Source organism: Nonomuraea montanisoli (genome assembly GCF_013363975.1).
GTDB classification, from domain to species: domain Bacteria; phylum Actinomycetota; class Actinomycetes; order Streptosporangiales; family Streptosporangiaceae; genus Nonomuraea; species Nonomuraea montanisoli.
In genome coordinates this window covers 166,641-224,311 of sequence record NZ_JABWGN010000018.1, presented here as the reverse complement: position 1 = coordinate 224,311, position 57,671 = coordinate 166,641, and the positions used below count along the sequence as shown (strand labels likewise).

Sequence of the window (57,671 nt, the reverse complement as noted above, 5' to 3'; positions counted from 1 at the left end):
ACCCACCGGTTCCCCAGCCGCAGTTGAGATACAGGCCGTCGACCGGGCTCAGCCCGACGATCGGCGAGGCGTCCGGCGTGACGTCCACGACGCCGCCCCAGGTGCGCAGCACGTGCGCCCTGGCGAAGATCGGGAACAGCTCCAGCGCCGCGGCCATCTGCTGCTCGATGATGTGGAAGGCGCCGCGCTGGCGGTAGGAGTTGGCCGCGTCGATGCCCGCGCCCATCACCAGCTCGCCCTTGTGGGCCTGGCTGACGTACACGTGGACGGCGTTGGACATGACGACCGTCGGGTGCACCGGCTCCAGCAGCTCGGAGACCAGCGCCTGGAGCGGGTGGCTCTGCAGCGGCAGGTCGATGCCGGCGGTGGCGGCCACGACCGAGGTGTGCCCGGCGGCGCACAGCGCCACCCGGCCCGCCGCGATGCTCCCGCGGGTGGTCTCGACGCCGGTGACCCGGCCGTCGCTCACCCGCAGCCCGGTGACCTCGCAGTTCTCGATGAACTCGACGCCGAGCGCCGCCGCGGCGCGGGCGAACCCCCACGCGACGTAGTCGTGCTTGGCGATGCCGGCGCGCGGCTGGAACGTCGCCCCCATCACCGGGTATCGCACGTCCGGGGAGATCTCGACGATCGGGCAGACCTCCTTGACCTGCCGCGGGTCCAGCCATTCGGCGTCCACGCCGTTGAGCCGGTTCGCCTCCACCCGCCGGACGCTGTCGCGCACGTCCTGCAGGCTGTGCGCCAGGTTGAGGACGCCGCGCTGACTGAACAGCAGCGGGTAGTCGAGCTCGTCCTCCAGCCCCTCCCAGAGCTTGAGGGCGTGCTCGTAGATCCCGGCGCTCTCGTCCCACAGGTAGTTGGAGCGGATGATGGTGGTGTTGCGGGCCATGTTCCCGCCGGCCAGCCAGCCGCGCTCCAGGACCGCGACGTTGGTGATGCCGTGGTTCTTGGCCAGGTAGTAGGCGGTGGCCAGGCCGTGGCCGCCGCCGCCGACGATCACCACGTCGTAGGAGGACTTCGGCTCGGCGGCGTTCCACAGCCGGTCGGGGTGCTCGGGCAGGTCGGCGCCGGGCGGGCGGGGGCTCATCGGGCCTCTCCGTGGAGGGAGTGCTCGATGGCTCCGTAGAGCGGGTGCTTGCCGGCGAGCGCCTCGACCCGGCCGCGCAGGTGGTCCAGGTCGGCGCCCGGGGTCAGGGCGCCCACGATGACGTCGGCGACCTCGGTGAAGTCCGCGGCGCCGAATCCGCGGGTGGCCAGGGCGGGCGTGCCGATGCGCAGGCCGGAGGTGACCATCGGCGGGCGCGGGTCGAACGGCACGGCGTTGCGGTTGACCGTGATGCCCGCCGCGTGCAGCCGGTCCTCGGCCTGCTTGCCGTCCAGCTCCGAGTCGCGCAGGTCCACCAGGACGAGGTGGACGTCCGTGCCTCCGGTGAGCACCTTGACGCCGGCGGCGACCGCGTCGGGGGCGAGCAGGCGGTCGGCGAGGATGCGCGCGCCCTCCAGGGTCCGCCGCTGCCGCTCGCGGAACTCCTCCTCCGCGGCGATCTTGAACGCGACCGCCTTGGCGGCGATGACGTGCTCCAGCGGCCCGCCCTGCTGGCCCGGGAACACCGACGAGTTGATCTTCTTGGCGAGGTCCTCCGTGGACAGGATCACGCCGCCGCGGGGGCCGCCGAGGGTCTTGTGCGTGGTCGTGGTGACCACGTGGGCGTGCGGCACGGGCGACGGGTGCAGGCCCGCCGCCACCAGGCCGGCGAAGTGCGCCATGTCCACCATCAGGTACGCGCCCACCTCGTCGGCGATCCGGCGGAAGGCGGCGAAGTCGAGGTGGCGCGGGTACGCCGACCAGCCGGCGATGATCAGCCTGGGCCGGTGCTCGCGGGCCAGCCGCTCGACCTCGTCCATGTCGACCAGGTGGTCGCTCTCGCGCACGTGGTAGGCGACCACGTTGTAGAGCCGGCCGGAGAAGTTGATCCGCATGCCGTGGGTGAGATGCCCGCCGTGGGCCAGGTCGAGGCCGAGGATGGTGTCGCCCGGCTCCAGCAGCGCCGACATCGCGGCGGCGTTGGCCTGGGCGCCCGAGTGCGGCTGCACGTTGGCCGCCTCCGCCCCGAACAGCGCCTTCACCCGGTCGACGGCCAGCCGCTCGACCACGTCCACGTGCTCGCAGCCGCCGTAGTAACGCCGGCCCGGGTAGCCCTCGGCGTACTTGTTGGTCAGCACCGAGCCCTGGGCGGTCATGACCGCCTGGGGCGCGAAGTTCTCCGACGCGATCATCTCCAGCGTCGATCGCTGCCGGGCCAGCTCCGCGCCGATGGCGGCGTGGATCTCCGGGTCCACCACGTCCAGCGGGGTGTCGATCATGTGAGGTCCTTTCCTAACCGCGCAGCCGGGTCATCGCCGGGTCGAACAGGGGCTCCTCGGCCACGACCGCGTCCACCCTGCGGTCGAAGTAGCCGATCTGGACGGCTTGGCCCGGGTCGGCGAGCGAGGCGGGCAGCCACGCGTAGGCGATGCCCTTGCCGATCGTGTAGCCGTAGGCGGCGCTGGTGACGTGGCCGACGGGCCGCTCACCGTCGTACACGGGCTCCTTGCCCATGACCACCTCGTCGGTGAGCAGGCAGGTGAGCTTGCGGGTGACCGACTCCTTGCGGGCGAGCAGCGCCTCGCGCCCGATGAAGTCGCCCTTGTCGAGCTTGACGGCGAACCCGAGCCCGGCCTCGTACGGGTCGTGCTCGTAGGTCATGTCGGTGCCGAAGGAGCGGTAGCCCTTCTCCAGCCGCAGGCTGGTGAAGGCGCCGCGGCCGGCGGCGATGACGCCGTGCTCCCGGCCGGCCTCCCACAGGGTGTCCCACAGCTTGAGCCCCATGTCGGAGGTGGTGTAGATCTCCCAGCCCAGCTCGCCCACGTACGACAGGCGCAGCATGGTGACCGGCACGTTGCCGATGTAGGTGCGGACGCCGCGGAAGTAGCGCAGCGCGGTCAGGTCGGTGGCGGTCAGCGGCTGGACGAGGTCACGCGCCTTGGGGCCCCAGACGCCGATGCAGCAGGTGCCGGGCGTGATGTCGCGGACGAACACGTCGGCGGGCCGGTGGCGTTCCATCCAGTCGAGGTCCAGGTTGCCGTTGGCGCCGACCTGGAACTCCTGGGCGCCCAGCCGGGCCACGGTGACGTCGCTGCGGATGCCGCCGTCGGTGTCGAGGAGCAGGCAGTACGTCACGGAGCCGATGGACTTGTCCACGTCGCCGGTGGTGAGGCGCTGGAGGAAGGCGACGGCTCCCGGTCCGGAGACCTCCAGCCGCTTGAGCGCGGTCATGTCGTACATGGCGACGCCCTCGCGGGTGGCCTGCGCCTCCGCGCCGACGATCGGCGACCAGTACCGGGCCGCCCAGTCCCCCGGCGTGGGGATCTCGCGTCCGGACAGCAGCGGCGCGTTGGCGGCGTACCACTGCGGGCGCTCCCAGCCCGACGCCTCCAGGAAGGCCGCGCAGAGCTCCTGCTGCCGCGGGTGGAACGGGCTGGTGCGCAGCGGACGGGGCTCCCGCATCGGCTGGAGCGGGTGGATGATGTCGTAGACCTCGACGTAGTTCTGGCAGCCGCGGGCCAGCACGTAGTCGGGCGCGACCTGGTGCGGCTCGAACCGGTTGACGTCGCACTCGTGCAGGTCGAACGTCGAGCAGTGGCCGTCGACCAGCCACTCGGCCATCGCGCGGCCGACCCCGGCGGAGTGGGTGACCCAGACGGCCTCCGCCACCCAGAAGCCCTTGACCTCGGGCGACTCGCCCATGAGCGGCAGGTGGTCGGTGGTGAAGGAGAACAGGCCGTTGATGCCCTCCTCCACCTTGGCCGAGCGGGTGGACGGGAGGAGCTCCTGGGTCTCGCTCCACGCCTCGGCGAAGTCGTCGGGCGTGAAGGTGAGCACCGACGGCATCACCTCGGCCTCGTCCACGGACAGGATGTCGTCGGCGCTGACCGGCATGGGCCGGTGGCCGTAGTAGCCGATGCCGAGCGTGTCGAAGCGCTCGCGGAAGTACAGGTCGGCGTCCTGGTGGCGGAGGATCGGCCGGGAGCACTCGACCTTCTGGCCGGCCAGGCCGGGCACCTGCCCGGTCCAGGCGAGCTGGTGGGCGACCGGGGTGAGGGGCAGGTTCATGCCGACCATGCGGGCGACCCGGGGGCCCCAGATCCCGGCGCAGCACACCACGATGTCGGCGGGGATCTCGCCCTGGTCGGTCACCACCGCGGCGACCCGGCCGCCCTCGGTCCTGACGTCCAGCACCTCGTGGCGGGCGAGCACCCGCACGCCGCGCTCGCGGGCCCGGGTGAGCTGGGCGTCGACCGCCTTGACCGCCTTGGCCAGGCCGTCGGTGGGGATGTACAGCCCGCCGAGCACCTTGTCGGCGTCGAGCAGGGAGTGCCTGGCCGCGCTCTCCTCGGCCGTGAGCAGGTGGGTCTCGATCCCCCAGGCCGTCGCCCAGCCGTGGCGGCGGTGCAGCTCGGCGAGCCGCTTGGGGGTGGTGGCGACCTCAAGCCCGCCCACCTGGTGGAAGCTGTCCAGCTCGACGAACTTCTCCACCGTGTAACGGGCCATCTCGGTCATGGTCTTCGACCCGTTGATCTGGAACACCAGCCCAGGGGCGTGTGACGAGGAGCCGCCGGTGGCGGGCACGTCCCCCTGGTCCACGACGGTGACGTCGGTCCAGCCGCGGGCGGACAGCTCGTCGGCCAGAGCCGCGCCGACCACGCCCGCGCCGATGATGACGACGCTCGGGACCGTCATAGCCACCTCCGTTGTTGCGATATATGCAACCAAGCGCACTTTCCGCAACAAGAGTCACCCGCCGCATTCCGGGTGTCAAGGGGGTGTTCGTCGGATTCCGTACGGTTTTCCAGGCGGTTTGCCGACCGCTGGGAAACGCCAACGCGCCCGGCCCGATCGCGGTCGTCGATCGGGCCGGGCGCGGGGTTGCGCGGGCAGGCGTCAGCTCGTGGGAAGCCAGGCCTTGACCTTGTCGGGGTTGTCGGCCACCCACTTGGCGGCCGCCTCGTCGGCCGACATCTTGTCCTGCGCGATGTACTTCGCCACGAGGTTCTGGTCGTCGTTCGTCCAGGTGAAGTTCTTCACCAGGGTGTAGGCGGGGCTGCCCGAGTCCGCGAACTTCTTGCTCACGATCTTGTCCAGCTCGTACGGCGGGTAGTCGCACGCCACCTTGGCCGGATCGGCGTCGCAGCCCTCGGTGTAGGCGGGCAGGTTGACCTTGACCAGCTTCACCTCCGACAGGAACCACTGCGGCTCGTAGAAGTAGCCGATGACCGGTTTCTGCTGTTTCTCCGACTGGCGGAAGGCGGTGATGAGCGCGGTCTCACTGCCCGCGTACACGACCTTGTAGTCGAGCTTGAGGTTCTTCACCAGGGCCGCGTCATTGGTGACGAACGACGGGTCGCCGTCGAGCAGCTGCCCCTTGCCGTCGGATTCGGAGGTCTTGAACAGCGAGGCGTACTTGTTGAGGTTCTTCCCGTCGGTGATGTCCGGGTACTTCTTGGCCATCCACGGCGCCACGTACCAGCCGATGACGCCCTTGTTGCCGGTCGGCCCCGCCGACACGGCGACCTTCTGCTCGTCGATGTACTTCTTCTTCAGGTCGTCGTGGGCCCAGTTCTCCACGACCGCGTCCACCTCGCCGGTCGCGAATCCCTGCCAGGCCACCTCCTCCTTCAGGTCCTTCTTCACCACCTTGCAGCCGAGCTGTTTCTCGGCCACCTGGGCGATCACCGCCGCGTTGGCCTCGTAGCCGACCCACGGGTTGACCGCGAGGTTGAAGGTGCCGCAGCCTTTCGAGCCGCCGGTCGAGGCGGTGCCGGTCTCTCCGACCTTCGCTCCACCGCACGCGGTGAGCAGAAGTCCGGCACCCGTCACGAGCGCGGCGGCCCTGACCTTTCCGCTCCTGGTAACTGCCACCTGGTCCTCCTGGGTTTCTCGGGCCGAGAACCGGCCGGTGTCGTTCACTTGTGGTGCGGCCCGCCGTGCGCCGCCACGTCCGCCCGCTGGGTGGCGGCCCGCATGACCCGGTCGAGCACGATGCCGAGCACGACGATCGCGAGCCCGGCGGCCAGCCCCTTGCCTCGTAGCTGGTGCTGCGAGAAGCCGGCCACGACGTCGTAGCCGAGCGCCCCCGCGCCGACCAGACCGCCCACGACCACCATGGACAGCACGTAGATGAGTCCCTGGCTGGCCGCCAGCGTCACGGCGCTGCGCGCCATCGGGAGCTGGACCTTGGAGATGAGCTGCCAGGTGCTCGCCCCCGCCGAGGTCGCGGCCTCGACGGTGGTGGGCGAGACGCCCCTGATGCCCTCGGCCACCAGCTTGATCGCCACGGGCGCCGCGAACACCACGGCCGCGATGATCGCGGTGAACCGTGTCGCGCCGAACAGGCCGAGGATGGGCACCAGGTAGACGAAGGCCGGCATGGTCTGGCCGGCGTCCAGCACGGGCCGCAGCACGGTGTCCGCCCGGTCGCTGCGGCCTATCCACACGCCGGCGACCACGCCGAGCAGCATGACGAGGACCGTCGCGACGATGGTCGAGGCCAGCGTGACCATGCTGTCCTGCCACAGCCCGAGCAGCACCAGCAGCAGCAGCCCGGCCGCGGTCACCAGCGCCGCCCGCACGCTGCCCACGAGCAGGGCGAGGGCCACGGCCACGATCGTGACCAGCCACCAGGGCGAGCCGGTCAGCAGCGCCTCCAGCCGGTTGAGGAACTGGTTGGTCAGCAGGTTCTTGAGGGCGTCGGTGTAGGTGACCAGGCTGTCCTGCACCCACTGGCTCGCGGCGTCGGCCGCGCGGCGCACGTACGGGCCGGCGTTCGCCGCGATGGGGAACTCCGCCGCCCAGACGTAGGTGTACGACAGGTACGCGAGCACTCCGGCGACGCCCAGGACGCCCGCCACCTCCAGGCGGCGGCCCCGCGTCGTGCGCATCCGCCCGGCCCGGCGCTCCGCCTCCACCCGGCGGCTGGCCGCCGAGGTCACCCGGTCCAGCACCACGGCCATGATCACGATGGCCAGCCCGGCGTTGAAGGCGGTGCCGACGTCGAGGGTCTGCAGCGCCTTCAGCACCGTCTGCCCCAGGCCGGGCGCGTCGATGAGCGCCGCGATGGTGGCCATGGACAGGGCGGCCATGATGGTCTGGTTGACGCCGACGATGATCGTCTGCTTGGCCATGGGCAGCCGCACGTGCCGCAGCGCCTGCGCCGGCGTGGCGCCGAGCGAGGTGCCGGCCTCCAGCGTGTCGGAGGAGACCTGCCGGATGCCGTGCGCGGTGATGCGGATGGCCGGCGGGATCGCGTAGATCATCGTCGCCACCGTCGCGCTGGCGGGCCCGATGAGGAAGAACAGGGTGAGCGGCGCGAGGTAGACGAACGTCGGCATGGTCTGCATGAAGTCCAGCACCGGCGTCACCAGGCGGTGGAACCGGTCGCTCAGCCCGGCGCAGATCCCGAGCGGGATGCCCACGGCCAGCGACAGCGCCACCGCGGTCAGCGTGAGCGCCAGCGTGTCCATGCTCTCCTGCCACAGGCCCAGCGCGCCGAAGGACAGGAACCCGGCGGCCGTCAGCAGCGCGACCCTCCTGTTGCCGTACAGCAGGGCGACCGCGGTGGCCAGCCCGGTCACGCCGAGCCAGCCCAGCACGGGGACCGGCCGGCCCAGGGCGGGCTGGCTGATCAGGGCCTGGACGGCCGTCACGGCCTCGTCCAGGAAGAGCCGGATGTAGTTGATGAAGTAGAGGAAGAACGGGTTGGTGTTGCGGCTGTCGTCGATCGCGTCCATCGCGTCGCTCAGCGCGCCGTGCAGCGGGGTGAGCTCGGCTCCGCCCAGCGCGAGCGTGTCGTGCCCGCGCAGCAGCGCCCAGCCCGCCGCCCACACCGCGATCGCCAGGGCGATCAGGTACCTGCGGGCCGGCAGCCTGGCGGCCACCGCCGTGGTCGCGGAGACGGCTGTCATCCCTCCGCCTTCCCGGCGATCACCTCGAGGATCTCCGCGCTCGTGACCACTCCCAGCAGGTTTCCGCCGTCGGTCACGCGCACCGGCCGCTCGGCGGAGAGCACGGCGTGGACGGCGTCGCGGATGACCACGTCCGGGCCGAGCTCGGGACCGTCGAGCGGCTCGCCGGGCTGCGGCGGGCGCATGACCCAGCGCAGCGTGAGCACGTGGGAGCGGGGGACGTCGCTGACGAAGTCGCGCACGTAGTCGTCGGCCGGCGCGCCCACGACCTGGTCGGGCGTGCCGATCTGGATGACCTCGCCGTCGCGCATGATGAGGATCCGGTCGCCCAGCCTGAGCGCCTCGCTGAGGTCGTGGGTGATGAAGATCATCGTCTTGCCGACCTCCTGGTGCAGCCGGCAGACCTCGTTCTGCATCTCGCGCCGGATCAGCGGGTCCAGCGCGGAGAACGGCTCGTCGAACAGCAGCACCTCGGGGTCGGCCGCGAGGGCCCGGGCCAGGCCGACGCGCTGCTGCATGCCGCCGGAGAGCTGGTCGGGATAGGAGTTCTCGAAGCCGTTGAGGCCGACCAGCCCGATGACCTCGCGGGCCCGCTCGTAGCGGTCCTGCTTGGCCACCCCGCGGATCTCCAGCCCGAAGGCGACGTTGTCCAGCACGCACCGGTGCGGCAGCAGGCCGAAGTGCTGGAAGACCATGGCCATGCGGTGCCTGCGCAGCTCGCGCAGCCGGCGCTCGTCGGCCTTGCGCACGTCCTCGCCGTCCAGCAGGATCTCGCCGGCCGTGGGCTCGATCAGCCTGGTCAGGCAGCGGACCAGGGTGGACTTGCCGGAGCCCGACAGGCCCATGACGACGAACACCTCGCCCCGCCGGACCTCGAAGGAGACGTCACGGACGGCGGCGACGCAGCCCGACTGCTCCTTGAGCTCCTTGCGGGTGAGCGAGCTGCCCACGACGCTTTCCGCTTTCGGGCCGAACACCTTCCACAGTTCGCGCACGGAGAGGATCGGGGGGGCATCGGTGTCGGGTGCACTACGTTCGGCCACTGACGGTGCGGTCATGACCACCTCTCAGAGCGTTGGTCTTCGGAGCGTCAGTTCGCTGGGAACCACTTCTGGGCGCGCGGGCGGATGTTCTGCCACACATGCTTGATCTCTCGGTACTCGTCCAGCCCGGTCGGCCCGAGCTCGCGGCCGATGCCGGACTGCTTGAAGCCACCCCACTCGGCCTGCGGCACGTAGGGGTGGTAGTCGTTGATCCACACCGTGCCGTGGCGCAGCCGGCCGGCCACCCGCTGCGCCTTGCCCGCGTCCTGGGTCCAGACGGCGCCGGCCAGGCCGTACTCGGTGTCGTTGGCGAGCCGGACGGCCTCGTCCTCGGTGGTGAAGCGCTCGACGGTCAGCACGGGGCCGAACGACTCCTCGCGCACCACGCGCATGCCCTGCTTGCACTCGTCGAGGACGGTGGGCCGGTAGAAGAAGCCGGGGCCCTCGGGCCGGTAGCCGCCGCAGCGCAGCACGGCGCCCTCGGCGAGGCCCGCGGCCACGTACTCCTCCACCTTGGCGAGGTGCGCGGCGGAGATGAGCGGGCCCGTGTGGGCCTCCGGGTCGTACGGCCCGCCCAGGCGGATCAGCTCGGCCCGCCGGACGACCTCGTCGACGAACGCGTCGTGCAGGGAGTCCTCCACGAGCAGCCGGGCACCGGCCGAGCACACCTGGCCCGAGTGCAGGAACACGGCCGTGAGCGCGAAGTCGACCGCCGCTTCGAAGTCGGCGTCGGCGAAGACCACGTTGGGGTTCTTCCCGCCGAGCTCGAGTGCCACCCGCTTGACCGTGGACGAAGCCGCGGCCATGAGGCGCCGCCCGGTGTCCAGGCCGCCGGTGAACGACACCAGGTCCACGTCCGGGTGCTCGGCGAGCGGCGCGCCGGCCGCCGCCCCGGCGCCGAGCACCAGGTTGGCGACGCCCGCGGGCAGGCCCGCCTCCTCCAGCGCGCGCATCAGCAGGATCGCGGTGCTCGGGGTGAGCTCGCTGGGCTTGAGGACGAAGGTGTTGCCCGCCGCCAGGGCGGGGGCGACCTTCCAGGTCGCCTGCAGGAGTGGGTAGTTCCAGGGGGTGATCAGGCCGCACACGCCGACCGGTTCGTACACGATCCGGCTGATCGCGTCGTCGCGGCCGGTGTCCACCACGCGTCCCGCGTCGGTGCCGGCGACGCCGGCGAAGTAGCGTAGGGAGGAGACGGAGTCGTCGACGTCGTACTCGCTCTCCACGACACGCTTGCCGGTGTCACCCGACTCGGCGCGGGCGAACTCCGCCCGGTCGCGCTCCAGCAGGTCGGCGACCCGGTGGAGGAGGGCGCCGCGCTCCCGGGCCGGGGTGCCCGGCCAGGGTCCGTGGTCGAACGCCTGCCTGGCGGCCTGGATCGCGGCCACGGCGTCGGTCGCGGTGGCTTCTGCGACCGTGGTAACGAGACTGCCGTCGGCGGGCGAGTGAATGCTGCGCTGGCCACCGTCGGCTGGCTTGGTCCACGTGCCGCCGATGTAGAGATCGGTCATCGGCACACCTTTGATCGTTGCGTACTGCGCAAGGCAATGCTTAATGGGGAACAGAATCGACGGCCGTTCCCGATTCGTCAAGACCTGGGGCAAATCCCCGCCGAATCCTTACGCTGCGCTTTCGCTCTTCCCCGCCCCCTCTTGACTGGAGCGTGCCAGGACATCACGCTGTTGCGTATACATCACCGTCTTGCGTCATACGCAACACGCAACACCAGGAGGTGCGATGTCTCCTCGGCCCGATCCTGGACGCGAGTTCATCCTCACGGTCTCCTGTGCCGACAAGCCGGGCATCGTGTACGCGGTGACGAGCTTCCTGGTACAGCACGGCGGCAACATGCTCCAGAGCAAGCAGTTCAACGACCGCCGGGGCGGCGGCTTCTTCATGCGCGTGCACTTCGCGGCCCAGCACGGCCTCGACGAGCTGCGCGCCGGCTTCACCTACGTCGGCGAGTCCTTCCAGATGACCTGGCGGCTCAACGACGCCGCGACGCCCACCAGGTCGCTCATCATGGTCTCGAAGTTCGGCCACTGCGTGAACGACCTGCTCTTCCGCAAGCAGGTCGGCGGCCTGAACATCGAGATCCCGGCGATCGTCTCCAACCACCCCGACCTCGAACCGCTGGCCGCCTCCTACGGCGTGCCGTTCCACCACCTGCCCGTCACCCCGGACACCAAGGCCGAGTCCGAGGCCAGGGTGCTGGAGCTGGTCGAGGAGTACGACGCCGACCTCGTCGTGCTGGCCCGCTACATGCAGATCCTGTCCGACGACACGTGCAAGCGGCTCGAAGGCCGGGCCATCAACATCCACCACTCCTTCCTGCCGGGCTTCAAGGGCGCCAAGCCGTACCACCAGGCGCACGAGCGCGGCGTGAAGCTCATCGGCGCGACCGCGCACTACGTCACGGCGGACCTCGACGAGGGCCCCATCATCGAGCAGGACGTGGCGCGGGTGGACCACGAGCTCGACCCGGAGGACCTGAGCGCGGCGGGCAGGGACGTCGAGGCACAGGTGCTCGCCCGGGCCGTGAAGTGGCACAGCGAGCACCGCGTCCTGCTCAACGGGGACCGCACAGTCGTCTTCCGCTGAGGGCGACGGAGAAGAGCCAGGAGGCGGTGGGGACCGCGGCGGGCCCCCACCGCCTCCTTTCTATGCCTGGGCTCTATGCCTGGGCTCTATGCCTGGGAGCGGTGCCGGTAGAACGCGGTGGTCTCGGGCGGGAGCGGGGTGTTGCCGAGGATCAGGTCGGCCGCCTTCTCCGCCAGCATCATGACCGGCGCGTAGATGTTGCCGTTGGTGACGTACGGCATGGCCGAGGCGTCCACCACGCGCAGCCCCTCGACGCCGTGGACCCGCATGGTCTCCGGGTCGAGCACGGACATCTCGTCGATGCCCATCCTGGCCGTGCAGGAGGGGTGCAGCGCCGTCTCGCCGTCCCGCGCGACCCAGTCGAGGATCTCCTCGTCGGTCTCCACGGACGGCCCCGGCGACACCTCGCCGGTGCTGAACGCGCCCAGGGCGGGCTGGCCGAGGATGCTGCGGGCGACCCTGACGGCCTCCACCCACTCCCTGCGGTCCTGCTCGGTGGACAGGTAGTTGAACCTCAGGGCCGGATGCTGCCGGGGGTCGGTGCTCTTGATCTTCACCGAGCCGCGGGCGTCGGAGTACATCGGCCCGACGTGCACCTGGTAGCCGTGCCCGCCCGCGGGCGCCGAGCCGTCGTAGCGCACGGCGATGGGCAGGAAGTGGAACATCAGGTTGGGGTACTCGACGTCGTCGTTGCTGCGGACGAACCCGCCCGCCTCGAAGTGGTTGGTCGCCCCGGGCCCCTTGCGCAGGAACAGCCACTGCGCGCCGATCCACGGATGGCGCCACTTCTGCAGGTTGGGCTGCATCGAGACCGGCTGGGAGCAGCCGTGCTGGATGTAGACCTCCAGGTGGTCCTGCAGGTTCTCGCCGACGCCCGGCAGGTCGTGCACCACGTCGATGCCGAGGGCGCCCAGCTCCTTGGCGTTGCCGACGCCGGACAACTGGAGCAGTTGCGGCGAGTTGATGGCGCCGCCGGCCAGGATGACCTCCTTGGCGCGCACGGTGCCGCCGTCGTACTCCACACCGACCGCCCGCGTGCCCTCGAAGAGGATCCTCGACACGAACGCGCGGGTCTTGACCGTGAGGTTGGGCCGGTTGAGCACGGGGTGCAGGTAGGCGCGGGCGGCGCTGAGCCGGCGGCCGTTGCGGATGTTGCGGTCGAAGCGGGCGAAGCCCTCCTGGCGGTAGCCGTTGACGTCGTCCGTCAGGGGGTAGCCGGCCTGCTGGACGGCCTCGAAGAACGCCCCGAACAGCGGCGTGGTGGCCGGCCCGCGCTCCATGACCAGCGGTCCGTCATGGCCGCGGAAGGGCGTGCCCGGATCGCCCAGGCAGTTCTCCATCCGCTTGAAGTACGGCAGGCAGTGGGCGTAGTCCCAGTTCTTCATCCCCGGGTCGGCGCCCCAGCGCTCGTAGTCCATGGGGTTGCCCCGCTGGAAGATCATGCCGTTGATGCTGCTGGAGCCGCCGAGCACCTTCCCGCGGGCGTGGTAGATCCGCCGGTCGTGCATGAACGGTTCCGGCTCGGACTCGTACCGCCAGTCGTAGAAGCGGTTGCCGATCGGGAAGGGGAGGGCGGCGGGCATGTGGATGAACACGTCCCACGGATAGTCCGGCCGGCCGGCCTCCAGGACCAGCACCCGTGTGCCGGGATCCGCGGAAAGCCGGTTGGCCAGAGCGCAGCCGGCCGAGCCGCCTCCGACGATGACGAAGTCGTAGTGGTGTGACGTCATAGTGCCTCGTCTCATCGCACGTTTCACCAAATCGTAGCGCCATACGCACTGCGTTTCACTAGTCGCAACAACAGATCTTTTCCTGCTGCGATCGACGGAAGTTCCTCAAAGCACTTACAGTTTCGCTATGAGCAACGAGTCGGGCAGTGGCGGTGTGCAGTCGGTCGACCGGGCGATCAGCGTCCTGGAGATCCTCTCCCGCCGGGGCGAGGCGGGAGTGAGCGAGGTCGCGGCGGAGATCGACGTGCACAAGTCGACGGCGTTCCGGCTGCTCGGCGCGCTGGAGGCACGCGGCCTGGTCGAACAGGCCGAGGACCGCGGGAAGTACCGGCTCGGCTTCGGCATCATCCGCCTGGCCGGCGGGGTCAGCACGCAGATGGACGTCACCCAGCGCGCGCGGCCCGTCTGCCACCGCCTGGCCGAGGAGATCGGCGAGACGGTCAACATCGCCGTGCTCCGTTCAGCCTACGCGGTCAACCTCGACCAGGTCCGCGGCCCCTCGGCCGTCACCGCGTACAACTGGGTCGGCCAGATCACCCCGCTGCACGCCACCTCCAGCGGCAAGGTGCTCCTCGCCTACCTCGACGACAACGAGCGCTCCCGGCTGCTGTCCGGCGTCCACCTGGAGAGCCTCACGCCACGGACCGTCACCGACGTCGACAAGCTCCAGGAGCAGCTCGCCGAGGTCCGCACGACGGGCTGCGCCTACACCCTGGAGGAGCTGGAGGACGGGCTGAACGCCATGGCCGCGCCCATCCGCGCCTACCACGGCGAGGTCGTCGCCGCGGTCAGCGCGTCCGGGCCCGCCTACCGGTTCAGCGGCGAGCGCATGCGGGAGCTCGCCCCCGTCCTCATCGGCGGCGCCGAGGAGATCAGCCGCCGGCTGGGCTACGCGGGCTAGCCCGCACCAGCCGGATCACCACGCTCTTCGAGGTCGGGGTGTTGGAGGTCTCGGCCACCGAGTCGAGCGGCACCAGCACGTTCGTCTCCGGGAAGTAGGCCGCGCAGCAGCCGCGGGCCGTGGGGTAGGCGATCACCCTGAACCCCGGGGCCGTGCGCTCGCCGTCCGGCCACTCGCTGACCAGGTCCACCAGGTCGCCGTCGGCCAGCTCGCGCTCGGCCAGGTCATCGGGGTGCACGAAGACCACCCGGCGGCCCGCCTTGACCCCGCGGTAGCGGTCGTCGAGGCCGTAGATCGTGGTGTTGTACTGGTCGTGGCTGCGCACCGTCTGGAGCAGCAGGCGGCCTGGAGGCACGTCCAGCACCTCCAGCGCGTTGACGGTGAAGTTGGCCCTGCCCGTGGCCGTCGGGAAGCGGCGCTCGTCCCTCGGCGCGTTGGGCAGCGCGAACCCGCCGGGCGCCCGCGCGTTGAAGTCCTCGAAGCCGGGGACGACCCGCGCGATGCGGTCCCTGATCGCGCCGTGGTCGCGCTCGAACTCCGCCCACGGCACGTGCGGGTCGTCGCCGAACAGCTCCCGGGCCAGCCGGCAGACCACCGCCGCCTCCGAGAGCAGGTGCGGCGAGGCGGGTCTCAGCCTGCCCCGGGAGGCGTGGACGAGCCCCATGGAGTCCTCGACCGTGACGTAGCCCGCCTCGTCGCGCTCGGTGCGTCCCAGCACCGGCAGGATGAGGGCCTCCTCGCCGCACACCGCGTGCGAGCGGTTGAGCTTGGTGGACACCTGCACGGTCAGCCGGGTACGGCGCAGCGCGGCCTCCGTCACGTCGCTGTCGGGTGTCGCCCGGACGAAGTTGCCGCCCATGCCGAAGAAGACCTTGACCGACCCGTCGCGCATGGCGCGGATCGCGTCCACCGTGTCGAGCCCGTGGCGGCGCGGCGGCTCGAACCCGAACTCCCCGCCCAGCGCGTCGAGGAAGGCGGCCGAGGGCTTCTCGTAGATGCCCATGGTCCGGTCGCCCTGCACGTTGGAGTGGCCGCGCACCGGGCACACGCCCGCGCCGGGACGCCCGACGTTGCCGCGCAGCAGCAGGAAGTTGACCACCTCCCTGATCGTCGCCACCGAGTTGCGGTGCTGCGTCAGCCCCATGGCCCAGCAGACGACGACCGAGCCCGCCGCGCGCACGTCGCGGGCCGTCTCCTCCAGCTCCTCCCGCGACAGGCCGGTCGCCGCCAGGACCTTCTCCCAGTCGAGGTCGCGCAGGTGCTTCTCCCACGCCTCGAACCCGTACGTGTGCTCATCGACGAAACGCCGGTCGGCGGTGTCGAGCAGCAGCAGCGACAGCGCCTGGAACAGCGCCATGTCCCCGTTGAGCCGGATCTGCAGGAAACGGTCGGCCAGCGTGGTGCCGCGGCCCAGCCCGGAGGGGCGCTGCGGGTTCTTGAAGCGCAGCAGGCCCGCCTCGGGCAGCGGGTTGACGGCGATGATCCGCGCCCCGCCGCGCTTGGCCCGCTCCAGCGCGGTCAGCATGCGGGGATGGTTCGTGCCGGGGTTCTGCCCCACCACGAAGATCAGCTCGGCGCGGTGCAGGTCGTCCAGCGACACCGTGCCCTTGCCGATGCCCAGCGTCTCGGTCAGCGCCGAGCCGCTGGACTCGTGGCACATGTTCGAGCAGTCCGGCAGGTTGTTGGTGCCCAGCCGCCGCACGAGCAGCTGGTAGGCGAAGGCCGCCTCGTTCGAGGTGCGGCCCGAGGTGTAGAAGACGGCCTCGTCGGGGCTGCCGAGGGCGCGCAGCTCCCTGGCGACGATCTCGAACGCCCGCGCCCAGCCGATCGGCACGTAGTGGTCGGAGCCGGGCGGCTTGTGCATCGGCTCGGTCAGCCGTCCCTGCTGGCCGAGCCAGTAGTCGGTGCGGGTGGCCAGGTCGCGCACCGGATGGGCGGCGAAGAACTCCGGCCCGACCCGGCGCGTGGTGGCCTCCTCGGCGACGGCCTTCGCCCCGTTCTCGCAGAACTCCGCGGGGCTGCGGTGCTCGCCCTCCGGCCAGGCGCAGCCGGGACAGTCGAAGCCGTTCTTCTGGTTGACCAGCAGCAGCGTCCGCACGGAGCGGGCGGCGCCCATCTGCTGGTGGGCGATCTGCATCGCGTGCCCCACCGCGGGCAGGCCGCCCGCCCAGTCCTTGGGCGGGCGGACGCGCGGGTCCTCCTCGTCCTCGCCGCTCACCGCTAGCCGATCCGGTCCTGGACCCACTCGTGGAAGGCGCCGATGTGGTGCTCGCTGGGGACGAGCACGCCGCCCTCCGCGTACGTGCGCGAGCTCATCGCCGGCTGGCAGCGCTCGCAGGCGTCGAAGTCCTGCTCGTTGACCCGGTGGAAGAGCTCGACGGACTTGTCGAGGTCCTTGCCGCTCGCCACGACGTCGGGCAGGTACAGCCAGTCGCACTCCACGACCGTGCGGTCCACCGCCAAGGGGAACATGCGGTGCAGGATAACGTGATCGGGCACCAGGTTGATGAACACCTGCGGCTTGATGGTGATCGCGTAGTAGCGGCGGTCCTGGTCCTCGCTCACGCCCGGGATGCGGTCGAGCCCGGCCGAGCCGTCCACGGTGAAGCCCTCGATCTGCTCGCCGAACTCGGCGCCGTGGCCCACGAAGTACTGCGCGGCGTAGCCGTCGGCGAACTCCGGCAGGACCTCGGTCAGCTCGGGGTGGATCGTGGCGCAGTGGTAGCACTCCATGAAGTTCTCGACGATGAGCTTCCAGTTGGCCTTGACGTCGTAGACGATGCGCCGGCCCACCTCCAGCTCGGCCACACCGTAGTTGTCGATCAGCTCCAGGGAGCCCAGCCGCTCCACCACCGCGCCCTGCACGTCCTGCTCGAACGACGGCGGGTTCTCGGCCAGGCAGACCCACACGTAGCCGAGCCACTCCCGCACGTGCGCCTTGACCAGCCCGTACTGCACGCGGTCCAGGTCGGTCATCTTGCTCAGGTTGGGCGCCGCGATCAGCTTGCCGTCCAGGTCGTAGGTCCACGCGTGGTACGGACACTGGAAGGCGCGCTTCACCTCGCCCGACTCCTCCGTGCAGAGGGTCGCGCCGCGGTGCCGGCACACGTTGTAGAAGGCGCGGATCGACCCGTCACGCGCCCGGCTGATGATCAAGTTCTCGGTGCCGACCTGCACCGTCTTGAACGAGCCCGGCTTGGGCAGGTCGGACGAGCGCACCACGCAGAACCACATCGCCTCGAAGATGTTCTTCTGCTCCAGCGCGAAGAGCTCCGGATCGGTGTAGTAGCGGCCCGGCAGGGTGGGGATCACGCTGGAGGTGGTCGATGGTGAGGCGGTCACGGGAGTACTCCTCTGGTACGGGCCGGGTCAGTGTCCTCGGCGGATCCAGTCCTCAAGATGGGGAGCCTCGGCTCCGATGGTGGTGTCGTCGCCGTGGCCGGTGTGCACCACCGTCTCGGCGGGGAGTGTGAGCAAGGTCCCGCTGATCGACGCGATGATCGTCGGGAAGTCGCTGTACGACCTGCCCGTGGCCCCCGGCCCGCCCTGGAACAGGGTGTCGCCGGAGAACAACGCGCCGAGCTCGGGCACGTACAGGCTGACCGCTCCCGGAGCGTGCCCCGGAGTGTGCAGGACATGCACGGCCAGGTCGCCGACCCGCAGGATCTGCCCGTTCGCCAGCGCCCGATCGGGCGTCGCCGACGGGTGCGCGAGCTTCCACAGCACCTCGTCGTCCGGGTGCAGCAGCACGGGCGCGCCGGTGCGCGCGGCCAGCTCGGGAGCGGCGTTCACGTGGTCGTCGTGGGCGTGCGTGCACACGATCCCGGTCACGCGCCGGCCGGCCACGGCCCGCTCGATCGCGTCGGCGTCGTGGGCCGCGTCGACCACGAGCACCTGGTCGTCGTCGCCGATCAGCCAGACGTTGTTGTCGACGTCCCAGGTGCCGCCGTCGAGGGAGAACGTGCCTTTGGTGATGATTTTGTCGACCATCAGAGCACCACCACCGACCGCAGCACCTCGCCGTGGTGCATCTTGGCGAAGGCCTCCTCGACGTCGTCCAGGCCGATGGTCTCGGTGACGAAGGCGTCCAGCTCGAAGCGCCCCTGCAGGAAGAGGGAGACCAGCATGGGGAAGTCGCGGCTGGGCAGGCAGTCGCCGTACCAGCTCGACTTCAGCGCGCCGCCGCGGCCGAAGACGTCGAGCAGCGGCAGCTCCAGCGTCATCTCCGGCGTCGGCACCCCGACGAGCACGACCGTTCCGGCCAGGTCGCGGGCGTAGAACGCCTGCTTGTACGTCTCGGGACGCCCGACGGCGTCGATCACCACGTCCGCGCCGAAGCCGCCGGTGAGCTCCCTGATCCGCTCGACGGGGTCGCTCTCCTTGGCGTTCACGGTGTGCGTCGCGCCGAAGCCGCGCGCCCACTCCAGCTTCCGGTCGTCCACGTCCACGGCGATGATCGTGGTGGCGCCGGCCAGCCGCGCCCCGGCGACCGCCGCGTTGCCGACGCCGCCGCAGCCGATGACCGCGACCGAGTCGCCGCGGCCGACCGCGCCGGTGTTCACGGCCGCGCCGAGACCGGCCATCACGCCGCACCCGAGGAGCCCCGCGGCGGCCGGGGAGGCGGCCGGATCGACCTTCGTGCACTGCCCCGCGGCCACCAGCGTCTTGTCCGCGAACGCGCCGATGCCCAGCGCGGGGCTGAGCGGCGTGCCGTCCAGGAGCGTCATCTTCTGGGTGGCGTTGTGGGTGGCGAAGCAGTACTGCGGGCGGCCCCTGAGACAGGCGCGGCACGACCCGCACACCGCGCGCCAGTTCAGGATCACGAAGTCACCGGGGGCGACCTCGGTGACGTCCGGGCCGACGGCCTCGACCACCCCGGCCGCCTCGTGGCCGAGCAGGAACGGGAAGTCGTCGTTGATGCCGCCCTCGCGGTAGTGCAGGTCGGTGTGGCAGACGCCGCACGCCTGCACCTTGACCAGCGCCTCGCCGGGACCCGGGTCCGGCACCAGGATCGTCTCCAGGCTGACCGGCTTGCCCTTGCCCGTCGCGACCACGCCGCGTACTTCATGAGCCATGATTCACTCCTGTTTCAGCCGGCCTGCACCGGCGCGGTCTCCAACTGGCGGCGCCAGCGCGTGAACAGCCGGACCTGGTTGACGCCCAGCACCGCCACCGGGCGGTCTCCCTGACGGTAGACGGCGAGGAAGCTGCCGCCCGCCGGGTCGCCCTCCTCCACGGTCACCGTGTCCGCGTCGCGGGCGTGCCCGATGAACTGGATCTTCACGTCGAACTGGTCGGACCAGAAGTAGGCGGGGCGCGCCGGCTCGGGGCGGGCGGTGCCGCCGGACAGCAGGGTCGCCGCCGCGACGACGGCCCGCTGGCGGGCGCCGGTCCAGTGTTCGATCCGGTGGTGGCGGCTCCGTACCGGGTCCCACCAGGCCGCGCAGTCGCCGACGGCCACGACGCCGGGGACGGAGGCGCCGCCGCCCTCGTCGCAGAGCACGCCGTCGCCCAGCTCCAGCCCGCTGCCCCGCAGCCAGGCGATGTTGGGCACGGCCCCGATCCCGGCGACCACGACGTCGGCGGGCAGGTGCGTGCCGTCCGACAGCCGCACGCCGTCGGCGCGGTCCGTGCCGGTCACCTCCGTCACCTGGACGCCGCGGACCAGCCGGACGCCGCGCTGCTCGTGCAGGTCGGCCACGGCCTGCGCCATCGTGAGGCCGATGACGCCGGCCAGCGGCGCCGGACCCGACTCGACGAGCGTGACGTCGAGGCCGAGCTCGCGGGCGGTCGCGGCGACTTCGGCGCCGATGAAGCCGCCGCCGATCACCACCAGCCTCCTGGCGGTCCCGAGGTCGTCGCGCAGGGCACGGGCGTCGTCCAGGGTGCGCAGCGTGTGCACCCCGGCGAGCCCCTCGGTGCCGGGCAGCGTGCGCGCGGCCGCGCCGGTCGCGATGACGACGCCGTCGGCGGCGAGGGAGGTGCCGTCGCTCAGCGTCACGCGGCGGGCGGTCGCGTCGAGGTGGGTGGCGGCCACGCCGAGTCGCCACTCGATGCCCGGCTCCTCGTCCTCGCCCTCCAGGGCCAGGTCGGCCTCGCCGATCGCGCCCTTGAGGAAGTCCTTGGACAGCGGCGGGCGGTCGTAGGGCCGGTGCGGTTCGTCGCCGATGACGACGAGCCGCCCGGCGTAGCCCTGGCTGCGCAGCGCGCGAGCGGTGAGCAGCCCGGCCAGCGAGGCGCCGACGACGCAGACGGTGTTCACGCCTCCCCCTTCAGGGTGACGCCCGGCGGGAGGTTGGGCGGCGCGTCCGACGGCACGACATAGATGGTGTCGTCCTCGACGACGACCTCGTGGGTGCGGACCGGCCGCTTGGCGGGCGGGGCGTCCACCTTTCCGGTGCGCAGGTCGAACCGCGAGGCGTGCAGCGGGCACTCGACCTCGCAGCCCTCCAGCCAGCCGTCCGCCAGCGAGGCGTCCTGGTGGGTGCAGGTGTCGTCGATCGCGAAGATCTCACCGTCGTCGGTGTGGAAGACGGCGATGGGCGGATCGACGTCGAGGCGGAGAGCCTCGCCTCGCGGCAGTGACGCGAGAGGGCACGCAGGGATCATCGTGGCACACCCCGGTTTCACAAAGAGCAACGTCTAGCGCTATACGCAACAGAGTGCGGGTGCGGAATGCGGATGTCAATACCGGTTTGCGGTCACCTGGTATGGGATTGCCTGTTTACCCGGAAAGCTGCGGGCCCTCCGTCTTCGGGTGGGGCTCCTGACCGGCTTCGCGTAGGGTGGCCAGATGAAAGGTGCTGCCACCATGGCGTTCGTGGTGCTCGCGTCCATTTCGTGCGGCGGCGGCGGCGGTCAGCCGGCCCCGGCCGGGTCCTCAGCCGCTCCGTCCACCCAGAGCCTGCCGTCGGCTCCCACGTCCGCGACCGGCGGGGCGGGCGCCACCACACCGGCGCCCACGCCCTCCCCGACGAGAACCGGGCCGCCGCCGTTCGCCGCCAAGGTGACCCCGATCGCCCGCAAGCGCCTGCCGTACTCCTGGCGTCCCGGGTGCCCGGTCTCCCACCAGGACCTGCGGCTGGTCACGATGACGTACTGGGGCTTCGACGACCGCGCCCACACCGGCGAGCTGGTCGTGCGCAAGACCGTCACCGACGACGTCGTGACCGTCTTCAAGAAGCTGTACGCCATGCGCTACCCGATCAGGCAGATGCGGCTCGTGGACGTCTACAAGGGCGACGACTACGACTCCATCGACGCCGACAACACCTCGGCGTTCAACTGCCGGGCCGCCACGGGTTCGAGCAACTGGTCCAACCACGCGTACGGCGAGGCCATCGACCTCAACCCGCGCGAGAACCCGTACGTGACGGCCTCCGGCAGCACCGCCCACGCCAACGCCAAGAAGTACGCCCACCGTCCGATGCGCGGCGAGGGCGTCATCAACGCGGGCGACCGCGTGGTGCGCACGTTCGCCGCGGTGGGCTGGGGCTGGGGCGGCTCCTGGTCCGGCACCAAGGACTACCAGCACTTCTCCCGCAGCGGGCGTTGAGAGCTGGAGTGATGCCGCGACCTGGCCATTGACCTGCGGTGCGGTCACTCACCGTTTCTCGGCTTCTCCGGTCGCCTCACACCCTCGTGTGCCCTCGTTGTGCCCTGTGTACTGGAAGGTGTCGCCGGAGGTGCTTGCGATACCTTCCAGTACACAGGCGACCGGCAACCTGATCGGGTGCCTCGCGGCCACTGACCTACGTATACATACTTCTACATACTTCGGCGAGGAGTCCGGTTGGCAGTCAGGACGACACGACCCCATGTCGCCCGAGTCCTGGAGCAGACCCGCGCCGCCCTCTTCGTCTTCGACGACGCGATCTGCGGCCTCTCTGACCAGATGGACCCGGCACCGATCGCCAGGGAGATCCACGACCGGCTCTTCGCCTCGGGGCACCGGATGCCGTTCCTCGTCGCCATCAACTCGGACCCGATCGATATGATGTGGTACGCCCAGGACGTCAACCGGGACATCGGCGCCGAAGCGGCCCGGCTCGTGCGCGACGCCGAGATCACGGCGGCACGCACGGCCGTGCCCGTACCAGGAGTACGCGAAGCGCTGCACGCCTGCCACGCCAGCGGCAGACGCATCGCGGTGGTCGGCGACACCTCCTCTGACGCGATGGAGACCTACCTGGACCTGCACGGCCTCCGACAGTTCGTCGGAGGGGTCGTCGGCCGTGAGTGGCTCATCCCGCTGCCGGCCGACGACTGGACGGGCGAAGCCCTCCTCAAAAAGACCGTGCAAGAACTCGACGCCAAGCCCGCCGACTGCGCCCTGGTCACCCTGAGCCCGGAGTCCACGCGCCTGGCCAGGCGCGCCGGGATCCGCTCCCTCGGAGTGGTCAACAAGCGTGGCCCCCGCAAGCGCCTCGCCCATCCTCCCGACGCGGTGGCCATCTCCTCCATGGCTGATCTCGCCGACGGCTTCGCAACGGTCCCTGTCCTGAGCACTTGATTACGAATGAAAACTTGATCGCCCAGAGCCGTCCAGGACGGGCGACAAGACCTGCTGGAGGCTTCACTTGACGAAGGCGCCATCCACTCGTATCTAAGATCGCCCAAGCCCGTTGTTAGCAGCCGCGTCTGCAAGATCGTAGGCACCGCCAAGCAGCCCATGTGGAACGGCGATTGGCGCAGCTAAGTGGGCCATTCGCCCGCACCTGGTGCGGCTCACGATCACCTCGATCAACTCTGGACCGCCCCCCTACGTGAACCCTTCAAGGTCCATGGACGGCGATCTGGAGTCTGATTGCTGGACTGCCTCGGATTCGCCACAATCAGGCCGCCGCCTCCCCCGCCTGACACCTCGGCCAGCTCGTACATCAAGAGGCCAGCGTCTCGGCTCGTCGTGAGCCGCAGAACGCACTTCCCCGTCCGTGCCGGACCTCTGCTCGGGCCCCGGGGCGCCCCCGACACCGCAAGATCATCATGCCGTAAGAGGTCGACCGCAATCGGATGCAGAAAAACGTGGTCCGATTCGCCTGTCGGCTTCGGAGATCCAGTATGGTAGACAGCACACGATGATCGGTAGGGAGGTGGACAATGGACACGCGCTCCGATGCGCCCGTGTGGACCCTGAAGCCGGGCGAGCAGATCGAGCGCAAGCAACTGCACGCCACTTATGGGGGACGCACTCAGGCCGGCATTGCGCCATCCAGCCTCACTCCCAACGTCTTCCTCTTCACCAATCTGGTGGAGAGTGAGAGGCAGGGCTACTTCGACGGCTGGATGCCTGACGGACTGTTCCACTTCACCGGCGAAGGCCAATACGGTGACCAGCGGATGATGTCCGGCAACGCGAGCATCCTCAACCACAAAGCGGAGGGACGCGCGTTGCGCGTCTTCCTGGTCGCGAGCAGGGCCCTGACCTACGTCGGTGAATTCGAGCTCGACGACACTGAGCCCTATTACGAGATAGACGCGCCAGACGCCAAGGGTGGCAGATTGCGCAAGGTGATCGTCTTTCGCCTTCGCGCTGTTGATGCCGAGGTACTTGCTCCACAATCGAGCCTAGCCCGCCTGCTTGCAGCCTCTCCTCACAAGGTACAAGAACTTCCTATTGAAGCGCATCCGGTCACGGAACGTACATTCGTAACGCCCTCCCGTCAGGTGGATCAGGTTGATCGGACCGAGAACCAACTACTAGTGGACTTCAGTGGCCATCTCCGCGGTAAGGGCCACACGGTGACCCGCCATCAGTTCCTGCCTGAGGGCGAGAAACGTCCTCTGTTCACCGACCTGTATGACGAGAACCTTCAGCTGCTGGTCGAAGTCAAGGGCAGCGCCACCCGGACGTCGGTCCGCATGGCCATTGGCCAGTTGGCCGACTATGGCCGCTTTCTACCTGACGCCGCCAGAGCCATTCTGTTGCCGGCCAAGCCAGCGCGCACCGATCTGATCGAGCTCGCTCACAGCCAAGACATCATGATCATTTGGCCGGAGGGGGGTGGTTACAGCAGCAGCCGAGGTGATGCCCTCTAGGGTCGGAACCGAAGGAACGCACATTCTCTCTTAGAGATCAAGCGTCCACGGGCTCGCCTGGGGCACTGCGCTGCTCTGGATCCGAAGCGAGCTCTTGAAGGCGCTCTAACGAATAAGACCCGGCCCGTTGCAGCGGTCCGAGTCCTATTCAGCACGCATCACCGGACCACAGTCCTGACGCTGGTACATGCTTGTTCATATTCACGGTATCTGCGTCTCAGGGCGGGATGCAACGCGCCCCATGGTTCGGTGGTGTTCAATCACCGCATCACAGGAGGTCAGGTGCCTAGGAACGCACCAGCCGAGCCGCCCCCCGACAAGGCCCCTAAGCCCGACGAGCGGTTCATGCTCACTGTTTCTTGCCCCCCAGCGGCTCTCGTGACGATCGCTGTGGTGATCATCATAGCCATCCTCATCGCCAACGGATTCGATCCCACGGCAGTCTTGGAGGCGTTCGCTAAGTCCCGCCTGTGAGCACAGGCAACGGATAGCCATCCAGTGCTGGCGGACCTGTCAAGCCGGCCCGCCAGCAGCATCTCTCACTCAACCCTTCAGGGCGCGTGGCTCGCTGCTCGCTGGTGGCGGTCCGCGGCGTCGTCTCCGTTCGTCAGTCCAAGCCGTCCGGTGGCAGGATCCAATCAAAGAGGGGCTGGAGCAGCTGATCACTACGTGCCCCTACCGCAAGCGTCGAAGGCCGCGTTCCTTGCGGCCTCCCCGCTGGACGCCGGATGCCGCCCAAGAGCCAACACTCGACTACATGCGCAAACGGAAGCCGGTCACAAGGTCGAGCGGTCTTTATCCTGGTCAAGCCGCAGATGCGGGCCGGTGCCGCGTGCTCATGTGCGACGGCGTTGCTGTACTCCGCTCCTGTACAGCAGTAGGGCAGGCGACCAGCCCGCCTATCCGTTGGCAAGGGGACCCGTACCGCAGGGCCGCCAGGCCCGAGGAACGGAAGCCCCGCGGCAGCCAGACCCCCGGCCCTGCTGAAATTTTCCCCTAATGGAGAAATTCCGGTTGTTTATAGGGATGTGAAGGGTCATTTACCGGGATTAGCTGATGTGCTTGACTCCTTCCCTGTAGCCACACCCTCCGGGAGGAGGCATGGGGGAGTTCGTCGGGATCGACCCTCACGGCGCGGATCAACTGCTCCGGCAGATGGAGGCCAGCAAGGACATCCTGGGCCGCACCCGGCACGGTCTCGAGGCTGCCATCGCGGAAGCGGGCGCATCGTGGACCGGTCAGCAGGGCGTATCAGCGATGCACCGGTCTTGGGCGTTCTTGGACGACACCCAGCGGGACCTCAAATGGAGGATCGACACCCTCAAGCAGATGGTTCCGTCATCGGGGAACGGCCTGTTAAGCGGGGTCTTCACGTTCGCCAGCGAAACGGAGGCCGCTCGGCAGGGGAAAGCCGACGCTACAGGCATCACCGGGGCGCTCAAGCAACATGAGATAGAGACCTCGGTGGAGAGCTGGCGCAAGGTCACTGCCGCGACGGCAGCGACCAAAGCGAAGTTGAACGATCCCGCCTACGCCGCCGCCTTGCTGGCCTCCCTCGGGCCGGACAGATTCCGTGCGCTGTTCCTGCACTGGATGAGGGACTTCCGCCCCAACTGCTCAAGAAGGGGAAGGAGACACTTGGTCCGTTAGCCGAGGCGTACGCCAACGCCGAACGCGCGGGAAGGCTGGGCGAACAGTGGGCCGAGAAGCTCATGAAGACGACCCCACCCGGCGTGTTGACGGCTCTAGTCGCGATGTCCAAACCCTCGACAAGGCTCCTCAATCAGGTGGCGGTGCGGGTGCTCAGCCGTCCCCTCACCGCGAATCTCCCGACCAGCGAGAACTGGAACCTGAACGTGCTGGTGGAGGCGTATGACGCCGATCCGCAGGCGTTACAGGCGCTGCTGGCCGAGAACAAGGACGCCCCTGGTTGGTTGCTGCACCCGCAGCGCGCCCGGATGAGTGGCATCCCGGATTTCGAGAAGAAGCTGGCCGGCGTCCTGGACAAGGCGCTGCAACCCGGTACGGGAGCGGACAGTGTGCGTGCTCAGGCGTGGGTCAACATCATTCGGGAGATGGGCGCCGAGGACAGTCCGTGGCTCGGCGGCTCGTGGGGCACGTTTAAGGAGTCGCCGATCAGTGAGACTCTCGCCAAGAACGTTGCTCCCTACCTCGACCAGCTCGCCCGCGCACAGTCCAAGCGCGACTCGCCTGAACTGACACGGCTGTATCCAGGGCCGCCTTGGGACGGCCTCGACCCTGAGACCGCGTCCCGGTTCATGGGCGGGCTCATGCAGGACAAGGACGCGGCGGCAACGTTGATGAAGGCGGCGCAGGATTACAGGCTTGGAATGGACATCGGCCGGTTCAGGCCGTTCGGGGACGAAGCCACACAGCGCGAGTTCACCTCCCGTGCGGCGCTCGCTGGAGGTGCGGCCAATCTGATGTTGAGCGGTTCGACCTATGCGGAGTGGTCCGATGATGAGTACGCGGACTGGCTCGCCGGAGTCGCGCTGATCCCCATCTCTTGGATGTCCAACAGGTACTGGCCAATCCAGGATGCCAAGGCGGCCACCGTCCGAGACGTCGGGCTGGATGAGGCCAAGGACGGCCTCAAGGGGATGATCACGGATTACTTCGACAAGAAGACGCCGGCCACGGCTGCGACCGTAGCGGACGCCATCGTGCGGCAACAGGTCCAGTGGGTGAACGAGTCGCTCGCCCGGCATGGTCAGAAGCCGTTGACCGAAGAGCAGCAGAACGAGGTGCGGATGGCGATCCGCGGAAGGCTCTACGACGGCTTGAAGAACGCCCTGGAGACGCGAGGAGGCTGAGCATGAGCATCCCCACCCAAGGTCAGCTCCTCCAGCAGGCCGCCGAAAAAGAACAGCTCGCCGCGGACCTCACCCGGTACGCCGAACAACTGGCCGAGGTGTTCGCCGGCGCGCTGGCCAGGCCGCAGGGTACCGAGGCCTTCTGGAAGGGACCGGCTGCGGGCCGCTTCATCACGCAGGCCGTGCAGCTGGCTCGTGAAGTCGAGCTGCTCCGGGATGACTGCGCATCCACCGCCGACCGTCTCCGCAGGCAGGCCCAGGCAGCACGCGCCGAGGCCACACAGATGCCCTCCTAGAGAGATCGCTAGCCGTCGCGTTCGTAGCAGCTCGTCTTGCCCACGATCATGATGTGGGGCTTATGCCCATTGCGTACGGTCACGAAGAAAGTGACGCCGGTCTGCGGGTTCCGCAGGACGGCAGCGCCGAGGTTCTCGTCGCCAAGATCGGCATCGTCCACGATCACGTTGTAACCGCGCAGCTGTAGCCAACTCGCCATCAAACCGGCCACGTTCGATGGTGAGTGGACGTACGGGGGGCCGGTGAGGTCACCCCGCGCCCGGAAGAACCGCTGGACCTGACCCTTCAGGCACCCCACTTCGCTTTCCCGGTCCGCTCTTTCAATCGCGGCGGCGGATCCAGTGGCGGCCAACTCCCTTGAGGCGAGCAATTTGTCGTCATCTGCGACGAGCTGCTTGGCCGCCTCCGCCAACGTCGGCATGTCGGCGTCCCCTGAGCAGCCCGTCAGCACCACGAGCGAGACGAGCATCGCGGCAGTCGATAACTTGCGGGCACCCTGGCGCACGCCCCGGACACTACCTAACCCTCGCCTCGGGGTACACCTTGTATGCGTGTGCGCTATGCGACGAAACTCGGGCACCCGCTACAGGAGAGCGCGGGCTGAGACGGACGCTCATATGGTCTGGCCTGCTGAAACGCAGCGATGGGCTCGCTCGGTCCGATTGATCATCCCGGGGATGTCCCACGCAGCTCACCGTCTCTGGTCACCACGTCTTTCGATGGCAAGTCGACCCAGAGTGCAGGGCCGCCGGGCCCGAGCACCGGAAGCGGCGCGGCAGCGAATTAAACCGCAGGCACCGACTCGTCGTCCACCTGCTCGCCCAGAGCTTCGGCGATCGCGGCGAACTCGTTGAGCGCTGCTTGCAGGTCATCGACGATCTCGCGCGCGATCACGGCCGGGGGAAGCAGGCTGTCTGAGTCTTCTAGAGCCGGATCCTTGAGCCATGTGATGTCCAGGTTTACCTTGTCGCGCTTGAGGAGGTCGGCAACGTCGTACGCTGCAAAACGCTCGGTCGCTACCCGGCCTTTACGTGACTTCCCCGGCAGGTATGCGGTAACGAAGTCGTCCAGGTGGTGGCGTCGGAGCTGCCTGGTCTTAAGCGTGAAGTGCTGGCCTACCCGGAAGTCGTAGACCCACAGTTTGGAGGTGCACGGTTTCTTGTCAGCTCGGGGGGCCTTCTTGTCGAAAAACAGAACGTTTGCCTTCACGCCACCGGCGTAGAAGATGCCGGTGGGTAGACGCAACAAGGTGTGGACGTCGAAATCCTGGAGCAGTCGCCGCCGGATTGCCTCACCGGCCCCGCCCTCGAAGAGCACGTTGTCCGGCAGGACGACTGCGGCACGGCCATCGACCTTGAGTGCGGACATGATGTGCTGGAGGAAGTTGAGCTGCTTGTTCGTCGTTGTAGAACGGAAGTCGGTCCGGTCGTAGGAGATGTCCTCCTTGTCCAGCCTGCCGTCGGTGCCGTAGACGGTGATGGAGGACTTCCTGCCGAATGGCGGATTGGCGAGCACGAGCGAAACCCGCTCATCGCCGGTTGGCTGCTTGGCCAGAGCATCACGGACGTCGATCAGCGAAGGTCCGTCGCTCGTACCAATGCCATGAAGAAGCATGTTCATGGCGGCGAGGCGCGCGGTCCCTGGAACCAACTCGACGCCCCGAATGGCGCCCGACGAAAGGTGATCTTGCTGGGCCTTCGTCATGCGTCCGGCGTATTCGCGAGCGATGTGAGCGTGGGCCGCGATGAGGAACCCGCCGGTGCCGCATGCAGGGTCCAGAATCGTGTCATCCGGGGTCGGGCGTACCGCGTCAATGATCGCGTCGATCAGTGGACGAGGCGTGAAGTATTGGCCAGCGCCGGTCTTGACATCCTCAGCGCCCTTGGCCAGCAGACCTTCGTAGGCGTCGCCCTTGATGTCGACCCCGGCAGCGGCCCACTCCTGTTTTCCGATCAGTTCGACGGCGAGTTTTTGGAGTTTTGCCGGGTCGGTAATCTTGTTCTGAGCCTTAGCGAAGATCGTCCCGAGGTTGGTGTGCGGGTTTTTTGCCAGCTCTACGAGGACGGTCCGGTAATGGGTTTCTAGCTCTTCACCCTTCTTTGCGATTAGAGACGGCCAGTCCAAGTGCTCTGGAACAATCCGCTTTGGCTCTTCGGATAGGTCGCTTTGATACTGCTCATCGGCGATCTTCAAAAAGAGCAAGTAAGAAAGCTGCTCCACGTAATCAATCGTGGAAAGTCCGTCATCGCGAAGAACTGTGCAGTAGTTCCAGAGCTTTGAGACGAGAGAGTTTGTCTCAGCCTGGACTGCGGCGGTTGTGCTGGAAGGCGTGTCAATGGTCACAGCGCTAGCTCTTCCTGCGTGCCAGTTGGCACAACTGTGATCTTCGGCGGTGGAAGTGTAGTCTTGTTCGGGCCGGATTTACGAGGGCGAAGACTCTTCGGCCGGCTGTAATGCTCCCTCTCGATTCGCTTGAGAATTTCTATGGCTGGTTCATCGGCCGAGTCCTGCCGGGCCAGACTTCCTGTGAAAGCTTCCACTAGGAGAGAGCGTCTAAGGTGCTTGGATCGCTTCTGTGCCATGGCGGCTTCCTCCATCAACCGCTCTACCACTGCGAAGTGGTCCAGGGCGGCTTCAACTATGCGAGCCTGTACATCGAGTGGAGGTATCGGGATGTCAAGCGCTTCAAGGATGCTCTGATTGATCTTGTAGATTCCTGCAGTTGTCCGCGCAGCGGACTCAATCTGGCGACGTACAGTTTGCGAGTCCCATACAAAAGCCAGGAACTCGGGATCGACGACATCCGAATTCGGCCGCACGCGGATCATTGTATCCGGGAAAGCAACCGGATCGGGGTCATGAACAGCGAGAGCCCCGCGCCCGACCAGGCGTAGGGAGCCATTCCCTCTACTCACCATGAAGTCGCCGCGCTCAACTAGGAACGGCGTGGCATCTTCTCTCTGCCACGCCCCGCCCTTCCGTGCCGAAAGGTCTAGGACCCTGTTCTTGATCGCAGTGAGGCGGAGGACAGGGAAGCCATCGTCGTCTGTGGGAACCGATCGACCATTAATAAGGGGCGAGGCTAGAAGTGTTTTAAGCTTCCGGGTCGACGAGAGCCACGGGTCGAGAAGCTCGCGACGCCGTGTGTTATCAAACGAGGTTGTAGATTGGCGAACTCTAGCGATGTAACGATTCGCCGCATCAAGCCGGGACAGATGATCTTCGAGTACCTCGACGATGCGGAGTTGCTCGGCCAACGGCGGAAGAGGGATCGGGAGTTTGCGAATTTCACCTAGACCAAGGCGTGGCCGCCCCACTCCCCGGATCTTGCTCATGGCAACGGCCCGTGTCGCCGGCGCTTGCAACGCGTAAAGTACCCACTTGCTATTTACGTCAGGATGCAACCTGGCGCGGATCACATCGGCTTTTACGATGGCCGGGCCTTCGAGGTCCGGAACAAGAGCGACCCTCGGCAACTCCTCGCCGAGAGATGCCAAAATGAGATCGCCAGCCTGGACATCATGATTCTTGAGATTCTCGTAATGTTCCAGGCTGATATAGGCCCGTTCGTCGCGAAACTCACCGTCGCCCACATTCTGAAGGCGAAGCACTCTCGCACCCGAATCGGTGTAGTGCGACGACTTGAGGTTTGAGCCGAACGGGCCGTCGGTGATCGCCCGCGGCTCTGCGGCAAGGAGATCCTCAAGTGTCGCCCATACCCACCCATCCGGCAGCGCCTCGCTCAAGCCAGTTCTCGATCCATCTCGTCGATCAGTTCACGGGCACGGTCCCGGCCGCCGAAGTCTCGAACGAGACCGGCCTGACCGCCGCGCGGTGTAAAGGTTACGCCCTTGATGGCCTCGACTGTGATGCCAACGCCAATAGCGATCTCATCCTTGATCCGCTCCAGCCACCATCGCTGGTCCGGGGTAAACGCCGTTCCGGCCTGCTCCTGGCGAAGCAGCCACGCCGCGAATCGCTCTTCAACGACGCTACGGTAGGGCTTGAGGTCAGAGTCCAGCCCAAGCTCGTACCGGATGAGACTGACCAGATCGGGCACCTCTGCGTTGCCTAGAGGTGAGTCCGCTGCCCGACCAAGAGTCTCGTAAGCGTCCCACAGTACGCCTGGGGTCCAGGCGTGTGGCGGTCGCTTGATCTTGGCGGCGAGTGCCTTGAGCTTGGCGAGCGCGTCGCGTCCGCCACCGCGGCTCTTGCTCAGAACTTGGATCGCGGTGATCTCGTCGCGGTGCTTCTCCAGGTATGCATGCCACGACTCGACTGTGGAACCCGCGCGCTCCTCGCGGGGCACTTCGACGAAGGTGCGGACCTCGTCCTTGGTCGTCGCGTCATAAGTGATGTCATGGTCGCGACGGATTTCCAGGATTCGTTCCCGATATGCGGGGTTCCCGGTGAGCGGTGCGATCGCCTCCTCCACGAGCTTTCGCGCAGCCGCCTTTCCACCGCTCTCACGGGCTTTCTCTTGCTCATCGGGGTCGATCGCCTTAACGATCGCGCTGGCGAGCGCTGTGATGGTCATGCCGTTGCCGACAGTCGCTAGCTCCTCGCGTTCTTCGGGAGTGATCTGCTGGTTGAGCCGGGCCAGTCGGCCAGCGAGGGCTGCGGCCTCGGTGAGGTTGATGGCTCTGGTCGCGCACTTCTTGAGGAGCGTCTCCAAGCTGATCTGCTTGTCGGTCGCTGACATCAGTGGCTTGGAGTCCACTTTGGGTGAATCGGTTACGCCCGCCGCGTCGAGCAGGATGAATCGGGTCTTGGCGATGTCTTCCGACGCGTCGGGGGTGACTTCGCGCAGCTCGTCGGAGTCGAGCGTCCTTGATCCTCGCCCCTTCATCTGCTCGAAAAGGACCGCGCTACGGACGGCCCTCAGGAAGATGACGCACTCCAATGCACGCACGTCCGTCCCCGTGGCGATCATGTCGACCGTCACCGCAAGACGGAGTCGCGCGTCCTGCCGGAGATCGTTGATCAGGTCGTCCGGGTTCTTCCCGGCCTTGCGAACCTTGTACGTGATCTTTGCGGCGAACTCATCGCCTACGCTGAAGACCTGCTTGGCGATGGTCAGCACGTCTTCGGCATGATCGTCGGTCGCCGCGAAGACAAGCGTCTTGGGCAGTACTTGACGGTCGGGGAACCACCGCTGCCAGTTGTCTCGGTAGGTGGTGAGCACGGTACGGATGTGGTCCTCGGCAATGACGTTCCGGCCGAGTTGCTGCTTGCCGTAGATGAAATCGCTGTCGAGTTGCTCCAGCCGTTGCGCGCGGGTCGCGCGGTTCCGCACCCTGACCGTGGTGCCCTCCTCAATGAGAGACCCTTCCTCGCCGACCTTGGTCGAGAGGCGGACCACGTCGAAGTCCACATTGACGCCGTCGGCTACAGCCATTTCGTAGGTGTACTGCGAGACCAGGTTCTGGTTGAAGAACCCCAGGGTCTGCTTGGTCGGCGTCGCGGTCAGCCCGACAATATGGGCGTCGAAGTAGTCGAGCACGCCGCGCCATAGTCCGTAGATCGAGCGATGGCATTCGTCCACCACGATCAAGTCGAAGGACTCCGGTGGCACGCGCGGGTTGTAGCCGACGGCTACCGGGGCGTCGGTCTCGTAGTCGGCATCGCTGTCTTCGGCCGCGTCGTCCTCTGCGTCGTTGTTGACGACGACTTCGCCGCGCAGCAGCGCGTACATCTTCTGGATCGTGCAGATCAGTACGCTTGAGGAGTCTTGGATGCAGTCCCCGGCCAGTCGTTCCACGTTGTAGAGCTCGTTGAACTTCCGGCCGTCGTCCGGGGTCACGTAATTGCGGAACTCGGCGAGGGCCTGGCGGCCGAGGTTGTTCCGGTCCACAAGGAACAGGACGCGGCGCGCCTTGCCATGCTTGAGCAGCCTGTATGCCTCGGTTACGGCAGTGAACGTCTTTCCTGCGCCGGTCGCCATCTGGATGAGAGCACGCGGCATGTCGAGCTCGAGGGACGTCTCCAGTCCGGTGACCGCGTCGATTTGAGCTGGGCGAAGCCCGCTGGTCTCCAGGGCGGGCATGTGCTTGAGCCGGGCACGATAGGTCGGGGTCTCCGGGAACTCGTCGGCCTCTCTCATCCATCCTGAGATGGTCTCCGGCCGGTGGAAGGAAAAGACCTCTCGGCTGCGGGCCTCCGGGTCCAGCCGATTTAAGAACACGGTCTCCGCACCGGTGGATGCGTAGCGGAAGACGAGAGGCTCGTCCTTGTGCCATACCGCCAGAGCGTGCTCTTTGAGAGTGCCTGCGGCGTATCGCGCGTTCTGGGCCTGAGCCGCGCTGAGGGTTTCCCCCTCGCGCTTTGCCTCGATCACCCCAACGATCTTTCCGTCCACGTAGAGCACGTAGTCGGCTGAGCCCGATGCGAGACGGAACTCCCTGACAGCGACACCACGGCCGGCGAGTGGGTTGAGTTCCCTCATATCCTGAACCAGCCACCCCGCTTCAGCTAGCTGCTGATCGATAACGCGTCGGGCCTGCGCTTCATTCAGCGGGGCTGGGCGTCGCGCACGGTCGACGAGAGTGGCACGGTCGAGAGCTGAAACCTGCTTCGGCGCGGCCTTATATGCCTTGAAAGATCCTTCCTGGGCCCCTCGTAGCCTGGCCATCTCCGCAAGGAGCGCCTCATTCTCCGCTCGGAGCGCTTCGTGGCGGGCATTCGCCTCGTTGACCATGGAGTCAGCGATCACTCGTGCGCGCTCGCGCTCCTGGAACAGATCAGAGATTTCGCTGAGCCGTAGCTGCGATTCGGCGAGCGCCGCGCGATCTGCCTCCAGCGCCTCCTGTAGTGCGGCAACCTCGGCAGGATCGACGACGACCGGTGCCACTGGTGGCACGAATGCGGTGACCGTGCGGTCTCCGGTCAGAGTCCGGTTTAGCCACGTCCCGAGCTCCCAGGCGACTCGGATCCCTTGAAGAGCCCGCGTCGTATCGAACATGTGGCGGTGCGTCGCATGGTTGCCAACCTGCCGCAGGGTGTCGAACCCCGTGCGGATATTCGATGGCACCAAGCCTGCATTCGCTAAGGCCTGAACTCGGTGGACCTGCTTGTCCCCGGCGACCCTCAGCCCTGCCCGCGTGAGCAGCACTTCAGCCAGTACCTCGCCGAACTGGCGCGTGTGAACGAGGGCGGCGTTCGAGTCGGTAAACACGATGGCTTCGGCTTGGGCGCCATAGAGGGCAAGGAGGGGGCTATGGCTGAACAGATGCCCGAAGTTCACGGAAGAACGCGCAAGGTCAGACAGCCGCTGGTCCACGTTGCCCTCATCTGGAGAAGTCCGACATCTACCCCTCGAAAGATCATACGCAAAGTTTGTCCAACCCCTGCGTGTCTCCGAAGTTCGGGAGGGGCTTACCCGGCAAGGTCATGGAGTTACCAGGTCCGCGCGGGAATCGTGCGCGTGGGGCGCGCTGGCCGCGACCGGCCGAAGAGCCGCAGCGCGGCCAGCCGGCGGCCCATGCGCTGCGGGTCGCCGTAGGCGGGCCGCTTTAAAGACGTGGAGAAAGTCCTCATCCGGCAAACGATCATGGCTTTGACCTGGCGCTTTGTGGCTTCGTTGGTGCTCCGCATCGGAGCTGCGGGGCTACAGCACCCACACCGAACCGGACGGCGTCCTGCGGGTGCCGTGCAAGACCCGCCGCGCCTCCCGCTGCCCGGCCTGCGCCGAGACTTACCGCGCCGACACGTACCAGCTCGTGTGGGCGGGCCTGGTCGGTGGCAAGGGTGTCCCCGAGACGGTCGCCGCGCACCCAGCGCTGTTCGTGACACTCACCGCGCCGTCGTTCGGCACGGTGCACGTCCGGCGGGAGAAGAACGGGAAGGTCCTGCCTTGCCACGCTCGCCGCGACGCCGGGACCTGCCCACACGGACAGGTCGTGTCCTGCACGTCTCGCCACGCGGCCGATGATCCGCGCCTCGGCGAACCGCTCTGCCCCGAGTGCTACGACTATGAAGGATCGGTGCTCTTCAACGCCGTAGCTCCCGAGCTATGGCGCCGCTTCACCGAAGCCCTCCGCCGACGCTTCGCCCGACTCTCCGGCCTCACGCTCAAGGAACTGCGCGAACAGCTCACCATCTCCTTCGCCAAGGTCGCCGAATACCAACGGCGCGGCGTCGTCCACTTCCACGCCGTCATCCGCCTCGACGGCCCCACCGGTCCGACCTCGTCGCCGCCGGTCTGGGCCACCGCCGACGCCCTGGAGCAAGCCGTCCAGCACGCGGCCGGTGCAATCACGGTCGAGGTCGAGCCCCTGGCCCGCGTCTTCCGCTGGGGCACCCAGCTCGACGCCCGCCCTATCACCATGAACGGCGACCTCACCGAACAAGCGGTCGCCGCCTACATCGCCAAGTACGCCACCAAGGCCGCCGAATGCGTTGGCACCCTCGACGAACTGGCCCTGTTCCCGCTGCGCGACCACGCCCGCCGCCTCATCGCCGAATGCCTCCGCCTGGGCGCCCTCGACGACCTGGCCGACCTACGGCTCATCCAATGGGCCCACATGCTCGGCTTCCGCGGCCACTTCTCCACCCGATCCCGCCGCTACGGCCCCACCCTCGGCGACCTCCGCGCCGCTCGTGAGCAGCACGCTCGCGATAACGCCATCACCACCGGCAGGCTGCCGCTCTTCGATGACGACACCGTCCTTGTCGTCCGCGAATGGGCCTACGCAGGGAAAGGCCACTCCGCTGGAGACCTGATTCTCATCGCTGCCATCACTGGCGCGTCCACGTCCGCACATGCTCGCCCCGACCGAGAGCAGGCGTCATGACCGTACCCACGAGCGAAGAGCGAATGTGGACGGTACAGCGGCTCTCTGACTTCCTCGGCATACCGACGACCACGCTCTACCAATGGCGCTACCTCGGCAAAGGACCGAGGGGATGCAAGATCGGACGCCACGTCCGCTACCTCCCCGAGGACGTCTACGCCTGGGTGCGTGAGCAGTCATGACGGTCTACGACAGGTGGCACAAGTCCAGACCACGCCCGGGGGACGCCAAGTGCGCTGAACACAACCGCGTGCCCTCGTCCGACCACAGCAAGGGCGAGCGCTGGCAGGTCCGTTGGCGCGACGACCACGGTGAGCAGCGGAAGAAGAACTTCGACAAGCGCGCCGCAGCCGACGCGTTCGACGCCAAGGTCAAGAACGAACTGGCCGTCGGCACGTACGTGGACCCCAGCGCCGGTAAGGTCCTCTTCCGCCAGCGCGCGGACGAATGGCTGAGGTCAGCGCCGTTCGACGAGGCCGTTCACGACCAGGTCGCGATGAGGCTCCGCAACCACATCTATCCCGTCCTGGGTGACCGGGAGATGCGCGTACTGGCCAACCGGCCGTCGATGGTCCAAGCCTGGCTACGCGGGCTACAGGGCGAACTGGCCCCTTCCTACATCAAGGTCCTGCTGGCGCACGTGTCCGCTGTCTTCTCCGCGGCCGTGGACGACGGCCTCGTCGCGCGGAACCCCTGCAAGGCATCGGTCGTCCGAGCACCCAAGGTCTCGCGCGACAGGGTGAAGCCGTGGACGTACGAGATGGTGGAAGGCATGCGGGCCGCTCTCGGGCAGAGGTACGCCGCGATGGTCGACATCGGGGCCGGCCTCGGTCTGAGGCAAGGCGAGATCTTCGGCCTGGCCGTCGATGACGTCGACTTCCTCCGGCGGGTGGTCCACGTGCGGCGCCAGGTGAAGATCATTCGTAGCAGGCAGGTCTTCGCTCCACCGAAAGGCGGGAAGACGCGCGACGTTCCGCTTCCGGACTCGGTGGCGCTCCGGCTCTCCGCTCACCTCGCCGTCTTCCCCGCCGTGGATGTCACGCTGCCCTGGCTGGCGCTCGCCGGCAAGCCGGTGACGCACCGGCTGCTCTTTGCCACGCCGAACGGCAACGCGATCCACTGCACGTACTTCAACCAAGGACAGTGGCGGTTGGCCCTCGTCCGCGCGGGCATCGTGCCCGCCCCTCCCCAGGGTCAGATGCCCGAGTCGCATCGCGAGCATGGCATGCACGCCCTCCGTCACTTCTACGCCTCCGTCCTGCTCGACGGGGCGAGAGCATCAAGGCCCTGAGCGAGTACCTCGGGCACCACGACCCGGGCTTCACCCTCCGCACGTACACGCACCTCATGCCGTCCAGCGAAGACCGCACCCGCAAGGCCGTCGACCAGGTCTTCGGGGCACACTCACCGAAGCCGTGTGCCCCCGATGTGCCCTCTCAGGAAGCCTGACCCACGTCACCGCAGGTCAGAAGCCCAGACAGCGACTACCAGCACTTCTCCCGCAGCGGCCGGTGAGCCGATCCGCTACTTGTTCACGTCGTTGACGCCCGGCACGACCAGGAAGCTGTCGGCTTTCCGGTAGCCGGTCAGCCGCCGGGCCCGGCCCGTGCCGGCGTCCACCGCGTACGTGGAGAAGCGCCCCCCGAACAACCCGTACACCACCGTGAACTCGTGCCCGCTCACCCACGGCCCGGTGCTCAGGATGCCGCCCTTGTCGTCCGGCAGGCCGCGGATGGCCAGCTTGCGCACGGTTCGCCCGGTCCTGACGTCGAGCACGGTCAGGGTGTTGTCCTTCAGTTCGCGCAGGTCCCGGTCCCAGTGCAGGGCGACCACCGTACGGCCGTCGGGGCTCACCTCGTTGAACATGATGTGCGGGCCCTTGAAGCGCACCGGCTTGCCGCCTCCGGTGACGGGCATCAGCCACAGATCCGTCTTGACGTACCGGACCAGCTCGACGACACCGCCCTTGACGCCGACCGCCTCGTACCTGCCGTCCAGCGGCACCGTCCTGCCGGTGCGCACGTCGATCAGCGTCCCGGGGTACTTGCTGCCCACGCGGGGGTCGAAGACCAGGTACCGGCCGTCGTCGGAGACCACGAGCATGGAGCCGGCGCCGATCCGGTCCTCCTCGACGGTGACGGGAGAGGTCGTCTCGGCACCGGTGACCAGGTCGCGGACCACGTGGGCCCGGGCCTGGCGGCTGTAGTACGCGAGCATGCGCCCGTCCCGGCTGATCGAGATCGGCGCGACCCGGCCCGCGGCCGTCTCGCCGACCGCCTGCGGCACGCGGTACGTGACGCCGGCGGCGGTGACCACCCGCCACTCGACGGCGTCGCAGCTCACGTTCCGCTGAGCGTCCACCTCACACAACGTCCGGTACGCGTAACCGAGCGGGCCGACCTTCCCGGCCGGCAGGTCCGGCACCGTGCCGGTCCTCTGGGACACGGCCGGCTGCTGCCCCTGCCAGGGGACTGTCGTGGCGGCCGTCGCCGCCGCCAGCACCACGGCCGTGGCCAGGGCCGCCGCGCCCGTGGTGAGACGACGGCGCCTGCGGTAGCCGGCGATGGCCGCGTCGGCCAGGTTCACCGGCGGCGCCTCGTCGGCGATGTCGTTCAGCGTCTCCCGCAGCCGCGTCACCGGGCCACCTCCACGATCTCCGGTTCGGACAGCAGGTGCGCCAGCTCGGGCGCCACGGCGCGCAGCCGGGCCAGCGCGTGGTGGGTCTGGCTCTTGACGGTGCCGACGGCGCAGCCGAGTATCTCGGCCGTCTGGGCCTCGCTGAGGTCCTCACGGAAGCGCAGCACGATCACGGCCCGCTGCTTGGGCGTCAGCCTGTCCAGGGCCTGGCGCAGCACGATGCGGTCGAGCGTGGCGTCGTCATGCGAGACGTCGCGTTCGGGCAGGTCGCTGCTCGGCACCTCCGGGCGTGGCCGCCGCTTCCAGGAGATGTACTGGTTCACCAGCGCCTTGCGCGTGTACGCCTCGGGATTGCCGTCCTTCGACAGCTTGTGCCACTGCCGCACCACCTTCATCAGGACGCTCTGCAGCAGGTCCTCGGCGAGGTGGGCGTCGCCCGTCAGCAGGTAGGCGGTGCGCATGAGCGCCTGCTGGCGGGTGAGCACGAACTCGCGGAAGCCGTCGTGACGATCCAAGATGATCTCCTCTCGCCCATTGCCAACGCCACCCGGCGGGCGAAAGGTTGCAGGTCTCCGTCACATGGGTTTGCCGGCCCGCAGTCCCAGCACGCGGGGCACGGGACCGCCCGGGGGCTCGACGGTGCGGGCGATCACCAGGCCGGCGGCGGTGAAGGCGTTGAGCAGGTCGGCGAGCGGCACGTGCCGCATGCCGAGGCGCGCCCTGATGCCGTCCTCGCGCCACCACGGGGCGGCCGCGTGCCGGCCCGCCGTGCGGTACGTGGGATGGACGACGCGCCCGCCGTCGGCGCGGTCCTCGGTGTGGGGGCCGGTGAAGCACGGATGCGCCCCGAAGAACACCAGGGTGCCGCCGGGGCGCAGCACGCGGGCGGCCTCGCGTGTCACCACGGCGAAGTCGTCCACGTCCGTCGAGATCCACAGGGCGGCCACGGTCGTGAACACTCCGTCGGCGAACGGCAGCGCCGCCGCGTCGCCGCGCAGGATGGCCTCGCCGGGGCCGCGGCGTGACCGCGCCAGGCGGAGCTGGTCGGCGGAATGGTCCAGCCCGACGATTGTACGGCCCGTGGAACGCAGGGTCTCGGCGTTCTGGCCGGTCCCGCAGCCCAGGTCGAGGCAGAGTCCCGTGCCCGGACCGAGCAGGTCGAGCAGGAAAGGGCGATTGCCCTCGGCCCAGGCGGCGTTGACCTGGTCGTACCACTCGGCGAGGCCGTCATAGCGGGGGGATGCCATGGGCGCCGTCTCCTCCGGGTCGGCTACCCGGCGATCTTACGTCAGGGGGTCCAGGTCGACCGGAGCCGTCCACCGTGCGATGTCCACGGTGAACCCCTCGAAGATCGCCTGCCCCGTCCCGTCGCCCTCGGCGAACAGGCCGAGCACGGCCCCCACCCAGCGGCCCTGCGTGGCGTGGAACGGCTCGCCGAGCGGGCGCGGGCCGTCCCCGGTGTCGGCCAGGAACGTGACGACCGCGCCCTCCCCGACGCGCGCGCCGAGGGTGACGGCCGTCCCCTCGGGCACGCTGATCTCGGCGGAGCCCGCGCGCACGACGGCGGACCCGTCCGGCGCCGGCTCGACCGTCACGGACGCGGAGGTGTGGCCGACGACGGCCAGCCCGGCCCGGCCCGCGCCCTTGAGCACGACCCGCGTGGTGACCGTGCAAGGGTCGCCGGGCAGCCGCTGCGTGAGGACGGCCGGGCGTTCCCGCAGGTCCGCCGGGCCGGGTACGCAGGTCAGCCGGAGCGTCCCGTCGCGCAGCTCCCACCAGGCGGGGTCGGGATCGGCCTGCCAGCTCCACTGGAGGCCGAGCCCGGGCCCGGCGAAGTCGTCGGACGTGGCCGGCGCGGCCGGCTCCCCGCCGGGCACCGGCACCGGGCCGCCCGGCACCGGCACGCCGTCCGCGCCCATGACCGGCCAGCCGTCCCGCCACTCCATCGGCTGGAGGTGGACGACCCGCCCGTACGGGCCGCGGTCCTGGAAGTGCATGAACCAGTGCTCGCCGGACGGAGTGTCCACCCAGCCGCCCTGGTGCGGGCCGTTCACGTCGGTGCCGCCCTGCTCCAGCACGATCCGGTCCTCGTACGGGCCGAAGATCGAGCGCGACCGGAACACCGACTGCCAGCCGGTCGCCACGCCACCGGCCGGGGCGAAGATCCAGTAGTGGCCGTCGTGCCGGTAGAGCTTGGGGCCCTCCAGTGTGCGGTAGCCGGGAAGGCGGTCGGCGTCCACGACGAGGGCGCCCTCGTCGAGCACCTCGCGGGCGTCCGGCGCCATGCGGTGCAGGGTCAGCCGGTTGCTCACCCCCGCCCTGCTCCTGGCCCAGGCGTGCACGAGGTACGCCTGGCCGTCCGCGTCCCACAGCGGGCACGGGTCGATGAGGCCGAGACCGGGCTTGACCAGGTGCGGCTCGGTCCACGGTCCTCGGGGGTCCGCGGCGCTCACCTGGAAGATCCCCACGTCGGGGTCGCCGTAGAAGATCCAGAAGCGGCCGTCGTGGTGGCGCAGCGACGGGGCCCACACGCCGCAGCCGGGTCGCACGTCGGCGTGTCCCCGGGTCACGGCGTGGCCGATGATCGTCCAGTTGACCAGGTCGCGGGAGTGCAGGATCGGCAGCCCCGGCACCTTGGTGAAGCTGGAGGCGGTCAGGTAGAAGTCGTCGCCGACGCGGATCACGTCGGAGTCCGACCAGTCCGCGTTGAGCACGGGGTTGCGGTAGAGGGGGGCCACGGTGGAAGTCTCCTGGGTCGAATGGTGCAACCGGTTGCAGGAAACGATCCGCGAGCGCCGGGGCGATGTCAAGGCTCGCGACCGACCCCGACGCGCCGAGCAGCGGAAACGCCCGAAGCTCGAAATTTTCGCGTTCACGGGGGTGGCCTGGACGCGAGGCTACCGGCACAGTTGGGACATGACGGCCGAAAGCACGCCACCTTCGTTGCCCAAGCTGGCGGTCATCGCCCGCGAGGCCGGAGTGTCCGTCGCAACCGTTTCCAAAGCGTTGAACGGCCGGTCGGACGTCTCCGCGCACACCCGCCGCCGCGTCGCCGACGTGCTGGAACGCCGTGGCTACCCCCGGCAGCGACGCAGGCGGCGCCGCGGCAGCCTCGTCGACGTCATGCTCCAGGGCCTCGACTCGCCGTACGCGCTGGCGGTCCTCGGCGGCGTCGAGGCCGCGGCCTGGCGGCTGGGCGTCGACGTCGTCGTCTCGGCCGCGACCGGCCGCACCAGGAGCGGCCGGCCACCGGCCGCCTGGCTGGACCGGATGAGCGCCCGCGACAGCGCCGGCATCCTGCTCGTACGGACCGCGCCGACCGCCTCCCAGCGCTCCTGGCTGAGCGACCGCGGGATCCCGGCGGTGATCGTGGACCCGCGCCGCGATCCCCCGCCCGGCGTGCCCGTCGTCGTCTCCGCCGACCAGGCCGGCGCCCGGTCGGCGGTCGAGCACCTCATCGGCCTGGGCCACCGGCGCATCGCCGTCGTCACCGGCCGTCCCGGCGTGCCCTGCGCCGTCGAGCGGCTGGCCGGGTACCGGCAGGCCATGACCGGCGCGGGCCTGCCCGCCGACCCGCGCTGGGAGGTCCGCGGCAACTTCCGCAGCGAGGACGCCCTGCGGGCCACCCACGAGCTGCTCGACCGGCTGCCGGCCCCGCCGACCGCCGTGTTCGCCTGCTCCGACGCGATGGCCGCCGGGGTGGTCCAGGCGCTCGCCGAGCGCGGCCACCGCGTGCCCGCCGACGTCAGCGTGGTCGGCTTCGACGACTCCGTGGCGGCCGCGCACGTCACGCCCCCGCTGACCACCGTCCGCCAGCCCTGGAACGCCCTGGGCGCCGCCGCCCTGGCCGCCCTGCTGTCGGCCGACGCCCCGGCCCGGGTGGAGCTGCCCACCACCCTCGTCGTCCGGGCCAGCACCGCCGCCCCCGGCTCGTCCGGCGTTGATCATTCCGAACCCGTGCCGCCGCGCCTAGGCTGAGGACGCGTGGGCTTTCCAGGGGCGCCCGTGAGCAGGGGAGAACAGAGACCATGGCGGCTGGCGACGGCGACGGGTGGGCGGAGTGCGGCCGGGGCCACCGGCACTGGGGGCTGCACGGCGCCTCCGGGCTGCTGGCCGTCCACCACGACGCGCACGGCGTGCCGTACGTGCTCATGCAGAAGCGCTCGTGGTGGAGCCACCACGGCGGCACGTGGGGGCTGCCGGGCGGCGCGCTCGACAGCCACGAGGACGCCGTCGCCGGAGCGCTGCGCGAGGCCCGCGAGGAGGCGGCCGTCCCCGGCGACGCCCTGCGGGTCAAGGGTGTGTACGTGGACGACCACGGCGGGTGGGCGTTCGAGACGGTGATCGCCGAGGCGCCCGAGCTGCTGCCCGCCGTGCCCGCCAACCGGGAGAGCGCCGAGCTGCGCTGGCTGCGCCTGCCCGAGATCTCCGCGATGCGGCTGCACCCGGGGTTCGCCGAGACCTGGGGAGAGGTCCAGGAGGAGCTGCGGCCCGAGACGCTGGTCCTCGACGTGGCCAACATCGTCGGCGCCCGCGCCGAGCACGGCTGGTGGAAGGACCGGCTCGGCGCCGCCACCCGCCTGCTGGAGGACGTGTCACGGCTCGGCCTGACCCACCCCGTGCTGGAGCGCTGGTACCCGCGGATCGTGGCCGTCGTCGAGGGCGGCGCCCGCGAGGTGCCGGACGTGCGGGGCGTCCAGGTGGTGGCGGCCACCGGCAGCGGCGACGACGCCGTCGTGGAGGTCGTCCGCCGGGCGCGGCCGTGGGAGCGGGTGCTCGTCGTGACCGCCGACCGGGGCCTGAAGGAGCGCGTCACCGACCTCGGCGCCACCACCGCGGGCCCCCGGTGGCTGCTGTCACAGCTCGACCGGTAGGAGCCGCCGCTCCGGTACCCCGGCGGCACCGCAGCCGCTAAGGTGGTGTGCGCACTGGAGGGTTCGCATAGTGGACGAGTGCAGCCGCCTTGAAAGCGGCCAGGTCAGCGATGGCCTCGTGGGTTCGAATCCCACACCCTCCGCTCGGCTCCCGCGCCTCCGGGTCGCCTAGTCGCGCGTCCCGGGGGCCGCCATCGCCTCCCTCGTCCCGGCGAACCCGTCGCCCACGTACGCCGCGAGTTGCAGGAAGGCGTCGCGGGTCGGCTCCTGCAGCCGGTCCAGGTCGATCTCCGCGCCCTCCTCCAGATGCGGGTCGTACGGCACGCGGATCACCGCCCGGCACCGGGCCGCGAAGTGGGCCTCCAGCTTGTTGATGTCGACCGCCGACTTCGTGCGCGGCCGGACGCTGCACAGCACGACGGTGGCGTTGCGCACCAGGTCGGCGTAGTGGTGCGCCTCCAGCCAGTCGAGCGTCGCCGACGCGGCTCGCGCGCCGTCCACCGACGGCGAGCTGACCAGCACGATCTGGTCGGCCAGGCCGAGCACGCCGCCCATCGCCGAGTGCAGCAGACCGGTGCCGCAGTCGGTGATGCAGATCGAGTAGAAGTTCTCCAGCACCTGCGAGACGGCCTGGTAGTCGGCGCCGCTGAACGCCTCCGACACCGACGGGTCGCGGTCGGAGGCCAGCACCTCCAGCCGCGAGGGCGCCTGCGAGGTGAACGCCCTGATGTCCACGTACCTCTTGACCTGCTCCCGCTCGTTGAGCAGGTCGCGGACCGTCGCCGAGGTCTCCAGCACCAGCTTGTCGGACAGGGTGCCGCGGTCGGGGTTGGCGTCGACGGCGATGACGCGGTCGCCGCGCGTCGAGGCCAGGGTCGCGCCGAGGCCGACCGTGGTCGTCGTCTTGCCGACGCCGCCCTTCAGGCTGAGGACGGCCACGCGGTGGTGCCCCGTGGCGACCGGGGTGCGGGCCCTGGACAGCAGCTCGCGGCGGCGGCGCACCTCCGGCGGCTCGCCCGGCTTGATCCAGCCGCCGGACGCCTTGTAGACCAGGCGCCGCCAGCCCTTGGACGGGGCGTTGCGGCGGCCCCGCAGCAGGGTCTCGGGGTCGAGGCTCTCGGCGGTCGGCTTGCCGGTGACCGGCGGGCGTGGGGACGCGCTGAAGACCGGGACGGGGGCGGGGCGGCGCGGCCGGGGCGCGGGCGGCTCGGCCCGCTGCGCGGGAGGCTGGGGCGGCGTGCTCGGTCGGTGGTGCTCCCGCGCCGGTTCGGGGTGGTCCGGCGGCTCGGGACGGTCGAGTGCGCCGCCCTGGGCGGCCCGCCGGCCGGACGGCGCGCCGAACGCGGGCGGCTGGGCGAGGGGCCGGACGTCGACGGTGTGCCCGTCCTCGTGGTCGTGGGGGCTTCCCGCGGCGCGCCCGGGCTCGGCCTCGTCGTCACGGGGGCGGGACAGGGCGGGCCTGGTGTCGTCGGCGACTCGTCCGCCCTCGGGGGCATGCGCGCCCTCGGGGGCATGCGCGTCCTCGGGGGCATGCGCGTCCTCGGAGGACGACCACACGTCGGCGGCGGTCGCCGCGCTCTCGGCGGATCGCGCGCTCTCGGCGGGCCGTGTGTTGTCGGCGGGTCTTGTGCGGTCGGCGGTCCGCGCGTTCTCGGCGGGTCGTGTGCGGTCGACGGTCCTGGCGTCGTCCGACGGACGTGCCTCGGCCGGTGGACGCACCTCGCCGGACTGGCGCGTCCCGTCCGACGGGCGCGCGTCGTCGGACGGCCGCGCCTCGGACGGGCGGGGGGCGAACAGCGGCGTGTCGGACGGCGGTACCGGCTGGGGGTCCCACGCGGACGGGGGCCGCAGATGGGGAGAGGTCGCGTCCGGAGAGTCGGGATCGGGTGCCGCGCCTCCCGCCTCGGTGCCGTCCGCCTCCTCACGACCGAGGGCCTCGGAAGAGCGGGCCTCAGGGGAGCGGGCCTCAGGAGAGCGGGCCTCGGCGGACGGGGCCTCCACGGGGCCCGCCTCGGAAGTCCGCTCCTCAGGCGTCCGCGCCTCGGACGTTCGCGCCTCAGGCGTTCGCGCCTCAGGCGTTCGCGCCTCGGACGTTCGCGCTTCGGACGTTCGCGTCTCGGCGGGCGTCTCGGCTGGGCCGGACGTCTCGCCAAGACCGGGCATCCCGGGCGTCGCGGACGGGCCGGACTCGGCGAAGGGAGGCGTCAGGGAGGGGTGGGTCTCGGACGGATGCGCGTCGAAGGCGCTGAAGCGCTCCGGCGGCAGCGGCCACTCCAGGGGCTCCGGCCACCCGGCGCGCTCCTCCGCCCCCCGTCCCTCGGCCGCGGGGTCGTCTCCGTCGCGCGTCGGCCGGGGCTCGGGCAGCGAGGGGTACGTGTCGGCGTCGTCGGCCCGGGGCAGCGGCTTGAGCGGCTCCAGGAACGCGTCGGGCCCGGCCGGCGCCAGGTCGTCGCGCCCGTCCCGCGGCTGCGCCTCGAACGGCGCCGCGGGCGTCTCGAAGGCCGACGCCTCGCCGAACGCGCCCGGCCGCCCACCCTGATCGAAGGACGACGCCCGCTGGTCGTACGAGGACGCCTGGTCGTACCCAGGGGTCTGGTCGTACCCGGAGGTCTGCTCGTACCCGGACGGCTGGCCGAACGGCGACGGCGGCTCCAGCCACTGCGTGGAGACGTCACTCTCGCGCCCGGCGTCCTCGTCCGCGCCGGACGGCATGTCGGGCCCGTACAGCGACCCGGCCGCGGCGCGGAACAGCGGCTGCGGCGGCGCCTCCGGCGGCGTCACCGACCGCCACGGGTCCTGCGGGTACGGCGAAGCGGACCGCTCGTCGTCGGAGCCGGCGGAACCGCCCGGGACGGACGCCTCCTCCGTCTCCTTGATCGCGTCGAGCCAGGCAAGCTGCTCCTCGAGCGATTCCTCACGATCGTGTCTCGCCACCGTGTTCCCCCTCGGCTGGGTGTAAAGGGGCAGCAAATATTCTGAAGATTAACGCCATGTGTTCCCATGGTCGCAGCCAACCCACAACTTCTTTGCCCGGTTACCGTGGTGCCATGCGAGCCATCGAGATCGTCCGGCCGGGCGGCCCAGAGGTCCTGGAGTGGCGCGAGGTGCCCGACCCGCGTCCCGAGCAGGGCCAGGTCGTCATCGAGGTGGCCGCGGCCGGGGTCAACAGAGCCGACGTCCTCCAGCGCAAGGGGTTCTACGACCCGCCTCCCGGCGCCCCGCCGTACCCGGGGCTGGAGGTCTCCGGCGTGGTGGCGGAGGTCGGCGCGGGCGTGCCGGGGTTCGCGCCCGGCGACGAGGTGTGCGCGCTGCTGGCCGGCGGCGGCTACGCCGAGCGGGTGGCCGTGCCGTGGGAGCAGGTGATGCCGGTGCCCGAGGGCGTCCCGCTGGTGGACGCGGCGGCGCTGCCGGAGGTGGCCTGCACGGTGTGGTCCAACGTGTTCATGCTGGCCCGGCTGCGCAAGGGCGAGACGCTGCTGGTCCACGGCGGGGCGAGCGGGATCGGCACGTTCGCGGTGCAGCTCGCCAAGGCGCTCGGTTCCCAGGTGGTGACCACCGCCGGGAGCGAGGCCAAGCTGCGGCGGCTGCGGGAGCTCGGCGCGGACGAGACCATCAACTACCGCGAGCAGGACTTCTCGGACCTGGTGCGGGCCGACGTGATCCTCGACATCATCGGCGGCCCCTACCTGGCCGGGAACCTCAAGGCGCTCAACCCCGGCGGCCGGCTGGCGATCATCGCCCTCCAGGGCGGAGCCAAGGCCGAGATCGACCTCGGCGTCCTGCTGACCAAGCGCGCGTCGGTCCACGGCACCACGCTGCGCGCCCGGCCCGTCGAGGAGAAGGGCGTCATCGTCCGCAGCGTCGCCGACAACGTCTGGCCGCTGGTCGGCGCGGGGGCGGTCCGTCCCGTGGTGCACGCGCGGGTGCCGATGAGCGACGCGGCCGAGGCGCACCGCATGCTGGATTCCGGCGAACACATCGGCAAGATCCTGCTAGTACGGTGAAACCTATGAGTGCTGAGGACAACAACACCTCTCGCATCGTGGTGGTCGGTCCCGACTTCCAGGGCCAGAGTGACAGTGGTGAAGACGAGCGCTCGGTCACCAACCTGGTCGAGCAGCCCGCCAAGGTCATGCGTATCGGCAGCATGATCCGCCAGCTCCTGGAGGAGGTCCGCGCGGCCCCTCTGGACGAAGCCAGCCGCAAGCGGCTGAAGGAGATCCACCAGTCCTCGATCAAGGAGCTGGAGGACGGCCTGGCGCCCGAGCTGGTCGACGAGTTGGAGCGGCTGTCGCTGCCGTTCACCGACGACAACGGCACGCCGCCGAGCGACGCGGAGCTCCGCATCGCCCACGCGCAGCTCGTGGGGTGGCTTGAGGGGTTGTTCCACGGGATCCAGACCACGCTGTTCGCGCAGCAGATGGCGGCTCGGGCCCAGTTGGAGCAGATGCGCAGGGCGCTGCCCGGCGTGCCGCACGGCGACGCCCCGCCCGGCGGCTCCGGCCCCTACCTGTAGCCGGGAGCCTTGGAGTCGGGGGACGGCCCGTAGAGCCGCTCCAGCACACGGGCCACACCGTCGTCGTCGTTGGCCGCCGTCATGTGATCGACCGCGGCCAGCACGTCGGGATGCGCGTTGGCGACGGCGTACGACGTGCCTGCCCAGCTCAGCATGGGCAGGTCGTTCGGCATGTCGCCGAACGCCACGACCTCCGACGGCTTGATCTCGTGCCGCTCCGCGAGCACGGCCAGCGCCGTGGCCTTCGTCACACCGTGAGCGCTCATCTCGATGAGGCTGCGGCCGCTGGAGTGCGTGGCGGTCACGAGGTGCCCCACGAGCTCGTGGACGGTCGCGTGGAGCGTGTCGGGGTCCATGCCGGGGTGGAGGGCGAGCAGCTTGGCGCAGGGCTGCGACGTCAACGTGCCCACGCCGACCCGCAGACCGCCGACGGCCTTGCTGTCCCAACCGCCGAGCGGGAATTGGGACTCATGCGCAAATCCCCCCTCATACTCGACCGAAAATGCGAGTTCGGGCACGTTCGCTCTTAGCTGAGCGACGACTTGTTCCAGTACATCCACCGCGATCAGGTGTGATTCGACTATGCGTTCCGTATGCAGGTCGTAGATCAGCGCCCCGTTCGCACAGATTGCCAGCCCTCGGTGACGCAGCGCACCCGCCACTCCGCTCATCCACCGCGGCGGGCGGCCGGTGACGAACACCAGCATGGCACCCGCCTCCTCGACTCTGGCGAAGGCCGCGGCCGTGCGGGGAGAGATGGTTCCGTCGGCGCGCAGGGCGGTGCCGTCGAGGTCGGTGGCCACGAGACGCGGCGCGGGGAGACTCTGCATAACACGTTCCAGTTTGCCGGGTGATGCCGCCGGCCAGAAATCTTCCCAGGGACGGGAACACCGACGCGCCAGAATGGTGTTAGATGTGGAGGCGTTGTATTAGCTGATCCCGTAGTGAAAACCAGCATGACATTGTCTGAGCCACCCCGGGTGCTTGCTGTACGACACACCGGGACCCGCGAGGTGCGGGTCCCATAGATTCACATCCTGAGGGAGAGCTTTTATGGCTCAGGGAACCGTCAAGTGGTTCAACGCTGAGAAGGGCTTCGGCTTCATCGCCCCGGACGGCGGTGCGCCGGACGTGTTCGTGCACTTCTCCGAGATCGTCGGCAACGGCTACCGCAGCCTTGAAGACGGCCAGCGGGTCGAGTTCGAGATCACGCAGGGCCAGAAGGGGCCGCAGGCCTCCCAGGTCCGTGCCATCTGACCTGTAGCAGCGAGTCAGGCCGGTGTTCGCTTCCAGCGAACCCCGGCCTTTCGCGTTCCCGGGTCCGCCCGCTTTCCTGATCACGAATGTGACTCACCTCACGGATCGCCGAACCCGCACCCCTGGACGATCATCAACCCAGGTATATGAGGTACGCGTGGCTGTGCCATCCGGTGACCGCGGCCGGCGTCGTGGTCCTGCTTCTCAACGACCACCTGCTCAAGCGGGTCTGGCCCGGGTTCGTCACCGGCAAGCTGAGTGACGTCGCGGGGCTCGTGGTCGCGCCGCCGCTGGTGGCGCTCTTCTTCCAGGCGCTCTCCCCGGCGCTCTTCCCGCGCCTCTTCCAGCCGCTCTTCCCGCGCCTCTTCCAGGCGCTCTCCCCGCGGCTCTCCTCGGGGCTCTCCCCGCGGCTCTCCTCGGGGCTCTTCCAGGGGCGCTTCCCGGACCGCTTCCGGCATCGGGCGGACCTGGCGGCCGTGGTGCTCACCGGCGCGCTCTTCACGCTCGCCAAGACGACGCAGACGGGCGCGGAGGCGGCTTCCCATGTCTTCACCCTCGCGGCGGGTCCGTCGCGCGTCCTGGTGGATCCCACGGACCTCCTGGCCCTTCCCGCGCTCGCCCTCGCGTGGTGGGCGCGGCGGCGCACCCTCCACGCCGACTCGCGGCGCGTACGGATGCTGGTGACCGTGCCGTTCGCGGTGCTGGCCGTGGCCGCCACCGCGGGCGCCGTCCCCCCGGTCGGCGCCGACCGGGTTCACGCCGACGACAGCCGCATCGTGGTCACCACCACCTCCGCCGAGAGCGGGCCCGTGACGGCCTACGGGATGGCGTCCGTGGACGGCGGGCGCACGTGGGAGTCCTGGAAGGGCCGGCCGATTCCCGCGGCCCAGGCGACGGCCTGCGTGCCGGGGGACGCGCGGCGCTGCTACGGCGTCGTGCCGGGACGGATGGCCGTGCGGGAGTCCGACGACGGAGGCGAGAGCTGGCGCACCTCGTGGGTGCTCTCCGAGGGCCGGCGCGAGCTCCTCACCAGGCGGAACCCGCTCCCTGACGCGCCGAAACCCGTGGCGCGGGCGCTGGCCGTGCAGCGGCGGGGCGCGGGCCACGTGGTCGTGGTGGCCGCCGACTACGCGGGGATCGCGGTGCGGGACGTCTCCGGCGTCTGGCTACTGGCGGGCTGGCCGGACAGCGAACGCGCCACCGACAGGGCGAACGCCTCCGAGGGGCCGGGCGCGTCCGAGGAACCAGACGTCTCCGAGGGACCAGACGTCTCCGAGGGGCCGGACGCCTTCGAGGGGCCGGACGCCTTCGAGGGGCTCGACGCGGACGCGTGGGCCCTGTTGGGCACCGAGCGCAGGGTGGCGTACGCCGTCGCCCTCGTCGTGCTGCTGGGCGCCGCAGGGGCCGCGATGCGGCGGTTCGACGTCGCCTACGCCCTCTGCGCCGCGATCGCCAGCGCCGCGCTGCTGTACACGGGCCTCAACCTGTGGACGAACCAATCCATCCTGGGCATCGACCTGTTCGCGCTCTTCTTCGGCGGCGGGGCGACGCTGCTGGGGTGCCTCGCCTGCCTGTCCCTCGCCGGGGCCGGCGGCGCCACGTGGCCCACCGTGCGCATCGGTCTCGGCGGCGCCGTGCTCGCCTTCGCCGGCGTGTACGGGCCCTTCTACGGCTGGGTGCTGGGCGTGCCGGACCGGTACGGCCAGGCGGTGGCCGCCGCGGTCGTGCTCACCCTGGGAGTGATGGCCGGGGTCACCGTCCTGGTCAGGCGCGAAGCCCTGAGGGAGGACGCCCTGAGAAGCGCCGCCATCGAGGCCGCGCGCCGCCTCGACAAGCCCCGCTCGCCGGGAGAAACGCCACTCTGAGGCGGACCGCCCTTCGTTCCGAGGCGAACCACCTCCCCTCCGAGGCGGACCGCTCTCAAGGAGCCGGGACCTGCCTCCAGGGAGACGCGCCCACCCCGGGACGTACCGCCTTCAGCAGACGCGGCCTCCGAGACGTACCGCCCCCCGGAATGACTGCGAACCGGCGGGCGGGCGACGGCTGGCCCGGGACACGAGTGTCACGCCCCCGGGCCGAGCGTCCGGCTACTTCGGCGGCTCCAGCACCTCAAGGCCCACGTACGGGCGCAGCGCCTTGGGCAGCACGACCGAGCCGTCGGCCTGCTGGTGGTTCTCCAGGATGGCGACGATCCAGCGGGTGGTGGCCAGCGTGCCGTTGAGCGTCGCCAGATGCTGCGGCTTGCCGTCCTTGTCGCGGAAGCGCACCGCCAGCCGCCGGGCCTGGAACTCCGTGCAGTTGGAGGTCGAGCTCAGCTCGCGGTAGCGGCCCTGGCTGGGGATCCACGCCTCGCAGTCGAACTTGCGCGCCGCCGACATGCCGAGGTCGCCCGCGGCCGTGTCGATGATCCGGTACGGCAGCTCCAGGGCGTCGAGCATCTCCTTCTCCCAGGCCAGCAGCCGCCGGTGCTCCTCACGGGCGTCCTCGGGCCGTACGTAGGAGAACATCTCCACCTTGTCGAACTGGTGGACCCGGATGATGCCCCTGGTGTCCTTGCCGTACGAGCCCGCCTCGCGGCGGAAGCAGGACGACCAGCCCGCGTAGCGCAGCGGCAGCTCGTCGGCGTTGAGGATCTCCTGGGCGTGGTAGCCCGCCAGCGCCACCTCGGAGGTGCCGACCAGGTAGAGGTCGTCCTCGGGGAGGCGGTAGATCTCCTTGTCGTGGGCCACGTGGAAGCCCGTGCCCTGCATGGTCTCCGGCTTGACCAGCACCGGGGTGATCATGGGCGTGAAGCCGTTGGCGATGGCCTGCTGCAGGGCCATGTTGAGCAGGCCGAGCTGGAGCCGGGCGCCGACGCCCTTGAGGAAGAAGAACCGCGAGCCGGACACCTTGGCGCCCCGCTCCATGTCGATGGCGTCGAGCAGCTCGCCGAGCTCCAGGTGGTCGCGCGGCTCGAAGTCGAAGCGCCGCGGCTCGCCGTGGGTCTCCAGGACGACGTAGTCGTCCTCGCCACCGTGCGGGGCGTCCTCGTCGACGATGTTGGGCACGGTCTGCACGAGCTCGTCGAGCTCGGCCCCGAGCGCCTCGGCCTCCGCCTCGGCGGCCTTGACCTCGGCCGCGAGCTCCTTGGCCCGGGTCAGCAGCGCGGCCTTCTCCTCGCCCTGCGCCTTGGAGACCGACTTGCCGAAACTCTTCTGCTCGGCGCGCAGCGACTCGAACCTGGTCAGCGCGGAGCGTCGGCGCTCGTCGAGGTCGAGCAGCGTGTCGACGACGGCGTCGTCCTCACCGCGGGCACGCTGCGACGCCCGGAGCCGGTCGGGGTCCTCACGAAGGGTACGCAGGTCAATCACAAGGAAAAGGCTACCGGCGCGGAGCGTCTCCTCGCCCCTCGATTAACCGCACCGTGTCCCGCGCCGTGTCCCGCACTGTGCCGGCACCCGACCTGACCCGCGCGAATCCGCAACCGGGACGCGCGTCAGACCTGACCGGCGCGCCCCCGGGACCTGGACGCATGCCCGACCTGACCCGCCCGGACCCCGGGACCTGGACGCGTGTCAGACCTGACCCGCGCGGATCCTGGCCAGCCAGTCGCCCGCCTCGGTGAACTCCTCGTCCGTCGTGCCGCGCTTGACCCGGGGCACGACCCCGTCGGCCCGCGGGTAGCTGCCGAGGAAGCGCACCTCGCCGCAGACGCGGTGCAGGCCCGAGATGGCCTCGCCGACACGGGCGTCGGCGATGTGGCCCTCGAAGTCGAAGTGGAAGAAGTAGCGGCCGATGCCGTCGCCGGTGGGCCGCGACTCGATGCGCGTCAGGTTGACTCCGCGCACGGAGAACTCGGTCAGCATCTCCAGCAGCGCGCCCGGGTGGTCGTCGGCCAGGAAGACGACGAGCGTGGTGCGGTCCGCGCCGGTCGGCTCGGGCAGCGGACGGCCGGGACGAGCCACCTTGACGAACCGCGTCACCGTGTCGGTGCGGTCGCCGATGTCGCCGGCCAGCTCCACCAGGCCGTAGTGCTCGCCCGCGATGCGCGCCGCGATCGCCGCGTCATACGGGGAGCCGGGCAGCGACACCTCCTGAGCCGCGGCGGCCGTCGAGGGCGCCGCCACCACGACCGCGTCGGGCAGCTCACGCGAGAGGAACGCGCGGCACTGCGTGATCGCGGCGGGATGGGTGTAGACGCGCTTGATGTGCGGGATCTCCGTGCCGGGCCGGGCCAGCAGCGAGAAGCGCACCGGCAGCAGCAGCTCGGCGTCGATCAGCAGGGGCTCGCCCCAGGCGAACTCGTCGAGCGTCGTGGTGATCGCGCCCTCGACGGAGTTCTCCAGCGGCACGACGGCGCCGTCGGCCTCGCCACCGCGCGCGGCGGCGAGCGCGGCGCTCACGGTCGCGCAGGGCAGACGCTCGGCGGCGGGGTCCAGAAGCCGCAGGGCTTCCTCGGTGAAGGTACCTTCGGGCCCGAGATAGGCGAGTCTGGGCATGACTACAGAGTATCCGCAGCTTGTCGGGCTGCGCGCGGCTTTGGCGCGACGGATCCGAGCCCGAGCCGGGCGGCCCGCACCGCCTCCTCCTCTTCCGGCGACAGCGGCTGCTCCCCCTTGCCGCCCACCACGCATCGCACGTACGTGCGGGTCTCGGAGCAGCCGTTGATCGAGGTCAGCACGATGCCGTCGCCCAGGCCGTTGATCATCGCGACGGAGAACGACAGGCGGCCGGCCATCTCCTCCAGCGCGTCGTACCGGTACACGGCCACGTCGCGGATGGCCCTCAGGTCGCCGGCGGCGGAAGCCTGCCGTACGAGCATGCGGCGGCAGTCGTCGATCTCCTCGCGGGCCCGCCGGAGCGTCAGGTAGCCCACGACCGCGCCGCCCGTCGCGGCGGCGACGCACATCCCCACGGCAATCAGCACGCTACAGAGGGTAATGGGCGGGCAAGGCGCCTGGCGAGGGCTGGACGGCCCGCCGTTTCGGCAGCCAGGACCCCAGCAGCCAGACCAGTGCCAGCGCGCCGAGCCCGAACGCGTTCTGCACGATCTTGCCCAGCACGGGGCTGAGCACCGGGATCTCGGCCGCCTTCAGCGCCACGCCCCACCAGGGGATCGGCAGCACGTAGTACAGCCACACGCCGGCGGCCACGCGCAGCCGTACCGGATCGCGGCCGTCACCCACCAGGGCGCCCAGCACGACGACCACCCAGGCGAGGTGGTGGATCCACGCGACCGGCGACAGCAGCACCGCCATGAGCCCGACGAGCGCGACGGCCGCGACGTGATCGCCCGCGCGGTACGCGTCGCGGGCGGCGCGGAAGCCGTACCAGCCGACCACGGCCACGAGCGCCACCCACAGGACCGAAGTGAGCGTGTCGTTCATGTACAGGCGCATCAGCATGCCGCGGATGGACTGGTTGGTGGTGCCCGCGTTCGAGCCGAGCCGGTTGGGATCGAACAGCGCCGAGAACCAGAAGCCGGCCGCGTCCCGGGGGATCACCGCGAACGGCAGCAGCGTGAGCAGCGCCGTCACGAACGACGCCATGAACAGCGTCCGCCACTGCCGGGTGATCAGCAGGTAGACGAGGAAGACGCCGGGGGTGAGCTTGACGGCGGTGGCCAGCCCGATCAGGAACCCGCGCGGCCACCACGGTCGGCGCGCCACGCAGTCGGCCAGGCACAGGGCCACCAGCATGATGTCCACCTGCCCGAACCGGACCTGGTCGCGGATCGGCATCAGGTACGTGCACGCCATCATCAGGAACGCGAACAGCCAGGGGGCGTGCCGGGTGCCGCCGGTCAGGATGCGCCGGAGCGCGACCTGGGTCCGCCGGAGCACTTCCGGAAGACCCGCGGCGCCCGGTGCCGCACGGCGTTCGTCCGGGTCATGCTCGCCGGGGGCCTGCTCTCCGGCGACCTCTTGGGCGCTTCCGAGGGGCCGCGTGAGGACGTCCCGGAAGGCGAATCCCACGGTCACGGCCAGGGTGACGAAGATCCCGGCCGTCCACACCCACTGGGCCGTCCCCCAGGACATCTCCGCCAGCGCCACGGCCAGCATCGCCGCCACCGGCGGATAGGTGAACGGGAGGAGCTGGGGTGCCGGGGTGAAGTACTTGTACACCTCGCCGCCGTCCAGGAGCACCTGGCCGCCGGTACGGTAAACATCGAGGTCGACGAGGCGCTGGTCGTCGGAGTTCGTCAGCCAGTGCAGCACGAGGGGGGCCACGGCCCACACCACGACGACCGCCGCCACGGCCCACGCCCACCACTGCCGCCGGCGCACCGACGTCTCGCCACCTGTCACGGTGTGGCACGTTACCGTGGCTGTTGCCATCGAGGGTCAGACACCGGGGGTCCCGTACATGCCGCATGCCACGTTCAGCGCGCCCTCACGCGCCCAGCGGCCCCTGTGGCTGTCCGCCGCCTCCAGGGTCACGGCGGTCATCCTCAGCACGATGGCAACGACCGTCTTCCTGAGTCACCCCGGTGCCGCGACCGTCTCTCTCACCGCCACGCCGGTCTCCGCGGCCACGACGGCCACGAAGCCCGTCACGACCAGCGAGCCGGAAGACGCCACGAGCAGCGCAACGCGGTACGCCACGGGCGGCGAAACGCGGTACGCAGCGAGCGGTGAAACGCGGTACGCGACGGGCGGTGAAACGCGGTACGCAGCGAGCAGCGGAACGAACGACGCCACTACCGGCACGGCTGGTACGGCTGGCACGGCCAGCGAGGCCAACACGACCGGCAAGACTGACACGACCGGCAAAGCCGACTCAACCGGCAAGGCTGACACGACCGGCAAGGCCGAGCGGCGCGAGTTGACCGGCCGGGTGGCCCTCATCGGCGTACCCGGCCTCGAATGGAGTGACCTCGACCCCTCCCGCACCCCCAACCTGTGGAAGCTCGCCGGAGAGGCCGGCTCCGCGTCGCTGTCCACGCGTGCCGTCCCGCCCCCCGACCGCGGCATCACCTGCCCCATGGCGGGCTGGCTGACCATCTCGGCTGGTCAGCGCTCCGGTACGCCCGGCCGGGGCTGCCCCGCCACGCCCCGGCCGCAGCGGAACGGTGAGGGGGCCAGTGTCCCGGGATGGGCTGCGCTGGCTGCGTACCAGTCGGAGACGGGGTACGACGCGCAGCTCGGCATGCTCGGTCAGTCGGTGATCGACGGAGGGGGCAAGGTCGCGGCCATCGGCCCGGGCGCGGCCGTGGCCGCCGCCGACAAGGCCGGAAATATCACCACATACGCCGACTCCGCCGAAGCCCTGCCGGATCTCTCCCCCTATCACCTGATCGTTCAGGACATCTCTCCCCTGGCCGACGCCTGGCTCCGCCAGCCCTTGGACGAGTACGGCGTGCCGACGCCCATGTCCGCCGCCACCAGACGGCAGGCCGCCGCGCAGGCCGACCGCCAGATCGGGACACTCCTGTCCCGGCTCCCGGCGGGCACGACGACTCTCGTGGCCGGCATCTCGGACGTCACCCCGAACGCCCACCTCCACGTGGCCCTCGCCACCGGCCCCGCCCCCACCACGGCCCTTCCCCAGGCGGGCCGGAGTCCGAACCCGGCAAGCACGACCACCCAGGTTCAAAGCCCCGCCGGCACGACCGACCAGAGCCACAACTCCGCCAGCACGATCGCACAGAAGCCCAGTTCCGCTGGTACGGCCGACCAGAACCACGGCTCTGCCGACGCGTACCGCCATGGTCACCTCACCGCCACCTCCACGCGTCAGGACGCCCTGGTCACGATCACCGATCTGACGGCCACGGCGATCGGGGCGCTCGGACTGGAGCCTCCGCGCCAGGTCGTCGGCCACGTCTGGGAGAACGGCGGCCCCGCCCCGGCCACGACGGCCGAGACGGTGGCGGAACTGGCGGACGCCGACCTGGCCAGCCAGGTGCTGCGCGAAGTGCGCGGCCCGTTCTTCGCGGTCTTCGTCTCGGTACAGCTCCTCTTCTACGCGTTCGCGGCCCTCGCCCTCCGCCGCCGCCGCAAGTCCCCGAGCAACGGAGCCCATTCCCCCGCGGACGGCCGCCCCACAGCACAGGACCGCCTCACAGACACCCATCTCATGAACGCCAAGCCGGCCAAGAGAGCAACTGCGGACGCCAAGCCGGCCGAAAGCGCGGCTACGGACGCCAAGCCGATCGAGAACGCGGCCGTGAA

General features: G+C 69.6%; 47 protein-coding genes and 1 tRNA gene (2 of these 48 cut by a window edge). 19 read left to right on the top strand and 29 right to left on the bottom strand.

Annotated elements, in window-relative coordinates; all coding sequences use genetic code 11:
• The 7 genes from HTZ77_RS37980 to HTZ77_RS37950 form a co-directional block, all read right to left on the bottom strand.
• Positions 1 to 1,087 carry the 5' portion of a sarcosine oxidase subunit beta family protein gene (locus HTZ77_RS37980; protein ID WP_175594585.1) on the bottom strand. It extends 146 nt beyond the left edge of the window, so only the first 1,087 of its 1,233 coding nucleotides appear in the window; its start codon is at positions 1,085 to 1,087; its stop codon lies off the left edge, out of view.
• Positions 1,084 to 2,364 carry a serine hydroxymethyltransferase gene (gene glyA, locus HTZ77_RS37975; RefSeq protein ID WP_175594584.1) on the bottom strand — a complete coding sequence of 427 codons (1,281 nt, stop codon included), beginning with the start codon at positions 2,362 to 2,364 and terminating at the stop codon, positions 1,084 to 1,086. The genes HTZ77_RS37980 and glyA overlap by 4 nt, the downstream gene beginning before the upstream one ends.
• Before the next feature lie 13 nt (positions 2,365 to 2,377).
• Positions 2,378 to 4,780 carry a GcvT family protein gene (locus tag HTZ77_RS37970; protein ID WP_175594583.1) on the bottom strand — a complete coding sequence of 801 codons (2,403 nt, stop codon included), beginning with the start codon at positions 4,778 to 4,780 and terminating at the stop codon, positions 2,378 to 2,380.
• Between the two features lie 201 nt (positions 4,781 to 4,981).
• Entirely contained in the window at positions 4,982 to 5,959 is a 978-nt protein-coding gene (locus HTZ77_RS37965; RefSeq protein ID WP_175594582.1) for an ABC transporter substrate-binding protein, read from the bottom strand.
• Between the two features lie 44 nt (positions 5,960 to 6,003).
• A complete protein-coding gene (locus tag HTZ77_RS37960) occupies positions 6,004 to 8,001 on the bottom strand; it encodes an ABC transporter permease (protein WP_175594581.1) in 1,998 nt (665 codons plus the stop codon).
• On the bottom strand, positions 7,998 to 9,059 hold the full coding sequence (locus HTZ77_RS37955) for a quaternary amine ABC transporter ATP-binding protein (RefSeq protein ID WP_175594580.1): 1,062 nt from the start codon (positions 9,057 to 9,059) through the stop codon (positions 7,998 to 8,000). Before HTZ77_RS37955 ends, HTZ77_RS37960 begins: the two co-directional genes overlap by 4 nt.
• Positions 9,060 to 9,091: 32 nt before the next feature.
• Positions 9,092 to 10,552 (bottom strand): aldehyde dehydrogenase family protein, encoded by a 1,461-nt coding sequence (locus HTZ77_RS37950; RefSeq protein WP_175594579.1) that lies wholly within the window; start codon positions 10,550 to 10,552, stop codon positions 9,092 to 9,094.
• Positions 10,553 to 10,778: 226 nt separating this feature from the next.
• Between HTZ77_RS37950 and purU the strand changes: the two genes are divergently transcribed.
• A complete protein-coding gene (gene purU, locus HTZ77_RS37945) occupies positions 10,779 to 11,642 on the top strand; it encodes a formyltetrahydrofolate deformylase (protein WP_175594578.1) in 864 nt (287 codons plus the stop codon).
• A gap of 86 nt (positions 11,643 to 11,728) precedes the next feature.
• Here purU and betA read toward each other — a convergent pair whose 3' ends face one another.
• Positions 11,729 to 13,372: a choline dehydrogenase gene (gene betA, locus HTZ77_RS37940; RefSeq protein WP_175594577.1), complete on the bottom strand. Its 1,644-nt coding sequence runs from the start codon at positions 13,370 to 13,372 to the stop codon at positions 11,729 to 11,731.
• A 127-nt stretch (positions 13,373 to 13,499) separates the two neighbouring features.
• On the opposite strand from betA, the gene HTZ77_RS37935 reads away from it, so the two are divergent.
• Positions 13,500 to 14,273: an IclR family transcriptional regulator gene (locus tag HTZ77_RS37935; RefSeq protein ID WP_205304463.1), complete on the top strand. Its 774-nt coding sequence runs from the start codon at positions 13,500 to 13,502 to the stop codon at positions 14,271 to 14,273.
• On the opposite strand, the gene HTZ77_RS37930 is transcribed toward HTZ77_RS37935, so the two are convergent.
• From HTZ77_RS37930 to HTZ77_RS37905, 6 genes are read right to left on the bottom strand one after another with little or no spacing between them, the layout of a single operon-like run.
• Positions 14,245 to 16,491, bottom strand: coding sequence for an FdhF/YdeP family oxidoreductase (locus HTZ77_RS37930; protein WP_175594576.1), 2,247 nt, complete (start codon positions 16,489 to 16,491; stop codon positions 14,245 to 14,247). The genes HTZ77_RS37935 and HTZ77_RS37930 overlap by 29 nt on opposite strands.
• A 2-nt stretch (positions 16,492 to 16,493) precedes the next feature.
• Positions 16,494 to 17,615: an aromatic ring-hydroxylating oxygenase subunit alpha gene (locus HTZ77_RS37925; RefSeq protein ID WP_328809009.1), complete on the bottom strand. Its 1,122-nt coding sequence runs from the start codon at positions 17,613 to 17,615 to the stop codon at positions 16,494 to 16,496.
• 27 nt (positions 17,616 to 17,642) lie between these two features.
• Positions 17,643 to 18,263, bottom strand: a complete 621-nt coding sequence (locus HTZ77_RS37920) for an MBL fold metallo-hydrolase (RefSeq protein ID WP_175594575.1) — start codon at positions 18,261 to 18,263, stop codon at positions 17,643 to 17,645.
• The gene (locus HTZ77_RS37915) at positions 18,263 to 19,348 is read right to left on the bottom strand and encodes an S-(hydroxymethyl)mycothiol dehydrogenase (protein WP_175594574.1); all 1,086 of its coding nucleotides are present in this window, start codon (positions 19,346 to 19,348) and stop codon (positions 18,263 to 18,265) included. The genes HTZ77_RS37920 and HTZ77_RS37915 overlap by 1 nt, the downstream gene beginning before the upstream one ends.
• Positions 19,349 to 19,362: 14 nt before the next feature.
• Positions 19,363 to 20,535, bottom strand: a complete 1,173-nt coding sequence (locus tag HTZ77_RS37910; RefSeq protein WP_175594573.1) for an NAD(P)/FAD-dependent oxidoreductase — start codon at positions 20,533 to 20,535, stop codon at positions 19,363 to 19,365.
• Positions 20,532 to 20,882, bottom strand: a complete 351-nt coding sequence (locus tag HTZ77_RS37905) for a bifunctional 3-phenylpropionate/cinnamic acid dioxygenase ferredoxin subunit (RefSeq protein ID WP_175594572.1) — start codon at positions 20,880 to 20,882, stop codon at positions 20,532 to 20,534. The genes HTZ77_RS37910 and HTZ77_RS37905 overlap by 4 nt, the downstream gene beginning before the upstream one ends.
• A 184-nt stretch (positions 20,883 to 21,066) precedes the next feature.
• On the opposite strand from HTZ77_RS37905, the gene HTZ77_RS37900 reads away from it, so the two are divergent.
• The 6 genes from HTZ77_RS37900 to HTZ77_RS37875 all read left to right on the top strand — a co-directional run bounded on the left by HTZ77_RS37900 (position 21,067) and on the right by HTZ77_RS37875 (position 27,441).
• A complete protein-coding gene (locus HTZ77_RS37900; RefSeq protein ID WP_235995702.1) occupies positions 21,067 to 21,828 on the top strand; it encodes a M15 family metallopeptidase in 762 nt (253 codons plus the stop codon).
• Between the two features lie 237 nt (positions 21,829 to 22,065).
• Positions 22,066 to 22,785, top strand: a complete 720-nt coding sequence (locus tag HTZ77_RS37895; RefSeq protein ID WP_175594571.1) for an HAD family hydrolase — start codon at positions 22,066 to 22,068, stop codon at positions 22,783 to 22,785.
• Between the two features lie 587 nt (positions 22,786 to 23,372).
• A complete protein-coding gene (locus tag HTZ77_RS37890) occupies positions 23,373 to 24,311 on the top strand; it encodes a restriction endonuclease (RefSeq protein WP_175594570.1) in 939 nt (312 codons plus the stop codon).
• A 1,101-nt stretch (positions 24,312 to 25,412) separates the two neighbouring features.
• Positions 25,413 to 25,961 carry a hypothetical protein gene (locus HTZ77_RS37885; protein ID WP_175594569.1) on the top strand — a complete coding sequence of 183 codons (549 nt, stop codon included), beginning with the start codon at positions 25,413 to 25,415 and terminating at the stop codon, positions 25,959 to 25,961.
• A gap of 62 nt (positions 25,962 to 26,023) precedes the next feature.
• Positions 26,024 to 27,145, top strand: a complete 1,122-nt coding sequence (locus tag HTZ77_RS37880; protein ID WP_175594568.1) for a hypothetical protein — start codon at positions 26,024 to 26,026, stop codon at positions 27,143 to 27,145.
• Positions 27,146 to 27,147: 2 nt separating this feature from the next.
• Positions 27,148 to 27,441 carry a hypothetical protein gene (locus tag HTZ77_RS37875; protein WP_175594567.1) on the top strand — a complete coding sequence of 98 codons (294 nt, stop codon included), beginning with the start codon at positions 27,148 to 27,150 and terminating at the stop codon, positions 27,439 to 27,441.
• 8 nt (positions 27,442 to 27,449) lie between these two features.
• Here the strand turns inward: HTZ77_RS37875 and HTZ77_RS37870 are convergent, their stop codons facing one another.
• From HTZ77_RS37870 to HTZ77_RS37855, 4 genes are all read right to left on the bottom strand, one after another.
• Positions 27,450 to 27,911, bottom strand: coding sequence for a hypothetical protein (locus tag HTZ77_RS37870; RefSeq protein ID WP_175594566.1), 462 nt, complete (start codon positions 27,909 to 27,911; stop codon positions 27,450 to 27,452).
• Between the two features lie 314 nt (positions 27,912 to 28,225).
• Positions 28,226 to 29,785, bottom strand: a complete 1,560-nt coding sequence (locus HTZ77_RS37865; RefSeq protein WP_205304462.1) for a class I SAM-dependent DNA methyltransferase — start codon at positions 29,783 to 29,785, stop codon at positions 28,226 to 28,228.
• Positions 29,782 to 31,188 (bottom strand): restriction endonuclease subunit S, encoded by a 1,407-nt coding sequence (locus HTZ77_RS37860; RefSeq protein WP_175594565.1) that lies wholly within the window; start codon positions 31,186 to 31,188, stop codon positions 29,782 to 29,784. Before HTZ77_RS37860 ends, HTZ77_RS37865 begins: the two co-directional genes overlap by 4 nt.
• Positions 31,185 to 34,721 (bottom strand): type I restriction endonuclease subunit R, encoded by a 3,537-nt coding sequence (locus HTZ77_RS37855; protein WP_175594564.1) that lies wholly within the window; start codon positions 34,719 to 34,721, stop codon positions 31,185 to 31,187. The genes HTZ77_RS37860 and HTZ77_RS37855 overlap by 4 nt, the downstream gene beginning before the upstream one ends.
• 289 nt (positions 34,722 to 35,010) lie before the next feature.
• Between HTZ77_RS37855 and HTZ77_RS37850 the strand changes: the two genes are divergently transcribed.
• From HTZ77_RS37850 to HTZ77_RS37840, 3 genes are read left to right on the top strand one after another with little or no spacing between them, the layout of a single operon-like run.
• Positions 35,011 to 36,234, top strand: coding sequence for a replication initiator (locus HTZ77_RS37850; RefSeq protein WP_328809008.1), 1,224 nt, complete (start codon positions 35,011 to 35,013; stop codon positions 36,232 to 36,234).
• Complete coding sequence (locus HTZ77_RS48540; protein ID WP_328809007.1) at positions 36,123 to 36,416, top strand: helix-turn-helix transcriptional regulator; 294 nt, start codon at positions 36,123 to 36,125, stop codon at positions 36,414 to 36,416. The genes HTZ77_RS37850 and HTZ77_RS48540 overlap by 112 nt, the downstream gene beginning before the upstream one ends.
• On the top strand, positions 36,413 to 37,525 hold the full coding sequence (locus HTZ77_RS37840) for a site-specific integrase (protein ID WP_175594562.1): 1,113 nt from the start codon (positions 36,413 to 36,415) through the stop codon (positions 37,523 to 37,525). The genes HTZ77_RS48540 and HTZ77_RS37840 overlap by 4 nt, the downstream gene beginning before the upstream one ends.
• A gap of 233 nt (positions 37,526 to 37,758) precedes the next feature.
• Here the strand turns inward: HTZ77_RS37840 and HTZ77_RS37835 are convergent, their stop codons facing one another.
• The 4 genes from HTZ77_RS37835 to HTZ77_RS37820 are packed head-to-tail and all read right to left on the bottom strand — an operon-like array spanning position 37,759 to position 41,609.
• A complete protein-coding gene (locus HTZ77_RS37835; protein WP_175594561.1) occupies positions 37,759 to 38,871 on the bottom strand; it encodes a WD40 repeat domain-containing protein in 1,113 nt (370 codons plus the stop codon).
• The gene (locus tag HTZ77_RS37830; protein ID WP_175594560.1) at positions 38,868 to 39,386 is read right to left on the bottom strand and encodes a SigE family RNA polymerase sigma factor; all 519 of its coding nucleotides are present in this window, start codon (positions 39,384 to 39,386) and stop codon (positions 38,868 to 38,870) included. The genes HTZ77_RS37835 and HTZ77_RS37830 overlap by 4 nt, the downstream gene beginning before the upstream one ends.
• Positions 39,387 to 39,446: 60 nt before the next feature.
• Positions 39,447 to 40,118 (bottom strand): class I SAM-dependent methyltransferase, encoded by a 672-nt coding sequence (locus HTZ77_RS37825; protein ID WP_175594559.1) that lies wholly within the window; start codon positions 40,116 to 40,118, stop codon positions 39,447 to 39,449.
• Positions 40,119 to 40,154: 36 nt separating this feature from the next.
• Positions 40,155 to 41,609, bottom strand: coding sequence for a glycoside hydrolase family 43 protein (locus tag HTZ77_RS37820; protein WP_175594558.1), 1,455 nt, complete (start codon positions 41,607 to 41,609; stop codon positions 40,155 to 40,157).
• Between the two features lie 178 nt (positions 41,610 to 41,787).
• On the opposite strand from HTZ77_RS37820, the gene HTZ77_RS37815 reads away from it, so the two are divergent.
• From HTZ77_RS37815 to HTZ77_RS37805, 3 genes are all read left to right on the top strand, one after another.
• The gene (locus tag HTZ77_RS37815; protein ID WP_175594557.1) at positions 41,788 to 42,849 is read left to right on the top strand and encodes a LacI family DNA-binding transcriptional regulator; all 1,062 of its coding nucleotides are present in this window, start codon (positions 41,788 to 41,790) and stop codon (positions 42,847 to 42,849) included.
• A gap of 50 nt (positions 42,850 to 42,899) precedes the next feature.
• Entirely contained in the window at positions 42,900 to 43,745 is an 846-nt protein-coding gene (locus HTZ77_RS37810) for an NUDIX hydrolase (protein WP_175594556.1), read from the top strand.
• 56 nt (positions 43,746 to 43,801) lie between these two features.
• A tRNA-Ser gene (locus HTZ77_RS37805) sits at positions 43,802 to 43,888 on the top strand.
• A gap of 25 nt (positions 43,889 to 43,913) precedes the next feature.
• Here the strand turns inward: HTZ77_RS37805 and HTZ77_RS37800 are convergent.
• The gene (locus HTZ77_RS37800; RefSeq protein ID WP_328809006.1) at positions 43,914 to 46,679 is read right to left on the bottom strand and encodes a MinD/ParA family ATP-binding protein; all 2,766 of its coding nucleotides are present in this window, start codon (positions 46,677 to 46,679) and stop codon (positions 43,914 to 43,916) included.
• Positions 46,680 to 46,792: 113 nt separating this feature from the next.
• Between HTZ77_RS37800 and HTZ77_RS37795 the strand changes: the two genes are divergently transcribed.
• Both HTZ77_RS37795 and HTZ77_RS37790 read left to right on the top strand, forming a co-directional pair.
• Entirely contained in the window at positions 46,793 to 47,749 is a 957-nt protein-coding gene (locus tag HTZ77_RS37795; protein ID WP_175594555.1) for an NAD(P)H-quinone oxidoreductase, read from the top strand.
• A 5-nt stretch (positions 47,750 to 47,754) separates the two neighbouring features.
• Positions 47,755 to 48,261, top strand: coding sequence for a bacterial proteasome activator family protein (locus HTZ77_RS37790; protein WP_175594554.1), 507 nt, complete (start codon positions 47,755 to 47,757; stop codon positions 48,259 to 48,261).
• Here the strand turns inward: HTZ77_RS37790 and HTZ77_RS37785 are convergent.
• A complete protein-coding gene (locus tag HTZ77_RS37785) occupies positions 48,252 to 49,064 on the bottom strand; it encodes an HAD family hydrolase (protein ID WP_328809005.1) in 813 nt (270 codons plus the stop codon). The two genes, HTZ77_RS37790 and HTZ77_RS37785, sit on opposite strands and share 10 nt — an antisense overlap.
• A gap of 250 nt (positions 49,065 to 49,314) precedes the next feature.
• Between HTZ77_RS37785 and HTZ77_RS37780 the strand changes: the two genes are divergently transcribed.
• Positions 49,315 to 49,518 carry a cold-shock protein gene (locus HTZ77_RS37780; protein ID WP_043619750.1) on the top strand — a complete coding sequence of 68 codons (204 nt, stop codon included), beginning with the start codon at positions 49,315 to 49,317 and terminating at the stop codon, positions 49,516 to 49,518.
• A 146-nt stretch (positions 49,519 to 49,664) separates the two neighbouring features.
• Positions 49,665 to 51,383, top strand: coding sequence for a sialidase family protein (locus HTZ77_RS37775; protein WP_175594411.1), 1,719 nt, complete (start codon positions 49,665 to 49,667; stop codon positions 51,381 to 51,383).
• A 222-nt stretch (positions 51,384 to 51,605) separates the two neighbouring features.
• Here the strand turns inward: HTZ77_RS37775 and serS are convergent, their stop codons facing one another.
• The 5 genes from serS to HTZ77_RS47840 form a co-directional block, all read right to left on the bottom strand.
• The gene (gene serS / locus HTZ77_RS37770) at positions 51,606 to 52,868 is read right to left on the bottom strand and encodes a serine--tRNA ligase (protein WP_175594552.1); all 1,263 of its coding nucleotides are present in this window, start codon (positions 52,866 to 52,868) and stop codon (positions 51,606 to 51,608) included.
• 204 nt (positions 52,869 to 53,072) lie between these two features.
• The gene (pheA, locus tag HTZ77_RS37765) at positions 53,073 to 53,996 is read right to left on the bottom strand and encodes a prephenate dehydratase (protein ID WP_175594551.1); all 924 of its coding nucleotides are present in this window, start codon (positions 53,994 to 53,996) and stop codon (positions 53,073 to 53,075) included.
• A gap of 2 nt (positions 53,997 to 53,998) precedes the next feature.
• Positions 53,999 to 54,424, bottom strand: coding sequence for a DUF4446 family protein (locus HTZ77_RS37760; RefSeq protein WP_328809004.1), 426 nt, complete (start codon positions 54,422 to 54,424; stop codon positions 53,999 to 54,001).
• 1 nt (position 54,425) lies between these two features.
• Positions 54,426 to 55,805 (bottom strand): glycosyltransferase family 87 protein, encoded by a 1,380-nt coding sequence (locus tag HTZ77_RS37755; RefSeq protein ID WP_328809003.1) that lies wholly within the window; start codon positions 55,803 to 55,805, stop codon positions 54,426 to 54,428.
• A 174-nt stretch (positions 55,806 to 55,979) separates the two neighbouring features.
• Positions 55,980 to 56,102 carry a hypothetical protein gene (locus HTZ77_RS47840; RefSeq protein WP_268960222.1) on the bottom strand — a complete coding sequence of 41 codons (123 nt, stop codon included), beginning with the start codon at positions 56,100 to 56,102 and terminating at the stop codon, positions 55,980 to 55,982.
• 220 nt (positions 56,103 to 56,322) lie between these two features.
• Here HTZ77_RS47840 and HTZ77_RS37750 point away from each other — a divergent pair, with 220 nt between their 5' ends.
• Positions 56,323 to 57,671: the 5' portion of a hypothetical protein gene (locus HTZ77_RS37750; RefSeq protein ID WP_205304461.1), read on the top strand. The gene runs 1,231 nt beyond the window's last position; the window shows 1,349 of its 2,580 coding nt (coding positions 1-1,349); it begins with the start codon at positions 56,323 to 56,325; the stop codon falls past the right edge of the window.

Coding starts and splice junctions, on each gene's coding strand:
- betA (WP_175594577.1), bottom strand. CDS start 13,372: ATGACGTCACACCACTACGACTTCGTCATCGTCGGAGGCGGCTCGGCC.
- HTZ77_RS37905 (WP_175594572.1), bottom strand. CDS start 20,882: ATGATCCCTGCGTGCCCTCTCGCGTCACTGCCGCGAGGCGAGGCTCTC.
- HTZ77_RS37790 (WP_175594554.1), top strand. CDS start 47,755: ATGAGTGCTGAGGACAACAACACCTCTCGCATCGTGGTGGTCGGTCCC.
- HTZ77_RS37935 (WP_205304463.1), top strand. CDS start 13,500: ATGAGCAACGAGTCGGGCAGTGGCGGTGTGCAGTCGGTCGACCGGGCG.
- HTZ77_RS48540 (WP_328809007.1), top strand. CDS start 36,123: ATGGGCCTACGCAGGGAAAGGCCACTCCGCTGGAGACCTGATTCTCAT.
- HTZ77_RS37970 (WP_175594583.1), bottom strand. CDS start 4,780: ATGACGGTCCCGAGCGTCGTCATCATCGGCGCGGGCGTGGTCGGCGCG.
- HTZ77_RS37815 (WP_175594557.1), top strand. CDS start 41,788: ATGACGGCCGAAAGCACGCCACCTTCGTTGCCCAAGCTGGCGGTCATC.
- HTZ77_RS37810 (WP_175594556.1), top strand. CDS start 42,900: ATGGCGGCTGGCGACGGCGACGGGTGGGCGGAGTGCGGCCGGGGCCAC.
- HTZ77_RS37885 (WP_175594569.1), top strand. CDS start 25,413: ATGGGGGAGTTCGTCGGGATCGACCCTCACGGCGCGGATCAACTGCTC.
- HTZ77_RS37780 (WP_043619750.1), top strand. CDS start 49,315: ATGGCTCAGGGAACCGTCAAGTGGTTCAACGCTGAGAAGGGCTTCGGC.
- HTZ77_RS37880 (WP_175594568.1), top strand. CDS start 26,024: ATGAAGACGACCCCACCCGGCGTGTTGACGGCTCTAGTCGCGATGTCC.
- HTZ77_RS37900 (WP_235995702.1), top strand. CDS start 21,067: ATGAAAGGTGCTGCCACCATGGCGTTCGTGGTGCTCGCGTCCATTTCG.
- HTZ77_RS37825 (WP_175594559.1), bottom strand. CDS start 40,118: ATGGCATCCCCCCGCTATGACGGCCTCGCCGAGTGGTACGACCAGGTC.
- glyA (WP_175594584.1), bottom strand. CDS start 2,364: ATGATCGACACCCCGCTGGACGTGGTGGACCCGGAGATCCACGCCGCC.
- purU (WP_175594578.1), top strand. CDS start 10,779: ATGTCTCCTCGGCCCGATCCTGGACGCGAGTTCATCCTCACGGTCTCC.
- HTZ77_RS37875 (WP_175594567.1), top strand. CDS start 27,148: ATGAGCATCCCCACCCAAGGTCAGCTCCTCCAGCAGGCCGCCGAAAAA.
- HTZ77_RS37955 (WP_175594580.1), bottom strand. CDS start 9,059: ATGACCGCACCGTCAGTGGCCGAACGTAGTGCACCCGACACCGATGCC.
- HTZ77_RS37775 (WP_175594411.1), top strand. CDS start 49,665: ATGAGGTACGCGTGGCTGTGCCATCCGGTGACCGCGGCCGGCGTCGTG.
- HTZ77_RS37890 (WP_175594570.1), top strand. CDS start 23,373: ATGGACACGCGCTCCGATGCGCCCGTGTGGACCCTGAAGCCGGGCGAG.
- HTZ77_RS37795 (WP_175594555.1), top strand. CDS start 46,793: ATGCGAGCCATCGAGATCGTCCGGCCGGGCGGCCCAGAGGTCCTGGAG.
- HTZ77_RS37915 (WP_175594574.1), bottom strand. CDS start 19,348: ATGGCTCATGAAGTACGCGGCGTGGTCGCGACGGGCAAGGGCAAGCCG.
- HTZ77_RS37840 (WP_175594562.1), top strand. CDS start 36,413: ATGACGGTCTACGACAGGTGGCACAAGTCCAGACCACGCCCGGGGGAC.
- HTZ77_RS37870 (WP_175594566.1), bottom strand. CDS start 27,911: ATGCTCGTCTCGCTCGTGGTGCTGACGGGCTGCTCAGGGGACGCCGAC.
- HTZ77_RS37960 (WP_175594581.1), bottom strand. CDS start 8,001: ATGACAGCCGTCTCCGCGACCACGGCGGTGGCCGCCAGGCTGCCGGCC.
- HTZ77_RS37950 (WP_175594579.1), bottom strand. CDS start 10,552: ATGACCGATCTCTACATCGGCGGCACGTGGACCAAGCCAGCCGACGGT.
- HTZ77_RS37920 (WP_175594575.1), bottom strand. CDS start 18,263: ATGGTCGACAAAATCATCACCAAAGGCACGTTCTCCCTCGACGGCGGC.
- pheA (WP_175594551.1), bottom strand. CDS start 53,996: ATGCCCAGACTCGCCTATCTCGGGCCCGAAGGTACCTTCACCGAGGAA.